We start from the raw sequence: 57,671 nt of genomic DNA, 5'->3' as shown, positions 1-57,671 counted from the left end.
CGCCGGTGCCGCCCGTTCCTCCTGTGCCGCCCGTCCCGGAGTCCGCTGGCGACGAGGCCGTCGGAGCATCCGCCGAGCACGGCCCGGGCGACGACCAGTCAGACGAAGCCGGCATCGACGGCCTGCGCGTCCCCGCTCCGACCGCAGGGTCGGCCGACGACGGCGACGCGGAGTCGGGCCAGCCGGTCGTCCCCGCTGCGGACGGCCCCGTCGCGTCGCCGCCGCAGCCCGGCGACACCGCGGTCGTGGAACCCCTGGTCGACCGCCGACCGCTCCGTCCGGCTCCGCTGGTCACGCCGGGCATGCACGCCACGACGACCTGCCACGTGTGCGGCCACCAGCTCGAGCCGGACGACATCTTCTGCGGCGAGTGCGGCGCGGTCCGCCCGGCCGTGACCGCGGCCTTCACCGGACCGGTCGTCCCGCTGCCGATGGCACGCCCGGACTGGGCTGCCGACGACGAGGCCGAGGCGGTCGACCGTACGTCCGCGGTCGACACCGGCGGCGATGCGGGCGACACCGCCGGCGACTCGGACGCGGACGACACCGCCGGCGACTCGGACGCGGACGTCGACGTCGACGTCGCGGACGGTCACGGTGACGACGGCGACGTGACCGACAGCGCCGGGGCGGACAGTGCCCCGGCCGTGACGGACGACGAGTTCGCGGACTCCGGGCCGCGCCTCCGCCCGCGCGGGGTGCACGCCGCCCCGAGCCTGTCCCCGGACGCGTTCCCCTCTGCGCCAGCGACCACGACGCCGGGTTCCGCCACCGTGCCCTCCGCGGCACCGTCGACCGCGCCGTTCGCCGCGCCGCTGCCCCCGATCCCGGGTGCTCCGGGAGTGATCCCGCCGATGCCCGGCGCCGCGGACCATGCCGCGCAGGCTCCGGCCCAGCCGGACCCCGCGTCCCTGGTGTCGAGCGCGAACGACGACCTCGCCGAGGACGTCGAGGAGACCCGCATCGTCGGGCAGGCTCCGGTGCAGGCCCCGTTCGTCCTGCACTTCAGCACCGGTGAGCGCTTCGGCGTGCACGGCACCGGGCTGCTCGGCCGTCTGCCCCGCCCGCAGCCGGGCGAGCGGTTCGACGACCTGCTGACCGTGCACGACCCCGGCAAGTCGGTGTCGAAGATCCACCTGGAGCTCGGTCGTGACGGCGACGACCTCTGGGTGTCCGACCGGTTCTCGGGCAACGGGACCGTGGTCCGGCACATCGACGGTTCGATCCGTCGCTGCGAGCCGGGCCGTCGGTACCGGGTCGAGCGCGGTGCGCGGGTCGACATCGGGGAGCAGTTCTTCCTGGTGCAGTAGTCGGCGCCGGCTGTCCACAGATCCCCTCGGACGGCCCACAGTGGCGACGGGGTCGTGCTCGGATGGAGCGGTGTCCCCGTTCACCGCCCGCTGCGTCCTGGTCGTCACCGCGGTCGTGCTGGTGCTGTCCGGCCTGCTCGGGCCCGTGGCGGCGAGCGGACGGGTGGCGCTGCTGGCAGCGGCGGCCTGCTGTGCCGTGCTCGACGTCGTGCTGCACCGATCGGCCTCCTCGGCGGTACCCGAGCAGGCGGCGGAGCCACTGCCGCTGCCCCTGCTCCCGCAACTCGAGCACGTCGACCGGCCGTCGACCGGGTTCGTCCTCGGGCACCGCCCGGACGGTGCGGTCGTCCACCACGGCGCACCCGCGCACCTGGTCGTCGTCGGATCCGGGGCCGTCGCCGACTCGGTGTTCCGGGCACTGGCCGCGCAGCTCGCAGCGGGTCCGGCAGCGGACGGCCACGCCGCGGGCGACCACACTGCGGGCGACGACGGCGTGGCGCCGAGGACCGGGGGCAGCCACCGGCGGGTCGCGGACCCGGGCGGCCCCGCTCGGACCGTCCGCTGGGGGAGCGACCCGGACCGGGACCCGCCCGTGCGCACGGGCACGGGCACGGGCGCGGGCGCGGCCACGAGTCCGGACCGGGTCGGTCGGATGCCGCCCGGCACGGCTGCAGCGGTCCGGTTCGACGACACCGGACGGCCGGTGTCCACGGTGGTGCACGTGCCGGGTCTCGGGGCGATGCCGAGGACCTGGGACGTCGCCGTCGTCGTCACCCGCTACGGCTGCACGAGCCGTCGCCCGGCCGATCCGGCAGCGGAACGGCTCGTCCCCGTGCTCCCGGTCGCACCGGATCCGGATCCGGATCCGGACCCGGACCCGAGGACGTCAGGGACGTCAGGGACGTCAGTGACGCCGACCGGATCGTGACCGCTCAGCGGCACCCGTCCGTGGCGGCCGACGGGCAGCAGCCGCTGTTCCGTCAGCGCAGGCCCGCGCCGACCCGCACCGCGCCGACCGGCACGCCGCCCCCGAGCACCTGCTCGCCGGTGGCCGCCATGACGTCCGCCACACCGTCGGCGTCGACGAGGCCGTTCCGCTCCAGCAGTGTCAGCGCGGCGAGCGTGCCCGCCCGCGCGGAGCCGTCGAGCACCTTCACGGCCACCGCAGCACCGCCGGGCAGCCCCATCACCATGACGCCCTCGGCGCCGAGCTTGGCGAGCACCCCGAGCCGCTCGATCGTGACGGTGTTCGCCCGGCCGATGCCGTCGATGGCCCACGGGTGCGCCAGGACCGCGTCGGTGAGCGCTGCCGAGTCGCTGTCGGCCCGTGCGACGACCCCGGCGAAGCCCCGTGCGAGCCCGGTGAGCGTCAGCGGGAACACCGGCGCGCCGCAGCCGTCGGTCCCGACGAGGTCGACGGTCTCGTGCGTGTACTCCTGCACGACGGTGCGGACGCGCTCCTGCATCGGGTGGGCCACGTCGAGGTAGGTCGCCTCGTCCCAGCCGTTGACCCGGCACGCGGCGAGCATGCCGGCGTGCTTGCCCGAGCAGTTCATCGCCAGGCGGCGCGGGCCGTCCATGGTGCGTGCGGTCGCGCGGTCGAAGGGCATGTCCGGCGGGCAGCCGAGGTCGGCCTCGACGTGGTCGAAGGACTCGAGCATGTGCCGGGCGAGCGCCTGGTGCGCGACGGTGCCGGCGTGGCTCGCGGTGGTGAGCACGAGTTCCTCGTCGGAGAACAGCGCGCCGGCGCCGCGCACGGCGAGCGCCTGGAACGGCTTCATCGTCGAGCGGGGGTAGATGCTGGCGGTGGCGTCACCCACCGAGTCGAGGACCGTGCCCGAGGCGTCGACGACGACGCCGGCGCCGACGTGGCGGCTCTCGTCGAAGCCGGAGCGGTCGAGCACCGCGAGCTCGACCGACCCCTCGGCGGTGAGAGGATGGCGATCAGTGCGGACTCCGTGGCTCACCGTCATGCCGCCATGCTAACGAACCGAGAAGGGCGTCCCGCGTGCACGACCACTCCTACGAGGTCTCCGTCCGGTGGACCGGCGACCGCGGGACCGGCACGTCCGGCCCCCGCGACTTCGGGCGCGACCACGTGGTGTCCGCAACGGGCCACCCGGACGTGCCCGGGTCGGCGGACCCGACGTTCCGCGGCGACCGGGACCGGTGGAACCCCGAGGAGATGGTCGTCGCCGCCCTCGCGCAGTGCCACATGCTCAGCTACCTGCACGTCGCGGTCACGCAGGGCTTCACGGTCGTCGACTACCGCGACACCGCGATGGCGTCGCTGCGGCTCAACCGGGACGGCTCCGGCGAGCTCACCAAGGCGACCCTGCACCCCGTGGTCACGATCCTCGAGGCCGACCGGGTGGCGGACGCCGAGGCCGCCCACGCCACGGCCAACGCCCTGTGCTTCATCGCCCGTTCGGTGGCGTTCCCCGTGCACCACGAGGCCGAGACGATCGTCCGACCTGCGTCGTCGTCAGCGGACTCGTCGACGGGTGGGGCAGACTAGGGTCCCGTGAAGCGACTCCGCCTGCTCCCGATCGCCATCGTCCCCGCCGTCGTGCTGGGACTCGCCGCGTGCTCCGGCGCCGGATCCGGGGGGTCCTCGGCCACGCCGACGCCCTCCGCCAGCGCCACGGTCTCGCCGATCTCGGCCTGCCCGAAGCCGGGCGACGAGTCGGACTCGATCCGTGCCGCCGGGAAGTTCGGGGGCGGCAAGGCCCCGATCGTGAAGTTCGACGCCGGACTGTCGGCGACGCCGCCGCAGGCGACGAAGCTCGAGACCGGCAAGGGTGCCGCGCTCGACGAGGGCGACTACGCCCAGGTGTCGTACTCGGTGTACGAGTCGAAGGACGCCAAGAAGCTCGGCACGGTCGGCTTCGACGAGGGCAACCCGCAGGTCCTGTCGGTCGGCGGGACCGGGTTCGGTGCGCTCCTCGCCTGCTCGAAGGTCGGCGACCGGGTGGCGGCCGTCGGCCAGTCCGCCGCGCTCGGCTTCAACACGGGCGGCGAGATCGTCGTCGTCGCGGACGTCGTCGCCCAGGTCCCCACGAAGGCGGACGGCACGCCGCAGGACCAGGACCCGAAGCTGCCCACGGTGAAGGACAAGGCTTCCGGCGAACCGGAGATCACCATCCCCGACGGTGTGAAGGCCCCGTCGAAGACCGAGGTCGAGGTCCTCAAGCAGGGCGACGGCGCGACGATCGCCGACGGCGACACCGCGCTCGTGCAGTACAAGGGCGTCGTCTACAGCACCGGCAAGGAGTTCGACTCCTCGTGGTCGAAGGGCACCCCGGCGTCGTTCACGGTCTCCGAGTCGGCGCTCATCAAGGGCTTCGTGACCGGGCTGGTCGGGCAGAAGGTCGGCTCGCAGGTCCTCATCGTCGCGACCCCGGAGGACGCCTACGGCGCGAACCCGCAGGAGGGCTCGGGCATCCCGAAGAACGCCACGCTGGTGTTCGTCGTCGACGTCCTCGCCAAGGGCTGACCGTGACGGACGGCCGTCTCGACAGCACCGGTCCGGTCCGTCGGCGCGTCGTCGTCCTCGGCAGCACCGGCTCGATCGGCACGCAGGCGCTCGACGTGGTCGCCCGCAACCCCGACCGGTTCGAGGTCGTCGGGCTGACCGCGGGCAGCAACCGCGCGCTCGTCGCCGAGCAGGCCGCCCGGTTCGGCGTCCGGGACACCGCGTTCGGCGCGGCGGACTCGGAGCAGCTCGTCCGCAGCGTCGAGGCCGACGTCGTCCTGAACGGCATCACCGGTTCGGTCGGCCTCGGTCCGACCCTGGCGGCGCTGGAGTCCGGGGCGACCCTGGCGCTCGCGAACAAGGAGAGCCTGATCGTCGGCGGTCCGCTCGTGCAGCAGGCCGCCGCGCCGGGACAGATCGTCCCGGTCGACAGCGAGCACTCCGCGATCGCGCAGGCGCTCCGCTCCGGCGCCGACACCGAGGTGGACCGGCTCGTGCTGACCGCGAGCGGCGGGCCGTTCCGCGGGCGCTCCCGCGAGCAGCTCCGCGACGTCACCCCGGCCGAGGCACTGGCGCACCCGACCTGGGACATGGGACTCGTCGTCACGACGAACTCGGCCACCCTGGTGAACAAGGGCCTCGAGGTCATCGAGGCGCACCTGCTCTTCGACGTCCCCTACGACCGCATCGACGTCACGGTGCACGCGCAGTCGATCGTGCACTCGATGGTCGAGTTCGTCGACGGCTCGACCATCGCCCAGGCGTCCCCGCCGGACATGCGCCTGCCGATCGCACTCGGGATGGCGTGGCCGGACCGGGTGCCCGGCATCGGTGTCCCGCTCGACTGGACGACCGCGAGCACCTGGACCTTCGAGCCGCTCGACCAGGACGCCTTCGGTGCCGTCGCGCTCGCGAAGCGGGTCGGCGAGCTCGGCGGGACCTTCCCGGCCGTGTTCAACGCCGCGAACGAGCAGGCGGTCGCCGCGTTCCACGCGGGCGCGATCAGCTTCCTCGACATCGTCGACACCGTCGAGCGCATCGTCGACGAGCACACCGCGGGGGAGCCGTCGCTCGACGGCGTGCTCGCGGCGGAGCAGTGGGCCCGCGCCGCTGCGGACCGCGCGCTGTCCCGCTGACGGGAGGCCCGTCCCACCTCCCAGACGGCGCTCGGCTCCGTCATGGGCACCGTCCCGTACGCTTTCCCGGTGACCGTCGAATCCGTCCTGCTCTTCGTCCTCGGCGTGGTCGTCTTCATCGTCGGCCTGCTGGTCTCGATCGGGCTCCACGAGCTGGGGCACCTGTCCTTCGCGAAGCTGTTCAACGTCAAGGTGACGCAGTACTCGCTGGGGTTCGGCAAGGCGATCTGGTCCTTCCGCCGCGGTGAGACCGAGTACGGCATCCGACCGATCCTGCTCGGCGGCTACATCTCGATGGTCGGCATGCTCAAGCCGCGTGCCTCCGGCCGGGCGAACACGATCACGAACACCGGCATGTACGGCGCGTTCGTGCAGGACGCCCGCCAGGCCAGCGCCGAGCAGATCGCGGACTCGGGCGGCGACGACTCCCGGGCGTTCTACCGGCTCACCCCGTGGAAGCGCATCATCGTGATGGTCGCCGGCCCGGCGATGAACCTCGTGATCGGCATCGTGCTGTTCGGCGTGCTGCTCTGCGGGTTCGGCGCGCCGACGACGACGTTCACGTCGAGCGTCGACTGCGTCCTGCCGACCAGCCAGGCCACCGAGTGCGCCCCGGGCGACGCGGAGTCGCCGGCGAAGCAGGCGGGCATCGCGTCGGGGGACGTCGTGCTGTCGGTGAACGGCGAGCAGGACCCCACCATCGCCCGCGTCTCCGAGGTGTTCCAGCGATCCGCCGGTGAGCAGGTGACGGTCGTCGTCGAGCGCGACGGTGCCCGGAAGACGCTCGAGATCACGCCGACGACGGCCACCCGCGACGTGTACGACGCCGAGGGCAAGGCTGTCGAGAACGCCGACGGCACCGCGAAGACCCAGCAGGTCGGCGTGGTGGGCGTCAGCATCGGGCAGTCCCTGGTGCGGCAGTCGCCGACCGAGGTCCTGCCCGCGACCGGTGCGCAGATCGCGGCGTCGGCGCACCTCATCATCGACCTGCCGCAGCGGCTCGTCGCGGTGTGGAACGCGGCGTTCGGCGCCCAGGAACGCTCGCAGGACAGCCCGGTGTCCGTGGTCGGTGTCGGCCGTGCCATCGGCGAGGTCTCGTCGATGAGCGGCGTCCCGGTGGTCGACAAGGCGTACACGATCCTCGGCCTGCTCGCGTCGCTCAACATCGGCCTGTTCGTGCTGAACATGGTGCCGCTGCTGCCGCTCGACGGCGGACACATCGCGGGCGCGCTGTGGGAGGCGATCAAGCGTCGTGCGTTCACGCTCGTCGGCAAGGCCGACCCCGGTCCCATCGACCTGGCGAAGACGATGCCCCTGACGATGGTGGTCGTGGTGCTGCTGGCGGGCATGAGCGCGCTGCTCATCTACGCCGACCTCGTGCGCCCCGTGGACCTGTTCGGGTAGCCGACCGAGCACTACGCTCGGCGCATGAGCACCGTGCCGGCCAAGCCCACGTCCGAGGTCCGCGCCGTCGAACGGCAGGGCCTCGACGTCATCGCCGAGGGCGACCGCAAGGGCACGCCGCGCGGGCTGTTCTGGCCGTGGTTCGCGGCGAACGTCTCCGTGCTCGGCCTCGCCTACGGGTCGTTCGTGCTCGACTTCGGCATCTCGCTCGTCCAGGCGGCCGTCGTCTCCGTCGTCGGCGTCGCGTTCTCGTTCCTGCTCTGCGGCGTCGTCGCGATCGCCGGCAAGCGGGGCTCCGCGCCCACGATGGTGCTGAGCCGCGCGGCGTTCGGCGTGCGGGGCAACCGCCTGCCCTCGTTCCTCAGTTGGGTGCTCACCGTCGGGTGGGAGACGGCGTTGGCAGCCCTGGCGGTCCTCGCCACCTCGACGGTGTTCACCGAGCTCGGCTGGGACGGCGGGGTCCTCACCAAGCTCGTCGCGCTCGTCGTCGTGGCCGCGCTCGTGGTCGGCGCCGGCGTCGCGGGCTTCGACGTCATCATGCGCCTGCAGACGGTGATAACGGTCGTCACGGCCGTGCTGACCGTCCTCTACGTGGTCCTCGCGGCGCCGACGATCGACACGGCGGCGCTCGGCGCCCTGCCCTCGGGCAGCGCCCAGCAGGTGATCGGGGCACTCGTGCTCGTGATGACCGGGTTCGGCCTCGGCTGGGTGAACGCCGCGGCCGACTACTCGCGCTACCTGCCGCGGACCGCCTCGACCCGCGGGGTCGTCGGCTGGACGACGTTCGGCGGAGCGCTCGCCCCGGCGGTGCTCGTCGTGGTCGGCCTGGTGCTCGCGGGATCGTCGCCCGACCTGCGGAAGGCGATCGGCACCGACCCGATCGGAGCGCTCACCACCGTGCTGCCGGTGTGGTTCCTCGTCCCCTTCGCGATCGTCGCGATCCTCGGCATCGTCGGCGGCGCGGTGCTCGACATCTACTCGTCGGGCCTCGCGCTGCTCAGTGCGGGCGTCCGCATCCCCCGACCGGTCGCCGCCGGGGTCGACGGTGTGGTCATGGTCGTCGGCGCGGTGTACGTCGTCTTCTTCGCCACCGACTTCCTGCAGCCGTTCCAGGCGTTCCTCATCACGCTCGGGGTCCCCGTCGCCGCGTGGGCGGGCGTGTTCGTCGCCGACGTCCTGCTGCGACGGACGGCGTACGCCGAGGCGGAGCTCGACGACCGCCGCGGCCGCTACGGCGACGTGCGGTGGGGCGCCGTCGCGCTGGTCCTGGTCGGCACCGCCCTGGGCTGGGGACTCGTGACGCTCTCGTCGCCGGCGTGGCTGTCGTGGCAGGGCTACCTGCTCGGCCCGTTCGGCCTCGGCGGGCGTGGCGGACCCTGGGCGTACGCGAACCTCGGTGTCCTCGTCGCGCTCGTCGTCGGGTTCGTCGGCACGCTGCTCACCGCCCGTCGCGCTGTCCGCCGGCAGGAGTCGCAGCGGTGACCACCGTCGTGGCCGAGGACGCCTGGCTCGTCGTCGTCGACATGCAGCAGGTGTTCACGGGGGAGAGCCCGTGGGCCGCGCCGCGGTACGACCACGCCGGGTACGCGATCGAGCACCTGCTGCCGCGCTTCACCGGCCGCACCGTGTTCACGCGCTTCGTCGCCCCGGCACAGCCCGAGGGCGCGTGGGTGCCGTACTACCGCGACTGGCCCTTCGCGCTCGTCCCGGACGCCGACCCGCTGTACGCGCTCACCGAGCCCTTCGCGTCCGCCGCCGCGGACCGGGGCGACCCCGTCGTGACGGAACCGACGTTCGGCAAGTGGGGGACGGGCCTCCAGGCAGTCGTCGGCGACCACCCGCACCTCGTGCTGACGGGCGTGTCCACGGACTGCTGCGTCCTGTCGACCGCGCTCGCGGCGGCGGACGCGGGCGCGACGGTCACCGTCGTGGCCGACGCCTGTGCCGGCGCGAGCGACGCCGACCACGACCGGGCACTCGACGTCATGCGCCTCTACGCACCGCTGGTCACCGTCGTCGACGCGGCCGCGGACCTGGTGCGGGGGAGCGTCAGGGCGAGCGCGTAGAGTGCTGACGTGCCCGCAGTCAACCTCGGTATGCCCAAGACGCCCGAAACCCTCGCCCCCCGTCGCAAGTCGCGGCAGATCCGGGTCGGCAAGGTGCTCGTCGGCGGTGACGCGCCCGTGTCCGTCCAGTCGATGACCACCACGCCGACGACGAACATCAACGCGACCCTGCAGCAGATCGCCGAGCTCACCGCCTCCGGGTGCGACATCGTCCGGGTGGCCGTGCCGAGCCAGGACGACGCCGACGCGCTGCCGATCATCGCGAAGAAGTCGCAGATCCCGGTGATCGCCGACATCCACTTCCAGCCGAAGTACGTCTTCCAGGCCATCGACGCCGGGTGCGCCGCGGTCCGCGTCAACCCCGGCAACATCCGCAAGTTCGACGACCAGGTCGGTGCCATCGCCCGCGCCGCGAAGGACGCCGGGGTGTCCCTGCGCATCGGCGTGAACGCCGGCTCCCTCGAGCCGAGCCTGCTGCAGAAGTACGGCAAGGCGACGCCCGAGGCGCTCGTCGAGTCCGCCGTGTGGGAGGCCTCGTTGTTCGAGGAGCACGACTTCCACGACTTCAAGATCTCGGTCAAGCACAACGACCCCATCGTCATGGTGAAGGCCTACCGGCAGCTCGCGGCCGCCGGTGACTGGCCCCTGCACCTCGGAGTGACCGAGGCCGGCCCGGAGTTCCAGGGCACGATCAAGAGCGCCACCGCGTTCGGCATCCTGCTCGCCGAGGGCATCGGCGACACCATCCGCGTGTCCCTGTCCGCGCCCCCCGCGCAAGAGGTCAAGGTCGGCCTGCAGATCCTGCAGTCGCTCAACCTGCGCGAGCGCAAGCTCGAGATCGTGTCCTGCCCGAGCTGCGGCCGTGCGCAGGTCGACGTCTACCAGCTCGCGAACGACGTCACGAAGGGCCTCGAGGGCATGACCGTGCCGCTGCGCGTGGCCGTCATGGGTTGCGTCGTGAACGGCCCGGGCGAGGCCCGCGAGGCCGACCTCGGCGTCGCGTCCGGCAACGGCAAGGGCCAGATCTTCGTCAAGGGCGAGGTCGTCAAGACCGTGCCGGAGCACGAGATCGTCCCGACCCTCATCGCCGAGGCGAACCGCATCGCCGCCGAGATGGGCCCCGAGGCCGCACTCGGCTCGCCCCAGGTCATCACCGCGCCGTAGCGCTCGGGTAGAGCGCGCTCGGGCTGCGGCGCGCCGCACCGAATGAGCAGAAGGTGTCGGGTCGCGCGGGCGCACTCGACATCTTCTGCTCACCGAGTGCCGGCGGCCGGGAGCGCGGCGCCGGGCACGCTCCCCGTCGGTGCTGCGTGACGCTTCGTGAGCAGAAGGTGTCGGGTCGCGCGGGCGCACTCGACATCTTCTGCTCACCGAGTGCCGACGGGCACGACCGCGACCACGACGGCGGGCACAACCACGACCGCGACCGCGACCACGAGCACGCCCCTCGTCGCCGCTAGGCTTGCCCCGTGGTCACACGGCTTTCGCATCTCTTCCTCCGTACCCTCCGCGACGACCCCTCCGACGCCGAGGTGACGAGCGCCAAGCTGCTCGTCCGCGCCGGGTACGTCCGTCGCCAGTCGCCGGGCATCTTCGCCTGGCTGCCGCTCGGCCTGCGGGTCCGCGCGCGCATCGAGGGCATCATCCGCGACGAGATGGTGGCGGCCGGTGCGCAGGAGGTCCTGCTCCCCGCGCTCCTTCCGCGCGAGCCCTACGAGGCGACGAACCGCTGGACCGAGTACGGCGACGGCATGTTCCGCCTGCAGGACCGCAAGGGCGCCGACTACCTGCTCGCGCCGACGCACGAGGAGATGTTCGCGCTCCTGGTGAAGGACCTGTACTCGTCGTACAAGGACCTGCCCGTCACGCTGTTCCAGATCCAGGACAAGTACCGCGACGAGGCCCGCCCCCGCGCCGGACTCCTGCGCGGTCGCGAGTTCACGATGAAGGACGCGTACTCGTTCGACATCTCCGACGAGGGCCTCGAGCGCAGCTACCAGGTCATGCGCGACGCGTACGAGAAGATCTTCGCCCGGCTCGGCCTCGAGTACGTGATCGTCAAGGCGGACGCCGGGGCCATGGGCGGCTCGAAGTCCGAGGAGTTCCTGCACCCGATCGGCGTCGGCGAGGACACCTTCGTCCGCAGTGCGGGCGGCTACGCGGCGAACGTCGAGGCGTACGTCACCCCGGTCCCCGACGCCCTGCCGATCGAGGGGCAGCCGGAGCCGGTGCTGCTCCCCGCGTCGGACACCCCGACGATCGACTCCCTCGTCGAGCACGCGAACGCGGTCGCCCCGCGCGACGGCGCACCCTGGACCGCCGCGGACACCCTGAAGAACGTCGTCCTCGCGCTCACCCACCTCGACGGCACGCGCGAGGTCGTGGTCGTCGGGCTGCCCGGGGACCGCGACGTCGACCTCAAGCGCGCCGAGGTGGCGTTCGCCCCCGCCGAGGTCGAGGCCGCGGGCGACGACGACTTCCGCAAGCACAAGGGCCTGGTGAAGGGCTACATCGGCCCGCAGGTGCTCGGCGCGGAGAGCGCCACGGGCCTGCGCTACTTCGTCGACCCGCGCGTGGTCGACGGCACCGCCTGGGTCACGGGCGCCAACGAGCGCGGCGTGCACGTCTCCGGGCTGGTCGCCGGTCGTGACTTCGTCGCGGACGGCGTCGCCGAGGTGTCCGACGTCCGTGCCGGCGACCCGGCACCCGACGGGTCCGGCCCGCTCGAGACGGCCCGCGGCATGGAGATCGGCCACGTCTTCCAGCTCGGCCGCAAGTACGCCGAGGCGCTCGGCCTCAAGGTGCAGGACGAGAACGGCAAGCTCGCCACGGTCACGATGGGCTCCTACGGGATCGGCGTGACGCGGATCCTGGCGATCCTCGCCGAGGCGCACAACGACGACAAGGGCCTGGTCTGGCCGAAGAACGTCGCTCCCTTCGACGTGCACGTCGTCGCCACCGGCAAGGACACGGTCGCCTACGACCTGGCGACGGACATCGTCGCGCAGCTCGAGGGCGAGCGCTTCGAGGTCGTGTACGACGACCGGCCGAAGGTCTCGCCCGGCGTGAAGCTCCGCGACGCGGAACTGCTCGGCATGCCGATCGTCGTCGTCGCCGGTCGCGGCGCGGCAAGCGGCGTCGTCGAGCTCTGGGACCGCGCCACGGGCGAGCGTCGCGACGTCCCGGTCGCCGAGCTGCTCGACGCGGTCCGCGCGATCTAGACGCAACCACGAGACGGACGGAAGGCCCGGTGCCAGCTGGCACCGGGCCTCCCGTCCGTCCCGTGGTTCTGGGGTACGCTTGTGGCCGACTTCTGCGCAGTCCCACCCCGCGGAAGCGACTCATCTGAATACGGAGGCCCTCGGTGAAGATCGATCTCGCAGTCCTGCGACTCATGGAGCGCGAGCGGGAGATCCCGTTCGACGAGCTCGTCCAGATCATCGAATCTGCCATCCTGACCGCCTACCAGAAGCACGCCGACGAGAACGGCGAGCCGGCCCACGCGCAGTCGCGCGTCGAGCTCGACCGCAAGTCCGGCGAGGTCAGCGTCTTCGTCCCCGAGCTCGACGACGAGGGCACCGTCATCGGTGAAGCCGTCGACCAGCCGAGCGACTTCGGCCGCATCGCGGCGTTCGCGGCGAAGCAGGTCATCAACCAGCGTCTGCGCGACATCGGCGACGACAAGATCCTCGGCGAGTTCCGCGGCAAGGAGGGCGACATCGTCGCGGGTGTGGTCCAGCAGGGCCCGAACCCCAAGATGGTGCACGTCGACCTCGGCACGATCGAGGCCATCCTGCCGCCGGAGGAGCAGGTGCCGGGGGAGTCCTACACGCACGGCTCCCGCATCCGCGTGTACGTGACGAGCGTCGCCCGCGGCAACAAGGGCCCGCAGATCACGGTGTCCCGCACGCACCCGGGTCTCGTCCGCAAGCTGTTCGCGCTCGAGGTGCCGGAGATCGCGTCCGGGGTCGTCGAGATCACGTCGCTCGCGCGTGAGGCCGGTCACCGCACGAAGATCGCGGTGAAGGCGAACGAGCCCGGCGTGAACGCGAAGGGTGCGTGCATCGGCGAGCTCGGTGCCCGCGTCCGCTCGGTCACGAACGAGCTCGGCGCCGAGAAGATCGACATCGTCGACTGGTCGTCCGACCTCGCCTCGTTCGTCGCGAGCGCCCTGTCGCCGGCCAAGGTGACGAGCGCGTTCGTGCTCGACGCCTCGACGAAGGCCGTCCGCGCACTCGTGCCGGACTACCAGCTGTCGCTCGCGATCGGCAAGGAGGGGCAGAACGCCCGCCTCGCCGCGAAGCTCACCGGTGCCCGCATCGACATCCAGCCGGACTCGATCCTGGACGGCGAGGACTAGACGGATTCCGCCCTCGGCGTGACGCCGAGGGCGCGCCGGATCGCGCACGTCCGAGGCAAGGAGTAGAGTGGAACCCGTCAGAACGTGCATCGGCAGTCGTCGTCGCGCTTCCCGATCCTCCCTCCTCCGAGTCGTCGCCCTGAGCGACGGGCGCGTGGTGGCGGATCCGAAGGCAGTCATGCCGGGCCGGGGAGCATGGCTCACACCGACCGTCGATGCCTACGATCAGGCCGTCAAGCGCAGGGCTTTCCGCCGTGCGCTGCGGCTGGATCGCGATCCCGACACGTCCGCGGTGCTCGACCACATCGCCGGTCTCCCACAGGAGTCGGCCGAGCGCCCGGACATGACAGAACAGGCTGAACGGCTTATGGACAACTGATGAGCGGCTCGAAATGAGACCCGTCATCCATTGAGTCCTGCCCCTTCACGGGGTGGGACCCGTGAAGGAGAACAGTGGCTAAACCACGCGTACACGAGATCGCAAGCGAACTCGGCGTCGACAGCAAGACCGCACTCGAGAAGCTCAAGGAGCTCGGCGAGTTCGTCCGGGGTGCCAGCTCGAGCATCGAGCCCCCCGTCGCCCGGAAGCTCCGTGCCGCCCTGCAGGCGGACGGTGCCCCGGCGAAGCCGGCTGCCTCGGCCCCCGCGCCGAGCGCACCCGCGAAGACCAGCGCCCCGAAGTCCGGCGCGCCGAAGCCCGGCGGCCCCCGCCCGGGCCCGGTCCGTCCGGCACCCGCTCCGGAGCCCGAGGCCCCGGCAGCACCGGCGGCTCCCGCCGAGGACGCGCCGACCCCGGCCGCGCCGAAGTCCGTCGCCCAGCGACAGGCCGAGGCCGAGGCTGCGCAGAAGGCCCGCGCCGAGAAGGCTGCGGCCGCCTCGACCGACGACGCCCCCAAGTCCGACGCGGTGAAGCCGGGTACGAACCCGAAGCCCGCCGCCGCTGGTCCGAAGCCGGGTGGCCCGAAGCCCGGTGGCGCGCGTCCGGGCAACAACCCCTACGCGTCGAACCAGGGCATGGGCTCGCGCCCGCCGCGTCCCGGCAACAATCCGTTCGCCTCGAACCAGGGCATGGGGCAGCGTCCGGCTGCCGGCTCCGGTGGTGGCAACGGCATCCCGCGTCCGGCTCCGCCGCGTCCGGGCGTTCCCCGTCCGGGTGCTCCGCGTCCCGGCGGCCCCGGTCAGGGCAACCGTGCCCCCGGCTTCGGGCAGCGCCCGGGCCAGGGCGGCGGCCGTGGCGGCCCCGGTGGTCGTCCGGGTGGTGCCGGTGCCGGTGCCGGTGGCGGCTTCCCGCGTCCGGCCTTCAGCGGCCCGCGTCCCGCCGGTGGCGGCGGTCGTGGCCGTGGTCCCGGTGGCGGGACCGCCGGTGCGTTCGGTCGCGGTGGCGGCAAGAGCCGTGCCCGCAAGTCGAAGCGGACGAAGCGCGCCGAGTACGAGATGCGGCAGGCGCCGTCGCTCGGCGGTGTGCAGGTCCCTCGCGGCGACGGCAACACGGTCGTCCGACTCCGTCGTGGTGCGAGCATCTCGGACTTCGCGGACAAGATCGACGCCATGCCCGGCAACCTCGTGACGGTGCTGTTCCACCTCGGTGAGATGGCGACCGCGACGGAGTCGCTGGACGAGGCCACGTTCGAGGTCCTCGGCGAGGAACTGGGCTACAAGATCCAGATCGTCTCGCCGGAGGACGAGGACAAGGAGCTCCTCGAGGGCTTCGACATCGACATCGACGCCGAGTACGCCGATGAGGACGACTCCGTCCTGCAGCAGCGTCCCCCGGTCGTCACCGTCATGGGTCACGTCGACCACGGCAAGACCCGCCTGCTCGACGCGATCCGGAACTCGAAGGTCGTCGAGGGCGAGGCCGGTGGCATCACCCAGCACATCGGTGCGTACCAGATCGTCACCGAGCACGAGGGCATCGAACGTCCGATCACGTTCATCGACACCCCGGGTCACGAGGCCTTCACGGCCATGCGTGCCCGTGGTGCGCAGGTCACCGACATCGCGATCCTCGTGGTCGCGGCGGACGACGGCATCATGCCCCAGACGATCGAGGCACTGAACCACGCGCAGTCGGCCGGTGTGCCGATCGTGGTCGCGGTGAACAAGATCGACAAGGAAGGCGCGAACCCGGCCAAGGTGCGCCAGCAGCTCACCGAGTACAACCTGGTGGCCGAGGAGTACGGCGGCGACGTCATGTTCGTCGACGTGTCGGCTCGCCAGAACGTCGGCATCCAGGACCTCCTGGACGCCGTGCTGCTCACCGCCGACGCCGGGCTCGACCTGCGTGCGAACCCCGACAAGGACGCCCGCGGTGTCGCGATCGAAGCCCGGCTCGACAAGGGCCGCGGTGCGGTGGCGACCGTCCTCATCCAGTCCGGCACGCTGCACGTCGGTGACGCCATCGTGGCGGGCACGGCCTACGGCCGCGTCCGTGCGATGACCGACGAGAACGGTGTCGCGGTCAAGGCCGCGACGCCGAGCCGCCCGGTCCAGGTGCAGGGTCTGTCCTCGGTGCCCCGCGCCGGTGACACGTTCCTCGTCACCGAAGAGGACCGCACGGCACGTCAGATCGCCGAGAAGCGCGAAGCCGCCGAGCGCAACGCCCAGCTGGCCAAGGCCCGCAAGCGCATCTCGCTCGAGGACTTCACCCGTGCGCTCGAAGAGGGCAAGGTCGACTCGCTCAACCTCATCATCAAGGGTGACGTCTCCGGTGCCGTCGAGGCACTCGAGCAGTCGCTCCTGGACATCGAGGTCGACGACAGCGTCCAGCTCCGGATCCTGCACCGCGGTGTCGGCGCGATCACGGAGTCGGACATCGACCTCGCCACGATCGACAACGCGATCGTCGTCGGCTTCAACGTCCGCCCGGACGTCAAGGCCCGCGAGCGTGCGGCGCGCGAAGGCATCGACGTGCGCTTCTACTCGGTCATCTACAACGCACTCGAGGACATCGAGCAGTCCCTCAAGGGCATGCTCAAGCCCGAGTACGAAGAGGTCCAGTCCGGTGTCGCCGAGATCCGCGAGGTCTTCCGGTCCTCGAAGTTCGGCAACATCGCGGGTGTCATCGTCCGCTCCGGCACGATCACGCGCAACGCCAAGGCGCGCGTCATCCGTGACGGCGTGGTCCTGGCCGACGGACTGGCGATCGAGTCGCTCCGTCGCTTCAAGGACGACGTCACCGAGGTGCGGACGGACTTCGAGGCCGGTATCGGTCTCGGCAAGTTCAACGACATCCAGATCGGTGACGAGATCGAGACCACCGAGCTCGTCGAGAAGCCGCGCGACTGATCGCGTGAGTACCCTGGGCCCCGGCCTCCCCGCGTGGGAGGCCGGGGCCCGACCCCTTTCCACGCGGGGACGGGGTGAACCCCCATCCACGCAGAACCACCGGCGGGACGCGTCCCGCCACTGCCCCAGGAGGCACCCATGGCCGATCCGCAGCGCGCACGCAAGATGGCGGACCGCATCAAGGAAGTCGTCGCCCGTCGACTCGACAAGGGCCTGCGGGACCCGCGACTCGGGTTCGTCACGATCACCGACGTCCGGGTGACCGGGGACCTGCAGCACGCGTCGGTGTTCTACACCGTCTACGGCACCGACGAGGAGCGCGCCGACTCCGCCGCCGCCCTCAAGGCCGCGACGGGCATGCTCCGGTCCGAGGTCGGCAAGAACATCACGGCGCGGCTCACGCCGTCGCTCGAGTTCATCGCGGACGCCCTGCCGGAGACGTCGGCGCACATGGAGGACCTGCTCGTGCAGGCCCAGGTGCGCGACGAGCAGGTGCGTGCGGCCGCGGCCGGCGCGAGCTACGCCGGCGACGCCGACCCGTACAAGCACGACGAGGACGAGGACGAGGACGAGGACGCAGGCGACGCCGACGCGGCGCGCGCCTGAGCCGTCCGGTCAGCCCTCCGGCAGCCGGTACCCGCTCGCGTCGTCGCCGACGGCGAGTCCGTCGCGCACCAACGACGCGAGCGCCCGGTCCCGCTGGGCGGCGTCCGGCCACACCGGTTCGATCTCGGACCGCGTGACCGGGACGTCGCTGGCGCGGAGCTCGGCCATGATGAGGCCGCGCACCTGCCGGTCGCTCCCGGCGAACCTCGCCTGCTTCGGCGCCCGGGGCCCCTCGTGCTCCGGGTACCCGGCGGCGCGCCACGCGCAGCGGTCCGCGATCGGGCACGCGTCGCAGGCCGGGGCGCGGGCGACGCAGACGAGTGCACCGAGCTCCATCACCGCGGCGTTCGTCGCTGCGGCGGCGTCGCGGTCCGCGGGCAGCACCGACTCCATGAGCGGCAGGTCGACCCCGGCCTTCGCGGGTCCGGGGTCGCCCTCGCCGAGGAGCGCACGCTTGAGGACGCGGCGCACGTTGACGTCGACGACGGGGTGCCGGTCGCCGTACGCGAAGACCGCGACGGCGCGCGCCGTGTAGTCGCCGATGCCGGGGAGCGCGAGCAGCGCCTCGACGTCGCGCGGCACCACGTTGCCGTGCCGCTCGGCGATCGCCGTGGCGGCGGCGTGCAGCGCGAGCGCGCGTCTCGGGTAGCCGAGCCGGTCCCAGGCACGCACCGCGTCCGCCGGGGGCGACGCGGCGAGATCCGCAGGGGTCGGCCACCGGGTGAGCCACGCCTCCAGTCGGGGGACCACGCGCGCGACCTGCGTCTGCTGCAGCATGACCTCGCTGACCAGCGTGCCCCACGCAGGGAAGCCGGGCCGACGCCACGGCAGGTCCCGTCCGGCAGCCCGGAACCAGGTGATCAGCGGGGTCGCGACGTCCGGGACGCTCGCGTTGTCCACATCCGGTCGGGAGGCCCTGCTCGCGTTCACCACGACAGCCTACGGTGGTCGCATGGCACGCTGGGCACCGCAGGAGACCGACACCATGGCCGCGATCGCGTCGGAGGTGATCGCACAGGTCGGCACGAACCGGACCGTCATCGGCATCGACGGCCAGGACGGCACCGACCTCGAGCGGGTCGCCCGCGGCCTGGTCGCCGGCTTCGAGCAGCAGGGCGTGTCCGCGATGGCCGCGGCAGCGCCCTCCACCGACGCCGACACCCTGCGTGCCGACCTCGTCGCCCCCTTCCGCACCACGGGTGCCGGCGACGGCGTCCTCGTCGTGCACGGGCGGGGCGTCCTCGGGCACGGTGTCCGCGGGCTCTGGCGCTGGTCGCTCTGGGTCGAGCAGGAGGCCGGCCGGCTCGAACGCCGGGCGGACGTCAAGATCGCCGCGTCGGCGGTGCTCGACGTCACCGACCCGGACCACCCCCGCCGCGAGTGGAACGACGCCTGCTGACCGGCGCTGTTACGCTCCTCTGGTGCTCGAAACCGTGCCGGACGGCATCCTCCTCGTCGACAAGCCGCAGGGGATCTCCAGCCACCGCGTCGTCTCCATCGCACGCCGGCGGCTCGGCCTGAAGAAGATCGGCCACGCGGGCACCCTCGACCCGATGGCCACCGGGCTGCTGCTGCTCGGCGTCGGCGCGTCGACGCGGCTGCTGACGCACCTCGTCGGGCTCGGCAAGACCTACACGGCGACCATCCGCCTCGGCGTCTCGACCGACTCGGACGACGCCGACGGCGCGCCGACCGCGGCCGTCGGGGTCGCCGGCGCCGACGTGTCGGAGGCCACCGTCGAGCGTGCCGTCGCGGCGCAGCGCGGGCAGATCGACCAGGTGCCGTCGACGGTGAGCGCGATCAAGGTCGACGGCCGACGCGCCTACGACCTGGCACGCAAGGGCGAGACGGTCGAGCTGCGCTCCCGCAGCGTCACCGTGTCGCGTTTCGACGTCACGGCCCGGACGGAGCACACCGTCACGGTCGACGGAGCCGACGTGGCGGTCGTCGACCTCGACGTCGTGGTCACCTGCTCGTCCGGCACCTACGTCCGCGCCCTCGCGCGGGACGTCGGGGCCACCCTCGGCACCGGGGCGCACCTCACCGCGCTCCGGCGCACCGCGGTCGGCCCCTTCGACGTCGCCGACGCGGTGGACGTCGAGTCCGAGGCCGTCGACGTCCGGGCCGCCCTCGCCCGACCGGTCGACGTCGCACGCCGACTGTTCCCGACGGTGGCGCTCGACGCCGCCGCGGCGAAGGACCTGACCGACGGCAAGCGTGTGGCCGCCGACCACCCCGACTCGGACGCACCGGTCGCCGCCGTCGCGGTCGCCGACGACCGCCTGGTGGGCCTGGTGTCGGTGCGACGCGGGCAGCTGCGGGTCATCACGAACTTCCCGGCACGCACGGAGGCGCGCCCGTGATCGAGTGGTACATGTGGGTGCAGCTCGTGGTCGCGGTGCTGGCCGGCCTCTTCGCGGTCGTGGTCGGCTTCGTCGGTTGGAAGCCGAACGACTACACCGTCGGTTCGCTCGTGCTCGTCGAGCTGCTGCTCGTGGCGCAGGGCGTCATCTCGCTCGTGCTGCCGCTGACCGGCAGCCCGCCGCAGGGCAACGCCCTGGAGTTCGGCGTCTACGCCGTGTCGGTGCTGCTCGTGCCGCCGGCCGCGGTGGTGTGGGCCCTCGTCGACCGCACGAAGTGGAGCACCGTGGTGCTCGGCGCCGGGGCGTTCACGGTGGCCGTGATGGTCTACCGGATGTACCAGATCTGGTTCGCCCTGAACTGACCCGGCCCGGCACCCGGGAGCGGTACGGAGCGTCGTCGGTCGTCGGTAGGATCGGTGCAATGGCGACCAGATCCTCACTCGCGACCGGCATCGGCCGCGTCCTCATCGCCGTCTACGGCATCCTCGCCCTCGCGGCGACGGGTCGGAGCGTCGTCCAGATCATCGAGAAGTTCTCGTTCGCGCCGTTCGCCTACACGCTGAGCGCCGTCGCGGCCGTGGTCTACATCGTGGCGATGATCGCGCTCATCGTCCCCGGACGCACCTGGTACCGCATCGCCTGCGTGACCATCGGCTTCGAGATGACCGGGGTGCTCGTCATCGGCACCCTGTCGCTCGTCGACCGCCAGCTGTTCCCCGACGACACCATCTGGTCGTACTACGGCCTGGGCTACGCCTTCGCGCCCCTCGTCCTGCCGATCGCCGGGCTCTGGTGGCTGCGCAAGCACCACCGCACCGCGGCGGGCGTGCCCGCGACGTCGGTCGACGCCCCGGTGAGCGAGTAGGAGCCCCCGTGCAGTACTACGACGACCCGGCCGACGTGGCCGACGGCTTCGGCCCGAGCGCGGTGACGATCGGCAAGTTCGACGGCGTCCACGTCGGGCACCGTGCGGTCATCGCGCACCTCGAGCGTGCCGCACGCGAGCACGGCCTGGTGTCCACCGTGGTGACCTTCGACCGGCACCCGCTCAACGTCATCGACCCGCCGCACGTGCCGCCGGCGCTCACCAGCACGGCGCAGCGCCGCGAGCTCCTCGCCGAGGCCGGGGTTGACGCCACGCTGCTGCTCCGCTTCGACGAGGCCCTGCAGTCCAAGGCGCCAGAGGCCTTCGTGTCCGAGGTCCTCGTCGACACCCTGCACGCACGCCTGGTCTTCGTCGGCAGCGACTTCCGCTTCGGCGCGAAGGGCGCCGGCGACGTGACGCTCCTGCGGGCACTGGGGGAGCAGCACGGCTTCACCGTCGAGCTCATCGACGACGTCGACCTGGTGGACGACGTCCGCCCGGACGGCGAACGCCGGGTCTCCTCGACCTGGATCCGCGAGCTCCTCGGGCAGGGCCGCGTCGCCGAGGCCGCGCGGCTGCTCGGCCGCGAGCACGCCGTCCGCAGCACCGTCGTGCACGGCAACCAGCGCGGTCGGGCGATGGGCTACCCGACGGCCAACCTCGACCCGGCGTGCGAGGGCTTCGTGCCGGCGGACGGCGTGTACGCAGCGCGCGTGCTGCACGACGGCACGGTCTACCCGGCGGCGGTGTCGGTGGGCAACAACCCGACGTTCGAGGGCGTGCCCGCGAAGCAGATCGAGGCCCACCTGCTCGACGTCGACATCGACCTGTACGACGACCGGATCTCGGTGCTCTTCGTGTCGTACGTGCGCGGGATGGTCAAGTTCTCGTCGATGGACGAGCTCGCCGCACAGATGCGGCAGGACGACCTCGACATCCGCTTGCTGCTCGGACTGCCCGCGCCGGTCTGAGCCGGGCGGAGCCTCGCCGGGACGGCGGCGGGCCCACCACGCAGGACGCCCCGCGACCGATCGGTCGCGGGGCGTCCTGCGTGGAGGGCCTTCGTGGGGGACGGCTCAGTTGCCGAGGGCGTCGAGCCAGATCTTGCGGGCGTCGAGCGCTTCCTGCGCGTCCTTGATCTTGCGGGCGTCGCCGGTGGCCTGCGCGGCGGCGAGCTCGGACTCGAGCTTGCCGATGGCGTCCTCGAGCTGGCTGGCGAGCCCGGTCTGACGGGCCTTGCGCTCCGGGTTCGACTCCTTCCAGTGCGCGTCCTCGAGGCCACGGACGTGGTCCTCGACGGCACGCAGGCGGTCCTCGACGCGGCGGACGTCCCCGCGGGGGACCTTGCCGATCTCGTCCCACCGACGCTGGATGCCGGTCAGGGTCTTCCGGGCGGACACACGGTCGGTGGCCTGCAGCAGCGGCTCGGCCTCGACCAGGAGGGCCTGCTTGGCCTCGAGGTTGGCCGAGAACTCCTCGTTCTCGGCGGCGCTCTCGGCGTGGCGCTGCTCGAACAGCACGTCACCGGCGGCCTTGAAGCGTGCCCAGAGCGTGTCGTCGTGGCGCTTGCCGGCGCGGCCGGCGTTCTTCCACTCGTCGAGCAGCTGCCGGTACGCCGGGATGGCGTCCGAACCGCGGGGCGCGAGCGCCTCGGCCTGCTGGACGAGCTCCTGCTTGCGCGACCGCGCGTCGCGGTGCTGCGCGTCGAGCTCCGAGTAGAAGGCACGACGGTGCTGGTCGACCGTCGAGCGCGCGGCGCGGAACCGCTTCCAGAGCTCGTTGGCCTCGTTCTTGGGGATCCGCGGGCCGTCGTGCTGGTGCTGCTGCCACCGCGCGAACACGTCGTCGAGCTGCGCCGTGATCTGCTTCCACTGCGCGCGGGCCGGGTCGACCGCGGCCAGGGCCTCGGCCTCCTCGACCAGGGCGGTGCGGTGCGCCAGGGCGTCGTCGAGGGCCTGCTGGGCCTGCTGCGCCTGCGCCTGGGTGAGGGAGCCGAGCTGCTCGGAGAGCGCCGCCACCCGGGTCTCGAGCGACTTCAGGTCGCCGACGACGCGGGCCTCGGCCACCTGGGCGGACAGGTGCTCGACGGTGCGGGCGACGTCGTTCGCCGAGGCACCGCGCTGCACGCGCTGCTCGGCGATCTTCACCTGCCCCTCGAGGTCGGCGTACTTCCGCGCGAAGTAGGCGAGGGCTTCGTCGGGGGTGGCGTCCGGGTACTCGCCCACGACACGCTCGGTCTCGTCGTACCGGACGTACACGGTCCCGTTCTCGTCGACCCGCCCCCAGGTCGTTGCTTCGTCAGATGCCACAGGTCTCGCCTCGATCGTGGTCGTGCATCGCCGACGTCCCCGTCGGCACGGTCAGGTCGTCAGCCTATTGCACGGACGGGGTCGTCGGTCCGCCGCCGGTGCCTGCTTGTGGACTACTTCTCCTGCGTGATGGTCGCCGCGGTGATCGTGGTGGCCACCTTCGGCTCCCCGGTGCCGTCGTCGCCGGGCGAGGAGATGCCCTTGTCCGCGATCTCGGACCGCAGCTCGGACAGGCCGCTCGTCACCTTGCCGACCACGGTGTAGCCGCCGGTCGCCCCGCTGAGCTGCGTGTCGCCGTAGACGATGAAGAACTGGGTCGACTGCGAGTACGGCGAGTCGGACCGGGCGATCGCGATGGTGCCTTCGTCGTAGACGCCGTCGCTCGGCACGTTCTCGAGCGGGCCGTACTGGAACCCGGCGTCGCCCGTGCCGTCGCCGTTGGCGGAGCCGCACTGCAGGAACTCCAGCCCGTCGCTGTCGGCGAGCCGGTGGCAGGAGGTGCCGTTGTAGAACTGCTCCTTGATCAACGAGATCTCGACGCTCGCGGCCTGCGGGGCCTTCGCGCCGTCCAGTTCGATGCCGAGGTCGATCGACCCGTTCAGCGTGAGCGAGCCCGTCCAGGTCGCGCCCTTCGCGATCTCCTTGCTCGGCACGTCGCCCGTGTTCGCCGCCGCGGCACTCGCCGAGGGCGTCGGTGTGGCGGTGGCGCTCGCGCCGGCGTCCGCCGGCCCGTTCCCCTGCGACCCCGCGAAGGCGAGCTGCGACCCGGTCGCCAGGGCGGCGACCAGCACGAGCGCACCGACGCCGAGCAGGTCGTCCCGCTTCCGGCGGCGACGCTGCCGCTCGTGCAGCCCCTGGCGGGCCTGGTAGAGGCGGAGGCGCTCGCGCGCCTCGCGGTTGTCACGCGCTGGGTTCTTCGGTGCCACGGTGCTGGTCTGCCCTCTCCTCGCAGTGTGCGACGAGCGTATCCGAACGGTCACCGTGACCGACCGGGAGGCGCGGCCGGCGTCGGTGGACCGGCCTACGATTGCAGGATGGCAGCGGACTCGGGCATGCGTGCCCCCACGACGGGTGGTCGCGCCGGTCTCGCGCAGGGCTCCGTCCCGCTCGCGGTCCGGATGCGCCCCACCAGCCTCGACGAGGTCGCCGGGCAGCAGCACCTGCTCGGGCGCGGGTCGCCGCTCGTGCAGCTGGCGTCCGGCACGCGTGAGAACCCCGGCGGTGTCTCGGTGATCCTCTGGGGACCGCCCGGCACCGGCAAGACGACCCTGGCGCAGGCGATCGCCCGGCAGTCCGGGCGCGAGTTCGTCGAGCTGTCCGCGGTGACCGCCGGCGTGAAGGACGTGCGCGAGGTCATGGAGAAGGCCCTCACCCACCGCGACCTGTACGGATCGACGACCGTCCTCTTCCTCGACGAGATCCACCGCTTCAGCAAGGCCCAGCAGGACGCCCTGCTGCCCGGGGTCGAGAACGGGTGGGTCATCCTCATCGCCGCCACCACCGAGAACCCGTCGTTCTCGGTGATCTCCCCGCTGCTGTCCCGTTCGCTGCTCCTGACGCTCAAGCCGCTCACCGACGCCGACCTCGGCATGCTCGTCGACCGCGCGGTCGAGGACCCGCGCGGGCTCGGCGGCGCCGTCGTGCTCGGCGACGAGGCCCGTGGCGCCATCATCCGGTTGGCCTCGGGGGACGCCCGACGTGCCCTCACCGCGCTCGAGGCAGCAGCGGCGTCCGCCACCGCGGCCCAGGACGACGAGGACGACACCGTCCCCGTGGTCGACGCGGACACCGTCGCCGCGGCCGTCGACCGCGCGCTGCTCCGGTACGACCGGCAGGGCGACGAGCACTACGACGTCATCAGCGCGTTCATCAAGTCGGTGCGGGGGAGCGACGTCGACGCGGCGCTGCACTACCTGGCGCGGATGATCGAGGCGGGCGAGGACTCGCGGTTCATCGCCCGGCGCATCATCATCTCGGCCTCCGAGGACATCGGCATGGCCGACCCGCAGGCGCTCCCCATCGCCGTCGCTGCAGCCCAGGCGGTGCAGCTCATCGGCATGCCCGAGGGTCGCATCCCGCTGGCCGAGGCCGTGGTCTACCTGGCCACCGCCCCGAAGTCGAACGCCGCCTACAACGGCGTGAACCAGGCGATGGCCGACGTCAAGGCCGGGCGCATGGGCACCGTGCCGATGCACCTGCGCGACGCGCACTACGCCGGGGCGAAGCGGCTCGGCCACGGCAAGGGCTACGTGTACTCGCACGACGCTGAGCACGGGGTCGCCGAGCAGCAGTACCTGCCGGACGCCCTCGAGGGCACCGAGTACTACACGCCGACCACGAACGGCTACGAACGCGAGGTCGGGCCGCGCCTCGAACGGCTCCGGAAGATCACGCGCGGGCACTGACGCGGTGCTTCTGCACCGGCCCGGATGCTGCTATCGTTGACGGGCCTACGTCCTGGTCCTCGGGCTCGGCTGCATCGAGGACAGAGTGCCACTCCGGTGGTACGCGGACAGAGGTTCGGACTGTAGCCGTCCGATCCCACAGGCTCATCCCTCTGGATCCCGTCGTCGGGTTCGAGCGTGCACGGCCAGGCCGTGACCACTCGTGCGATGCCCGCGACCACCCAGTTCGAACAGAGAAAAGGACCCTGTGTCTACCAAGTCACGTACCCGCAGCAAGACCCGCCTCTCGCGCGCGCTCGGCATCCCGCTGACGCCGAAGGCGGCCCGTTACCTCGAGAAGCGCCCCTACGGCCCCGGCGAGCACGGTCGCACCCGTCGCCGCGCGGACAGCGACTACGCCGTCCGTCTCCGTGAGAAGCAGCGTCTGCGTGCCCAGTACGGCATCCGCGAGAAGCAGCTCCGCATCGTCTTCGAAGAGGCCCGCAAGACGAAGGGCCTGACCGGTGAGAACCTGGTCGAGCTCCTCGAGCAGCGCCTCGACGCCCTCGTGCTCCGTGCCGGCTTCGCCCGCACGACCGCGCAGGCCCGTCAGCTGATCGTGCACCGCCACATCCTGGTGGACGGAAAGCTCGTCGACCGCCCCTCCTTCCGCGTCAAGGAGGGCCAGCAGATCCACGTCAAGCAGCGCTCCGAGTCGCTCGAGCCCTTCCAGGTCGCCGCTGCCGGTGGTCACCAGGAGGTCCTGCCGAAGGTCCCGGGTTACCTCGAGGTCGAGATCGACAAGCTCCAGGCCCGCCTCGTGCGTCGCCCGAAGCGCGCCGAGGTCCCCGTGACCTGCGAAGTGCAGCTCGTCGTCGAGTACTACGCAGCTCGCTGATCTCCTGATCGCACCCGAACGGCGGGTCGTCCTCTCCAGGACGGCCCGCCGTTCGGCGTCCCGGGCCCGACGGCTAAGCTTGTCGCGGCATGCACCGCCGGGGTGCAGAGAGGGAGAGGCACCGTGAAGCAGCTGTTCTTCGTCGTCGTCGGCGTCGTCATCGGGGCCGCCGTCGCGACCCAGGTCACCCGGACCCCCGGTGGCGCACGGTTCCTCACCGAGGTCGACGCCCGGACGAAGGCCTTCACCGGCGCGGTCGCCGACGGCTACCGGTCACGCGAGGCCGAGCTCCGCACCGACGCCTGAGCCGACCGGCACCCGGCCGGCCCGTCGCTCCTCCCGCCCACGACCTGAACCCAGGAAGCACCATGCAGACCGCAGAGATCCGCCGCCGTTGGCTCCAGTACTTCGGTGACCGCGGCCACACCGTCGTCCCGTCCGCGTCCCTCGTCTCCGACGACCCGTCGCTCCTGTTCACGGTCGCCGGCATGGTGCCGTTCATCCCGTACCTGACCGGGCTCGTCCCCGCTCCGTACCCGCGTGCCACGAGCGTGCAGAAGTGCATCCGCACGAACGACATCGAAGAGGTCGGCAAGACCCCGCGGCACGGCACGTTCTTCCAGATGAACGGGAACTTCTCGTTCGGCGACTACTTCAAGGAGCAGGCGATCCAGTTCGCCTGGGAGTTCTTGACGAACGACGAGTCCGACGGCGGCCTCGGCTTCTCCGCCGACGACCTGTGGGTCACGGTGTACGAGGACGACGACGAGGCGATCGGGTTCTGGAAGCAGCACTCCTCGCTGCCCGACGAGCGCATCCAGCGGCTCGGCAAGGACACGAACTACTGGTCGACCGGGCAGCCCGGTCCGGCGGGCCCCTGCTCGGAGATCTTCTTCGACCGCGGCCCGGAGTACGGCGTCGACGGCGGTCCCGCCACCGACGACGACCGCTACGTCGAGATCTGGAACCTCGTGTTCATGCAGTATCAGATCGCCGACGTCCGCTCGAAGTACGACTTCGCGATCACCGGCGAGCTGCCGAACAAGAACATCGACACCGGCATGGGCCTCGAGCGCGTCGCGTTCATCAAGCAGGGCGTCGACAACATGTACGAGATCGACCAGGTCCGCCCGGTCCTCGACCGTGCCGCCGCGATCTCCGGCCGACGCTACGGCGCCGACCACGAGGACGACGTCCGGATGCGCGTGATCGCCGACCACGTCCGGTCCTCGCTCATGCTCATCGCGGACGGGGTCAGCCCGTCGAACGAGGGGCGCGGCTACATCCTGCGCCGCCTGCTCCGCCGGACCGTGCGCGCGATGCGCCTGCTCGGCGTCGAGACCGCGACGTTCCCCGAGCTGTTCCCGGCGTCGCGCGACGCGATGCGCGACGCGTACCCGGAGGTCGGCACGGACTACGACCGGATCGCCCGCATCGCCTACGCGGAGGAGGAGACCTTCCTCCGCACCCTCGCGCAGGGCACGACGATCCTCGACGTCGCGGTCGAGCGGGCGAAGCAGGACGGCGCGCCCTCGATCGGCGGCGACACCGCGTTCCTGCTGCACGACACCTTCGGGTTCCCGATCGACCTGACGATGGAGATGGCGGAGGAGGCCGGCGTCCACGTCGACCGCACCGCCTTCGAGACCCTCATGTCGGAGCAGCGCGCCCGCGCCAAGGCCGACGCCAAGAGCAAGAAGACCGCGATCGCCGACCTCAGCGTCTACAGCGCGTTCCGGGCGCAGGGCGAGACCGTGTTCCTCGGCTACGACGCGCTCGAGGCCGAGACGACCGTGCTCGGCATCATCGTCGGTGGCGTCAGCGTCGACCGAGCGGTCGCGGGCGACATCGCCGAGGTCGTCCTCGGCGAGACCTCGCTCTACGCCGAGTCCGGAGGCCAGGACGCCGACCAGGGCTCGATCGTCGGCAACGGCTTCGACCTCGAGGTCCTCGACGTACAGCGTCCCGTCGCCGGACTCTGGAGCCACACCGTGCAGGTCCGTTCCGGCGAGGTCGGCGTGGGCGACGCGGCGAGCACCGTCGTCGACGCCGAGTACCGCCGCGGCGCGACCCAGGCGCACTCCGCGACCCACCTGGTGAACGCGGCGCTCCGCGACATCCTCGGGCCGGAGGCGCTGCAGGCCGGCTCGTACAACAAGTCCGGCTACATGCGGCTCGACTTCTCGTGGTCGCAGCCGATCTCGCTCGCGACCCGCTCCGAGATCGAGGAGGTCGTGAACACCGCGATCCGCACCGACCTCGAGGTCACGACCCGCGTCATGCCGATCGACGAGGCCAAGGCACTCGGCGCGCAGGCGCTCTTCGGCGAGAAGTACGGCGCTGAGGTCCGCATGGTCGACATCGGCGGCCCGTGGTCCCGCGAGCTCTGCGGTGGCACGCACGTCGCGTCGAGCGCCCAGGTCGGCCTCGTCAACCTGGTGGGGGAGTCGAGCGTCGGCTCGACGAACCGACGCGTCGAGGCCCTCGTCGGGCTCGAGGGCTTCCGCGACCTCGCGGTGGAACGCACCATCGTGTCGCAGCTCTCGAGTGCGCTGAAGGCCCCCCGTGCCGACCTGCCCACCCGCGTGCAGTCGCTCATGGAGGACCTGCGGACCGCGCAGAAGAAGATCGCCGAGTACGAGTCGGCGAACCTGCAGCAGCGCGTCCCCTCCATCGCCCGCACCGCGACGACGATCGGCGCGACGACCGTGGTGGCCGAGACCGTCGACGGCCTGCAGTCCGGCGACGACCTGCGTTCGCTCGCCACCGGCGTCCGGTCGCAGCTCGGCGACGGTGCCGCCGTGGTCGTGCTCGGTGCGGTCGTCTCCGGCAAGCCGATCGTGATCGTCGCGACGAACGACGCCGCACGCTCCGCCGGGGTCCAGGCCGGTCCGCTCGCCAAGGAAGCCGCCGGCGTGCTCGGCGGTGGTGGCGGCGGCAAGCCGGACCTCGCGCAGGGCGGCGGGACCGACGCCGCCGCGCTCCCGGCCGCGCTGCGCGCCGTGACCGCGCGGCTCGCGGGCTGACCGTGACGATCCGGTCCGGGCGCCGTCTCGGCGTGGACGTCGGACGTGCCCGGATCGGCGTCGCCGTGTGCGATCGCGACGGTCTGCTGGCGACCCCGGTCGAGACCGTGCGTCGCGACGACGACACGGACCTCGGCCGCATCCTCGCGATCGCCGACGAGTACGACGTGCTCGAGGTGGTCGTCGGGCTGCCGCTGTCGATGTCCGGTGGCGACACCCCGTCGACCGCGGACGCCCGCGACTTCGCGGCGCGGATCGCTGCCCACCGACCGGTCCGGCTCGTCGACGAACGCCTGTCGACGGTGACCGCGCAGCGGGGTCTGCACCAGGCCGGCAAGAACACGAAGAAGTCCCGAGCCGTGATCGACCAAGCGGCCGCTGTTATCATTCTGCAACACGCGCTCGACCACGAGCGCCGTGCCGGTGCCCCTCCGGGCGCCACGCTTCCCTGACAGGGCTGTCCGTACCGTCACCCGGCTGTCCTGCCGTCACCCGTCGACGGCGGTACCCAGGTGGAGTTCCCGACCGAGAGACCGAGGACCGTTGACAGACGATCTGGACTGGAACGCGATCATCGCGCCCGGCGACGACCCCGATCGGCGGAGGACCCCCTCCGACCGTCCGCTGTCCCGACGCGAGGCCCGCGCTCTCGAGGCAGAACGTGCTCGCCGGTCCTCCGCCGAGGACACCGACCCGCGTGACGCCACCGTCCGCGGGGACGAGCCCGACAGCGTCGACGACCTGCGGCGCGACGACCGGCCGGTGTCCCCGGCCGATGCGCCGGTCGCCTCGCGACCGGAGGAACTCCACCCCGAGGTGCAGGCGCTCCTGACCGGCGAGGTCCCCTCGGCTGCGACGGTCGCCGGGGCCGGCGGCGGCGCGAACGACGGCGGCGACCGAACCGGGGGCGGTGGACACGGTGGCGACGGCGGTGACGGTCGTGGCGGACGCGGTCGGGCCTCCCGGCAGCCGCGGGGACCGCGACCGAAGCGCCGACGCGGGCCGCTCATCGCGGGCATCGTCATCGTCGCGATCGTGCTCGCCGGCGGGGTGAGCGCGTACGCGTTCGCCGCGCCGAAGGTGCAGCAGCTCGTCTCGGCGTTCAGCGGCTCGAAGGAGCCCGACGACTACACCGGGTCCGGCAAGGACAAGGTGACCATCACCATCAAGCAGGGCGACATCGGCGAGAACGTCGCCGCGACGCTGCAGCGCAGCGGCGTCGTCAAGGACTCGAAGGTCTTCTACAAGCTGCTGCTCGCGTCCCCGGACGTCCAGTTCCAACCCGGGTCGTACGCGATGAAGAAGCAGATGAGCTCCAAGTCGGCGCTGGCCGCGCTGCAGGACGACTCGAACCGCGTGCAGGCCTCGATCGTCATCCCCGAGGGCACGGCCCTGGCCGACATCGAGGCCGGCATGGTGTCGAAGGCAGGCCTGACGAAGACCGAGGTCGCCGCGGCCGCGAAGGACGTCTCGGCCTACGGGCTGCCGTCCGGCGTCACCACCCTCGAGGGCTGGCTGTTCCCCGCCACGTACCCGATCAACCCGGGCTGGTCGGCGCAGCAGTACTTCCAGGCGATGGTCGACACGATGCAGGAGCACCTGGCTGCCGCCGGTGTGCGGAAGGCCGACCAGGAGCACACGATCGTGTTCGCGTCGCTCGTGCAGAAGGAAGCCGGCCTCGCAGCCGACTACCCGAAGGTCGCCCGGGTGTTCCAGAACCGGCTCGACATCGACATGCCGCTGCAGTCCGACGCGACCGTCGCCTACGGCACGGGCAACACGCACCGCGTGACGACGACGGACGCCGAGCGCGACGACGCGTCGAACCCGTACAACACGTACGAGCACAGCGGGCTGCCGCCGGCACCGATCTCGAACCCCGGTGACGTGGCGATCAAGGCCGTCACGAACATGGCACAGGGCAAGTGGCTGTACTTCGTCACGGTGGACCTGGAGACCGGCGAGACGGTGTTCTCGGACACCTACGACCAACACCTCGTCGCCGTCGACCAGTTCCAGGCCTGGCTCCGCGCCCACCCCGACTACCAGTGACGCACGAGACCCCGCAGCACGGTGCTGCGGGGTCTCGCTGAGCGGTGCTGCGGGGTCTCGCCGTGCGGGGCTGTGGGAGGATGGTGTCCATGCTTCGTTGGTTGACCGCAGGTGAGTCCCACGGACCCGAACTGATCGCGATGCTCGAGGGCCTGCCCGCGGGTGTCCCGGTGTCGTTCGCGTCCATCCGCGCCGATCTCGCACGACGCAAGCTCGGCTACGGCCGCGGCTCGCGCATGAAGTTCGAGCAGGACGAACTGCACGTCTCCGGCGGTGTCCGCCACGGGTACTCGATCGGCAGCCCGATCGCGATCCGCATCGGCAACACCGAGTGGCCGAAGTGGGTCGAGGTCATGAACCCCGAGCCGGTCGAGTCGACCGAGATGTCCCGCGGCCGCAGCGCGCCCCTGACCCGTCCGCGGCCCGGGCACGCCGACCTGGTGGGCATGCAGAAGTACCGCTTCGACGAGGCCCGCCCGATCCTCGAGCGCGCGAGCGCCCGCGAGACCGCGGCCCGGGTCGCGCTCGGCGCCGTCGCGAAGGCGTTCCTGGCCGAGCTCGGCATGCGGTCCGTCGCGCACACGCTGCAGGTCGGGACAGTCCGCGTGCCGGACGGCACCGAGCTGCCGCTCCCCGACGACGTCGACCGCCTCGACGACGACCAGCTGCGGTGCTTCGACGCGGAGACCTCCGCCCGCATGGTGACCGAGGTCGAGGCCGCGAAGAAGGACGGCGACACCCTCGGCGGTGTCGTCGAGGTCCTGTTCTACGGCGTCCCGCCGGGACTCGGCTCGCACGTGCAGTGGGACCGCCGGCTCGACGCGCGCCTCGCCGCCGCGATCATGGGCATCCAGGCCATCAAGGGCGTCGAGGTCGGCGACGGCTTCGCGACCGCCGGCCGCCGCGGATCGGCCGCGCACGACGAGCTGTACCGCGAGGACGGCGAGATCCACCGCACGACCGACCGCGCCGGCGGCACCGAGGGCGGCATGTCCACGGGGACCGTGCTGCGCGTCCGCGCGGGCATGAAGCCGATCGCCACGGTGCCGCACGCACTGCACACCATCGACGTCGCCTCCGGCGAGGAGGCCTCCGCGCACCACCAGCGGTCCGACGTCTGCGCCGTCCCGGCCGCCGGCGTCGTCGCCGAGGCCATGGTCGCGCTCGTGCTCGCCGACGCCGTGCTCGAGAAGTTCGGCGGCGACAACGTCGTCGAGACGAAGCGCAACCTCGACGCGTACCTCGCCTCGATCCCGGAGACGCTGCGCACCCGTCGGACGGAGCCGGCGGCACCGGCCGACGCCCAGTGACCACGGACGGCGCCGCGCCCGGCACGGGTGCCGCTGCCGGCGGCGGTGCACCCGTCGTCGTCATCGGTCCGATGGGGGCCGGCAAGTCCAGCGTCGGCAAGCGCGTCGCGAAGGCGCTCGGCGTGCCGTTCACCGACACCGACCGCGTGATCGTCCGCGAGCACGGCCCGATCCCGGGCATCTTCGCGGAGCAGGGCGAGCCGGCGTTCCGTGCCCTCGAGGCCGAGGCCGTCCGGGTCGCGCTCCGCACCGGCGGCGTCATCGCCGTCGGCGGGGGAGCCGTCACCCACGCGGACACCCGCTCAGCACTCGTCGGCGCGCGCATCGTCCTGCTCACCGTCTCACCCGAGGCCGTCGCCGACCGCATCGCCGGCTCCGACCGACCGCTCCTGGCGTCCGGCGGGATCGACGCCTGGCAGACGATCATGGACGAACGCGCCGCGACGTACGCCGAGCTCGCGCACGTGGTCGTCGACACCTCGCGGCGTCCGATGTCCCGCGTCGTCGACGAGGTCGTCGCCTGGTTGCGCGGCGACGGACGCCGGGACGACCGCGGCAGCGCCGCCTCCGGCGTGAGCGCCGACCCCACCACCGAAGGAGCACCGTGACCGACCCGATCCTGCCCGCAGGGACCACCGAGATCCGCGTCGGCGGTGCGGACGGCTACACCGTGGCCGTCGGTGCCGGCCTGCTCGGCGCGCTGCCCGCGATCCTGGGACCCCGGGTCGCGAAGGTCCTCATCGTCCACGCACCGACGCTCGGCGCACGGGCGAACGAGCTGCGTGAGCTCCTGGTCGGTGCCGGGCTCGACGCGCTCATCGCCGAGGTGCCGGACGCCGAAGGCGCCAAGCGCGTCGAGGTCGCCGCCTTCTGCTGGCAGATCATGGGCCAGTCCGACTTCACCCGCACCGACGCCGTCATCGGGCTCGGCGGCGGCGCGGTCACCGACCTCGCGGGGTTCGTCGCGGCCACATGGTTGCGCGGCGTGCCGTACGTGGGGGTCCCGACGAGCGTGCTCGGCATGGTCGACGCGAGCGTCGGCGGCAAGACCGGGATCAACACGAACGAGGGCAAGAACCTCGTCGGGGCGTTCTCGGCACCGCGTGCCGTGGTCGTCGACCTCGACCTCGTCCGGACGCTGCCCCGCAACGAGATCCTGACGGGCTTCGCCGAGATCGTGAAGGCCGGCTTCATCGCCGTCCCGGAGATCCTGGACATCGTCGAGGCCGACGTCGCTCGGGTGACGGACCCGACCACACCCGAGTTCCGGCGGGTCGTCGAGCTGGCCATCGCCCTGAAGGCCGAGGTCGTGACCGACGACTTCACCGAGCAGGGGCGCCGCGAGGTCCTGAACTACGGCCACACCCTCGGGCACGCGATCGAGCACGCCGAGCGCTACCAGTGGCGCCACGGTGCGGCGGTCTCGGTCGGCATGGTCTTCGCTGCGGAACTCGCCCGCCTGACCGGGCACCTGGACGACGCGACCGTCGACCGCCACCGGACGATCCTCGAGTCGCTCGAACTGCCGACGACCTACGGCCTCGGCCGGTGGGAGGGGCTGCTCGCGACGATGCGTCGGGACAAGAAGGCTCGCGCCGGCATGCTGCGCTTCATCATCCTGGACGGCGTCGGGAAGCCGACAACCCTCGAGGGCCCCGAGGACCACCTGCTCTTCACCGCCTACCAGGAGGTCGGGGTCTAGCCGGTCGGACGGCTCAGCGCAGGACGCGGCGGGTGCGGCGCCACCACCACTTCACGCGCATCGAGACGGTCACCACGCCGGTGCGTCGTGCTTCGCGCCATTCGTCGAGGGTGGCACCGTTGTCCCACGCGAAGAGGACCTCGTCGTCGTCGTCGAGGTCGGGTGCATCCGGGAGGGGGCGCAAGATCGACATCACCGTGGTCCTTCCTGCTGCGTCTGGTCGTCGGAGTCCGGCCGGTCGGACATCGCTCGTCTCCGGAGTGCTCGGCCGGCGAGCCGACGGTCTTGCTTCGACCACCACGCTACGGACTCCAGCTCGCGGAGCACAGCTGTCGAGATGTTGTGTGTTCTCCGGTCGTGGTGCGGCGAGACCGCCCACGTGAAGCGACGCCACGCGTGGTCACGATCGGCCGTCCGACGGTTCTGGAACGCCCCGAACCAACTGACGATCGCAGCGACGATCGCCGCTCCGGCGGCGATGCACGCCGCGACCAGTGCTGTCTCCATGCGCCGAGTCTGACCCGGCCGACGCGACCCGGGGGCGCGCGGTGCCCGACCTGTGGAGAGCCGGCCCGTGCCTCCGGTCTGTGGAGGACGGAGCGACCGGCGTCACCCGCACGGCGCGGAAAGCTCCGCCACAGCCCCGGGGAGCAGAGTGGCAGGCGTGCCCACCCCACCCCGTCTGAGCGACCTCTCCGCACCGCGCGACACCGACTCCGGCACGCTGCGCGCCCGTGGCCGTCGCTTCACCGAACTGCTCGCGATCGCCCGGCGGCACCACCTGCTGCCCTTCCGCCGGCTCGACTTCTCGCACGACCCCGCGACGTCCGCGCTGCGTGCGGGCCAGGCCGAGCACCTGCGCCGGGCGCTCGAGGAGGCCGGTGGAGGGTTCGTGAAGATGGGGCAGCTGCTGTCGACCCGCGACGACCTGCTGCCGGAGGAGTGGACCGAGGGGCTCGCGCACCTGCAGCGCAACGTCACGGCGGCCCCCGTCGACGAGGTGCGCGCGCTGCTCGAGCGGGAACTGGGCGCCCCGGTCGACCAGGTCTTCGCGGCCTTCGACCCGGTGCCGGTCGCCGCCGCGTCGATCGCCCAGGTGCACCGGGCCCGGTTGCAGGACGGCACCGCGGTCGCGGTCAAGGTCCAGCGACCCGGCATCGACGCCGCGGTGCGGCGGGACGTCGACATCGCCCTTCGGGTGGTCCGGTTCATGGCCCGGTGGTCGTCCGAGGCGCGGCAGGTCGGCGTGCAGGAGGTCGCGCAGCAGTACGCCGACGACCTCGTCCGGCAGGTCGACTTCGTGTCGGAGCTGCGGAACCTCACCGCGCTCCGCGCAGCCCAGGCCCGCAGCGCCCGCCCCGACGAGGTCCGGTTCCCGGACCCGTACCCCGACCTGTCCGGCCGACGCGTGCTCGTCATGGAGTTCCTGGAGGGCGACACGCTCAGCGCGATCCGCGCCGAGCGCGCGGACCGCGACCTCGACGCGCCGATGCGCGCGATCCTCCGCGCCTTCCTCCGGCAGGTCGTCTTCGACGGCGTCTACCACGCCGACCTGCACCCGGGGAACGTCCTGGTGCTGCCCGACGGGCGGCCCGCGTTGATCGACTTCGGCTCGGTCGGGAGGCTCGACCCCGGTCTCCGGGACACGGTGCAGGACCTGTTGGTCGCCTACCTGCAGGACGACACGACGCGGATCGCCGACGCGGTCCTGCGGATGGCGCCGGTGCGCGACGCGCACGACGAGCCCGACTTCCGACGCGACATCGCACGCTTCGTGGCCGACGAGCTCGGCCCCGGCGCGCGGATCGGCGTCGAGACGGTCGACGACGCGGTCGAGGTGTTCGGGCGCTACCGGCTGAAGGCCCCGGCGGACTTCGTCGCGGCGGCCCGCGCACTGGCGATCTTCGAGGGGACGCTCCGCACGCTCGCACCGTCGTTCGACCTGCTCGAGGAGTCGCGGGGGCTCGCCCGCCAGCAGTTCACCGATCAACTGCGTCCGGGGAAGCTGCGCGACCTCGCGGCGAAGGAGCTCATCGGCGTCGTGTCGGCGGCACGTCGGCTGCCGCGCCGCATCGACCGCATCGGCGAGGCGATCGAGACCGGGAAGTTCACCGTGAACATCCGGCTGTTCGCCGACAGCCGCGACCGCGAGACGGTGAGCGGGCTGATCCGGCGCGTCCTGCTCGTGCTGCTCGGGGCGGGAGCGGGCATCCTGGCGATCGTGTACCTGGCGCTCCCGGCCCGCCCGACCGCCGCCCTGTCGACCGGGGCGGCCGGTGCGTTGCTCGGGGGAGCGGCCGTCGTGCTGCTCGGCTGGGCGGCGGTCGACTCGTGGCGCGCCCGACGACGACGCTGACGACGCCACGGGCGGCGGGCGGGCGTCCGGTACACTCGTCCGGGGCCCAGCGCCCGAAGACCTTCCACAACACGATCGAACGGGACACCGAAGACTCATGGCCAGTACCACTGACATCAAGAACGGCGCCGTTCTCATCATCGACGGCCAGCTGTGGTCGGTCGTGGAGTTCCAGCACGTCAAGCCCGGCAAGGGCGGCGCGTTCGTCCGCACGAAGCTCAAGAACGTCGTCTCCGGCAAGGTCGTCGACCGCACGTTCAACGCCGGCGCGAAGATCGACACCGCGACCGTGGACCGCCGCGACTACCAGTTCCTCTACGAGGACGGCGACTCCTACGTGTTCATGGACACCGACACCTACGACCAGATCCCGGTCTCGGCGACGGTCGTCGGCGACGCGAAGAACTACCTGCTCGAGTCCGCGATGGTCACCATCGCGATGAACGAGGGCAACCCGCTGTACGTCGAGCTCCCGACGTCGATCACGACCGAGGTCGAGACCGAGCCGGGCCTGCAGGGCGACCGCTCCTCCGGTGGCACGAAGGACGCGACCATCATCGCGACCGGTCACCGCATCCAGGTGCCGCTGTACCTGGAGTCCGGCACCACGGTGAAGATCGACACGCGCGACGGCAGCTTCCTCGGCCGCGTCAACTCCTAGGCGCCGACCACATGAGTGCTCGTTCGAAGGCCCGCAAGCGCGCCCTCGACATGCTCTACGTGGCCGAGGTGCGTGAGCTGCCCATCGCGGACGTCCTCGCCACGGAGACCGTCCGCCACCTTGACCAGCCCGAGCGCGCCTCGAGCTGGGACTACGCGCGCCAGATCGTGACGGGCGTCGACGAGGCCCGTCACGAGATCGACGCCGTCATCGTCGACCACGCCCAGGGCTGGTCGATCGCGCGCATGCCGGTGCTCGACCGCTGCATCCTGCGCATGGGCGTCTGGGAGCTCCGGTTCAACCCGGAGGTGCCCGACGCCGTCGCGATCGCCGAGGCGGTCGAACTCGCGCAGTCGCTGTCGACGGACGACTCCGCCGGGTTCGTCAACGGCGTGCTCGGAGCTGTCTCCGGCGGTCGTGCACCGTCCGGTCGGACGGTCGCAGGGGACGCCGGGTCCCGCTAGGGTTGACCACGTCAGCATCCTTTAATGCCGTCCTGTGAGGCGGGGAAGGGGGTCGACGTGGGTACCAGAACGGTCCTGCAGCAACCCGACATCACGCGTGCCCTGACACGCATCGCACACGAGATCCTCGAGGCCAACCACGGTGCCTCGGACCTCGTGCTCCTCGGCATCCCGACCCGGGGTGCGGTCCTCGCCGACCGTCTGGCGTCGGTCCTGGCCGACATCGAGCCCGAGTGGGCGGCGGAGCGCGACCAGCGCCTCGGCACCCTCGACGTCACGATGCACCGGGACGACCTCGGCCACGGCATCGGCCGCGCGCCGCACCGGACCACCATCCCGACGAGCGGGATCGACGGCAAGGTCGTCGTGCTCGTCGACGACGTGCTCTACTCCGGCCGCACGGTGCGTGCCGCGCTCGACGCCCTGCAGGGCATCGGCCGGCCGCGCGCCGTCCGGCTCGCCGTGCTCGTCGACCGCGGGCACCGCGAGCTGCCGATCCGCGCCGACCACGTCGGCAAGAACCTGCCGACCGCGTCCGACGAGCGCGTCACGCTCCGCCTGACCGAGACCGACGGCGCCGACGAGGTCGTCATCGAGCAGGGGGCGGCGTGATGCGACACCTGCTCTCCACCGCGGACCTGAGCCGCGACCAGGCCGTGCACATCCTCGACGTCGCCGAGGAGATGGCGGAGGTCAACCAGCGCGAGGTCCGGAAGCTCCCCGCGCTCCGCGGCAAGACCGTCGTCAACCTGTTCTTCGAGGACTCGACGCGCACCCGGATCTCCTTCGAGGCCGCCGCGAAGCGCCTCTCCGCCGACGTCATCAACTTCGCCGCGAAGGGGTCGAGCGTCTCGAAGGGCGAGTCGCTCAAGGACACCGTGCAGACCCTCGGCGCGATGGGCATCGACGGCATCGTCATGCGGCACGGCGCGTCCGGTGCCCCGCGGGTGCTCGCCGACGCCGACTGGATCGACGTGCCGGTGGTGAACGCCGGCGACGGCACGCACGAGCACCCGACGCAGGCGCTGCTCGACGCGTTCACGATGCGGCGCCGCCTGCACGGGGACGCGAGCCGGGGCCAGGGGCTCGACGGGGTCCGCGTCGCGATCGTCGGCGACGTCCTGCACAGCCGCGTGGCCAGGAGCAACGCCTGGCTCCTCCGCACGCTCGGCGCCGAGGTCACCTTCGTCGCCCCGCCGACGCTGCTGCCCGCGGTGGAGCGTCCGTTCGGTGCCGCCGTGCACCACGACCTCGACGCCGCCCTCGCCGAGGACCCGGACGTCGTGATGACCCTCCGGATCCAGCAGGAGCGCATGCACGACGCCTTCTTCCCGAACGAGCGCGAGTACACCCGGCACTTCGGCCTGACCGCCGCACGCGCCGCCCGGCTGTCCGAGCGCACGCTGATCATGCACCCCGGTCCGATGAACCGCGGGCTCGAGATCGCCGGCGTCGCCGCCGACGACCCCCGCTCGACCGTGGTCGAACAGGTCGCGAACGGCGTGAGCGTGCGGATGGCCGTGCTCTACCTCGCGCTCACCGGTTCCGACACCACGAACGCCGCACCCTCGAAGGAGACCACCGCATGACCGCCCACCTCATCCGCGGCGCGCAGCTGGTCGACGGCACGCGTGCCGACATCCGACTGCAGGGAGCACGCATCACCGCGGTCGGGTCCGGGCTCGACGCGTCCGGCGCCACCGTCGTGGACGCCGACGGACTCGTCGCCCTGCCCGGTCTCGTCGACCTGCACACCCACCTGCGCGAGCCCGGGCACGAGGAGTCCGAGACGGTCCTCACCGGCTCGCGCGCCGCGGCCGCTGGTGGCTTCACCGCCGTGAACGCGATGGCGAACTCGAACCCCGTGGCGGACACCGCCGGTGTGGTGGAGCAGGTGCAGGCCCTCGGGGACGACGCCGGCTACGTCACCGTCCGACCGATCGGTGCCGTCTCGCAGGGGCTGCAGGGCACGCACCTGTCCGAGATCGGGGCGATGGCGACGAGCCGGGCCAGGGTCCGGGTCTTCTCGGACGACGGCTCCTGCGTGGCCGACCCGCTGCTCATGCGCCGTGCGCTCGAGTACATCAAGGGCTTCGGCGGCGTCCTCGCGCAGCACGCGCAGGAACCGCGGCTGACCATCGGCGCGCAGATGAACGAGGGTCGGCTGTCGTCGGAGCTCGGCCTCGCCGGCTGGCCCGCCGTCGCGGAGGAGGCGATCATCGCCCGCGACGTCCTGCTCGCCGACCACGTCGGTGCCCGCCTGCACGTCTGCCACGTCTCCACCGCCGGCAGCGTCGAGGTGATCCGCTGGGCGAAGTCCCGCGGCATCGCCGTCACGGCCGAGGTCACGCCGCACCACCTGGTGCTCACCGAGGACCTCATCGCCGGGCACGACGGCGCCGCCGGGTACGACGCCCGCTACAAGGTGAACCCGCCGCTGCGGTCGCGCGAGGACGTCGATGCGCTCCGGGCCGCCCTGGCCGACGGCACCATCGACATCGTCGCGACCGACCACGCGCCGCACACCGCCGAGGCGAAGTGCTGCGAGTGGCCCGCGACGGCGAACGGCATGGTCGGGCTCGAGTCGGCGCTCAGCGTCGTGCAGGCCGCCGTGGTCGACAGCGGGCAGCTCGACTGGGCCGACGTCGCCCGGGTGCTGTCCGAGGCACCGGCGCGGATCGGGCAGGTCGAGGGCCACGGGCAGCGGATCGCCGAGGGCGCGCCGGCCGAGCTCACGCTCTACGACCCGTCGGCGGTCCGCGACTTCTCGGTCGACGACCTCGCCGGCCAGTCCCGGAACTCCCCGTACCTGGGCATGCGGCTGCCGGGTCGCGTCGTCGCGACGTTCCACCACGGTGCGGCCACCGTGCTCGACGGCGCACTCGTCGACGCCGAGACGGTCGCCGCGCACGCCAGGGCCGTCCGGGCGGAGGCGCGCGCATGAGCGAGGTGTCCGCATGAGCGCCGACGCCCTGCGCTGGCTCGTCGGCGGGATCGTCCTCGTCCTCGTCGCCGCACTGTTCGTCGCCATGGCGCGCACCTGGCGGACGCGGGCGAGGAAGCAGACGGAGGCCGTGCCTCCCGTCCCGGTGCCGACCGACGTCGGACCGGCGGCCGGGTCGTGGGACGGCTTCACCGTCGCGACGACCCGCGCCGACCAGCCGCTCGAGCGGATGACGGCCGGCGGGCTCGGGTTCCGCGGCCGCGGCGGGGTCACCGTCCACGACACCGGTGTGGTGCTCCACCACGCCGGCACCCCGGATCGGTGGATCGCGGCGGCGGCGGTCCGCGGTGCGGACCGCGCGACGTGGGCGATCGACCGCGTGGTCGAGCCCGGGGGACTGGTCCGTCTGCGATGGACGGCGACCGGCGCCGCGGGCGCGTCGGACCTCGACACCTACTTCCGGTTCCCGGAGGGCGACGCAGCAGCGCTCGTCGCCATGCAGGGACTGTCGACGAAGCACGAACCCCCGCAGACCGCGGGCGAAGGGACTAACTCATGACACGCGAACGGGCCGTACTGGTCCTCGAAGACGGCACCCGGTACGACGGCTGGGCCTACGGCGCCCGTGGGCGCACGCTCGGCGAGGTGGTCTTCGCGACCGGCATGACCGGGTACCAGGAGACGCTGACCGACCCCTCCTACGCCGGGCAGATCGTGGTGCAGACCGCACCGCACATCGGCAACACCGGGGTGAACGACGAGGACCCCGAGTCCCGTCGCATCTGGGTCGCCGGGTACGTGGTGCGCGACCCCAGCCGCGTGGTGTCGAACCACCGCGCGAACGCCACGCTCGACGACCACCTGGTGCGCGACGGCATCGTCGGCATCTCCGGCATCGACACCCGTGCCCTCACCCGGCGCATCCGCGACGCCGGCGCCATGAAGGGCGGCGTGTTCAGCGGTGCGGACGCGGCACTGCCGGCCTCCGAGCAGGAGCAGCTCGTGCGTGACCAGGCCGGCATGGCCGGGGCGAGCTTCTCGTCGGTCGTGTCGACCCCCGAGACCTACGTCGTCCCGGCCGTCGGCGAGCAGATCGGCACCCTGGCCGTGCTCGACCTCGGCGTGAAGGCCTCGACCACCCGGTACCTCGCCGCCCGCGGCTTCGAGGTGCACGTGGTGCCGCAGGACATCTCCGCCGAGTCGCTGGAGGCCCTGGCGCCGGACGCCCTGTTCTACTCGAACGGCCCCGGCGACCCCGCCGCGAGCGACGCGCAGGTGGAGCTGCTGCAGGAGTCGCTGCGGAGCGGCCGTCCGTTCTTCGGCATCTGCTTCGGCAACCAGCTGCTCGGCCGTGCCCTCGGCTTCGGCACGTACAAGCTGCCCTTCGGCCACCGCGGCATCAACCAGCCGGTGCTCGACACCACGACGGGCAAGGTCGAGATCACGAGCCAGAACCACGGCTTCGCGGTGGACGCGCCCCTCGGCGAGGTCCTCGAGTCGCCGGCCGGTTTCGGCCGCGTCGAGGTCTCGCACTACTCGCTCAACGACAACGTCGTCGAGGGCCTCCGCGCGCTCGACGTGCCAGCGTTCAGCGTGCAGTACCACCCCGAGGCCGCCGCCGGACCGCACGACAGCATGTACCTCTTCGACCGGTTCGCGGACATGGTGCGCGAGCGTCGCGACGGGCAGCCGCTCGACCCGGCCACCGCCACCGCGACCACCCCTGCAGCAGACGTCACGAAGGAAGCCAACTGATGCCGAAGCGCGCAGACATCAACTCCGTCCTGGTCATCGGTTCCGGCCCGATCGTCATCGGGCAGGCCGCCGAGTTCGACTACTCCGGCACCCAGGCCTGCCGTGTCCTCCGGGCCGAGGGCGTCCGGGTCATCCTGGTCAACCCGAACCCGGCGACGATCATGACCGACCCCGACTTCGCGGACGCGACGTACATCGAGCCGATCACGAACGCGTCGCTCGAGGAGATCATCCGCATCGAGAAGCCGGACGCCGTCCTGCCGACCCTCGGCGGGCAGACCGCCCTGAACGCGGCCATCGCGCTCGACGAGGCCGGCATCCTGGCCAAGCACGGCGTCGAGCTCATCGGCGCCAAGGTCGAGGCGATCCAGCGCGGCGAGGACCGCCAGCTCTTCAAGGAGCTCGTGCTCGAGTCCGGCGCCGACGTCGCCCGCAGCCACATCGCGCACACGCTGGAAGAAGCGAAGGAGTTCGCGGAGGACCTCGGGTACCCGCTGGTCGTCCGCCCGTCCTTCACCATGGGCGGCCTCGGCTCGGGCTTCGCCTACAACGAGGAAGAACTCGTCCGCTTCGTCGGCGACGGGCTGCAGTCCAGCCCGACGACCGAGGTCCTGCTCGAGGAGTCCATCCTCGGCTGGAAGGAGTACGAGCTCGAGCTGATGCGCGACAACTACGACAACACCGTCGTCATCTGCTCCATCGAGAACGTCGACCCGGTCGGCGTGCACACCGGTGACTCGATCACGGTCGCCCCCGCGCTGACCCTGACCGACCGCGAGTACCAGAACATGCGGAACATCGGCATCGACATCATCCGTCGCGTCGGCGTCGACACCGGTGGCTGCAACATCCAGTTCGCCGTCGACCCGTCGAACGGCCGCGTCATCGTCATCGAGATGAACCCCCGCGTGTCCCGCTCGTCGGCCCTCGCGTCGAAGGCCACGGGCTTCCCGATCGCGAAGATCGCCGCGAAGCTCGCCATCGGCTACCGCCTGGACGAGATCGAGAACGACATCACCCGCGTCACCCCGGCGAGCTTCGAGCCGACGCTCGACTACGTGGTCGTGAAGACCCCGCGGTTCGCGTTCGAGAAGTTCCCGGCCGCCGACGCCACGCTGACCACGACGATGAAGAGCGTCGGCGAGGCGATGGCCATCGGCCGGAACTACGCCACCGCACTGCAGAAGTCGCTGCGCTCGCTCGAGAAGCGCGGGTCGAGCTTCCACTGGGACACCCCGGCGGCGGAGCTCGACAAGGACGCCCTGCTGACGAAGGCCCAGGTGCCGACCGACGGCCGCATCGTCACGGTGCAGCAGGCCCTGGTGGCGGGTGCCACCGCGGACGAGGTCTTCGAGGCCACGAAGATCGATCCCTGGTTCATCGACCAGATCGTGCTCATCAACGAGGTCGCCGACGAGATCCGTGCCGCCGAGACCCTCGACGCGGACACCCTGCGCTGGGCGAAGGAGCACGGCTTCAGCGACGTCCAGATCGCGTCGCTGCGCGGCTCGACGGAGGCCGAGGTCCGGGCGACCCGACACGAACAGGGCATCCGGCCCGTCTTCAAGACCGTCGACACCTGCGCCGGCGAGTTCCCGGCCCTGACGCCGTACCACTACTCGTCGTACGACACCGAGACCGAGGTCGCCCCGAGCGACCGCAAGAAGGTCGTCATCCTCGGCTCCGGCCCGAACCGCATCGGGCAGGGCGTCGAGTTCGACTACTCGTGCGTGCACGCGTCGTTCGCGCTGAGCGCCGCCGGGTTCGAGACGATCATGATCAACTGCAACCCCGAGACCGTGTCGACCGACTACGACACCTCGGACCGCCTGTACTTCGAGCCGCTGACCGCCGAGGACGTCCTCGAGGTCATCGAGGCCGAGGCGGCGTCCGGCGAGCTCGTGGGCGTGGTCGTGCAGCTCGGCGGCCAGACCGCGCTGGGCCTGGCGAAGCCGCTCGAGGCCGCGGGCATCCCGATCCTCGGCACCAGCCCGAGCGCCATCGACTCGGCCGAGGAGCGCGGACAGTTCTCCGCCATCCTCGACGCGGCCGGTCTGCTCGCCCCGCGGAACGGCACGGCCCACGACCTGGCGAGCGCGACCACGGTGGCCGAGGAGATCGGCTACCCCGTCCTCGTCCGCCCGTCGTTCGTGCTCGGCGGCCGCGGCATGGAGATCCTGTACGACACGGCCTCGCTCGCGGACTACTTCGACCGGATGGCCGACCAGGCGATCATCGGCCCGGAGCTCCCGCTGCTGGTCGACCGGTTCCTCGACGACGCCGTGGAGATCGACGTCGACGCGCTCTTCGACGGTGAGCGGCTCTACATCGGCGGCATCATGGAGCACCTCGAAGAGGCCGGCATCCACTCCGGCGACTCGGCCTGCACCCTGCCCCCGGTCGGCCTCGGCCGCGCGGAGATCCAGGGCGTCGTCGACGCGACCGAGAAGATCGCCCGCGGCATCGGCGTGCAGGGCCTGCTCAACGTCCAGTTCGCCATCGGCGCCGGCGTGCTCTACGTCCTCGAGGCGAACCCGCGCGCCAGCCGCACGGTGCCCTTCGTCTCGAAGGCGCTCGGCATCCCGCTGGCGAAGGCCGCGTCCCGCATCATGACCGGCTCCACGGTCGCCGAGCTCGTCGCCGAGGGCATGCTGCCCGAGCGCGACGGCGCCTTCGTGCCCGCCCAGTCGCCGGTCGCCGTGAAGGAGGCCGTGCTGCCCTTCCGTCGCTTCCGCACCCGCGAGGGACAGGTCGTCGACTCGGTGCTCAGCCCCGAGATGCGCTCCACCGGTGAGGTCATGGGCATCGACCGCGACTTCCCGCGGGCGTTCCTCAAGTCGCAGGACGCCGCGTACGGCGGCCTGCCGACCAGCGGCACGGTCTTCGTGAGCGTCGCCGACACCGACAAGCGCGCGATCGTGCTGCCGGTGCACCGCCTGCAGCAGCTCGGCTTCACGATCATCGCGACCGAGGGCACGGCGGAGATCCTCCGCCGCAACGGCATCGAGGTCGGGATCGTCGGCAAGTACAGCCAGGGCGGCGAGAGCGTCGTCGACCTGCTCGCCACGGGTGAGGTCGACATCGTCATCAACACGCCGTCGGGTGCCGCCGGTCGTGCGGACGGGTACGAGATCCGTGCGGCCACGGTCGCGGCGGACAAGCCGCTGTTCACGACGATCGCGCAGATCGGTGCGGCCGTCGCGGCGATCGAGACGATCGGCTCGCCGCTCAACGTCCGCAGCCTGCAGGACTACGCGCTCGAGCGCGCGACCTGGTGAGCGTGACCACCCGCGTGGGAGGCCCGGCCTCCTTCGGCGACCGGCTCGCGGCCGCCATCGGGTCGCGTTCACCCCTCTGCGTCGGCATCGACCCCCACGCCGCCACCCTGGCGGCGTGGGGGCTCGGCCGCGACGAGCAGGGCCTCACCGCGTTCGGTGCGGCCCTGGTCGACGCGGCCGCCGGCCGCGCGGCGATCGTGAAGCCGCAAGTCGCGTTCTTCGAGGCTGCGGGGGTGGCGGGGTACCGCGCGCTCGACGCGACGATCCGTCGGGCACGCGATGCGGGCCTCCTGGTCGTCGCCGACGTGAAGCGGGGCGACATCGGGACCACCGGTGACGACTACGCGCTCGCGTGGCTCGACCGCGACGGGCCGTTCGCGGCCGACGCGATGACGGTGTCGCCCTACCTCGGCTACGGCTCGCTCGCCGGCACGGTGGCCGTGGCACGCCGGAACGGTGCGGGCGTCTTCGTCCTCGCCGCGACGAGCAACCCCGAGGCCCGGGTGCTGCAGACCGCCGTGCTCGCCGAGGGGCCGCGCGCGGGCCGCAGCGTGGCTGCCGGTATCGTCTTGGACGTGGCAGACGACAACCGGACCGCGGGCGACCACGCCCTCGGGGACGTCGGGCTCGTGCTCGGCGCGACCCTTCACCTCGACGACTTCGGCATCGACGCGGACGCCATCGGCTCCGCGCCGGTGCTCGCTCCGGGCTTCGGTGCCCAGGGTGCGCGGATCGAGGACCTCCGCGCGCTGTACGGCGCCCGCGCCGAGCAGGTGCTCGTGAGCGAGTCCCGCGGGCTGCTCACCGGCGGCCCCGAGGGCGTCGCCGCCCTCGTCGCCGACCGCGCCGACCGGATCGAGGCCGCACTGGGGGCAGTCGCATGACGTCGGACCGCGACGACAAGCCCGCCCACCGCAACCCGCCCGAGGTCGACCGGGCCGCCGCCGCGCAGGCCGCGGTGGCGGCGCGACGCGCCCGGGCAGCGGTGAAGGCCGCGATCGCGTCGGGGGAGCGCTCCGCCCTCGAGGTCGCCCGGTCCGCGTGGGCCGACGAGCTCGTCGAGTCGACCTCGGCGGAACGCTCGCTGCGGGTCCGCGACCTGCTGACGAGCCTGTCCGGCATCGGGCCGGCGCGCGCCGAGGCGGTCATGGGGGAGCTGCGCATCGCGCCGTCGAAGCGCCTGGGCGGCCTCGGCTCCCGGCAGCGCACCGCCCTGGCGGACTGGCTCGCCGCACGCGGGCGCCGGCGCGGTGCGTCGAAGCTCGTCGTGCTCGCCGGACCGACCGCCGTCGGCAAGGGCACGGTCAGTGCCCACATCCGTGAGCAGTACCCGGACGTCGAGCTGAGCGTGTCCGCGACCACCCGGAAGCCGCGCCCCGGCGAGGTCGACGGGGTGCACTACTACTTCGTCGACGACGACGAGTTCGACCGGATGATCCGCGACCGCGAGCTGCTCGAGTGGGCCACGGTGCACAACTCGTACCGCTACGGCACCCCGCGGCCGCCGATCGACCGCGCGCTCGACGCCGGCGAGAAGGTCATGCTCGAGATCGACCTGCAGGGCGCGCGACAGGTCCGCGACGCGATGCCCGAGGCCGTCCTGGTGTTCCTGCTGCCTCCCACCTGGGACGAACTCGTGCGTCGGCTCATCGGCCGGGGGACCGAGTCGGCCGAGGAACAGGCCCGCCGTCTCGAGACCGCGAAGGTCGAACTGGCCGCGCAGGACGAGTTCGACGTGCGGATCGTGAACTCGGATGTCAGCACGGCGGCACGCGAGGTCGTAGACTTGTTCTCTGCGCCCTGACGGGTGCACGGGTGCGCGTGCGTGCCGGGGCCCTCGCGGTCCGCGCGCAGGACACCCGCCCACGACATCCGCAGTCGACAGGAGACACCATGGCCAACCCCCAGGGCATCATCGACCCGCCCATCGACGACCTGCTCAGCAAGGTCGAGTCGAAGTACGCGCTGGTCATCTTCGCGTCGAAGCGTGCGCGGCAGATCAACGACTACTACGCCGACCTGCACGAGGGCTCGCTCTTCGACAACGTGGGCCCGCTCGTCGACTCGACGATCGACGACAAGCCGCTGTCCGTCGCGCTCCACGAGATCAACGAGGACAAGCTCACCGTCACCAAGCAGCAGCAGCCCACCGACTGATCCCGGTGACCAACGCTCCGCTGCGCCTCTTCACGTCCGAGTCGGTGACCGAGGGGCACCCCGACAAGATCTGCGACCAGATCTCGGACAGCATCCTCGACGCGCTGCTCGCGGTCGACCCGAACGCCCGGGTCGCCGTCGAGACGATGGTCACGACGGGCCTCGTGCACGTCGCCGGCGAGGTCACCACCTCGGGCTACGTCGAGATCCCCAAGCTCGTCCGTGACGTCATCACGGGCATCGGCTACAACTCGTCCGACGTCTCCTTCGACGGCCGTACCTGCGGCGTCGAGGTCTCGATCGGCGCGCAGTCGCCCGACATCGCGCAGGGCGTCGACGAGTCGCTCGACTCACGCAGCGGCGCCGGTGTCGACCCGCTCGACCGCCAGGGTGCGGGCGACCAGGGCATCATGTTCGGCTTCGCCACGAACGAGACGCCCGAGTACATGCCGGTCGCGATCTGGCTGGCGCACCGGCTGGCCGAGCGCCTCGCCGCCGTCCGCAAGTCCGGCGAGCTGCCCTTCCTGCGCCCCGACGGCAAGACCCAGGTCACCATCGGTTACGACGGCGTCGTGCCGAAGACCGTCGAGACCGTCGTGCTCTCCACGCAGCACGCCCCGACCGTCACGCTCGACCAGCTGACCGCCGACATCACCGAGCACGTCATCCGCCCGGTCCTCGACCTGGTCGACCTCGACTCGTCCCACGTCGACGTCATCGTCAACCCGACCGGCCGGTTCGAGATCGGCGGCCCCCAGGGCGACGCCGGCCTGACCGGACGCAAGGTCATCGTCGACACCTACGGCGGCGCCTCGCGGCACGGCGGTGGCGCGTTCAGCGGCAAGGACCCGTCGAAGGTCGACCGCTCGGCCGCCTACGCCCTGCGCTGGGTCGCGAAGAACGCCGTCGCGGCCGGACTCGCGGACCGCCTCGAGGTGCAGGTCGCCTACGCCATCGGGCGCGCGAAGCCCGTCGGCCTGTACGTCGAGACCTTCGGCACCGGGCACGTCGACGACGCCACGATCGAGGCAGCGATCCGCCAGGTCTTCGACCTGCGTCCCGCCGCGATCATCCGCGACCTCGACCTGCTCAAGCCGCGCTACGCGCAGACCGCGACCTACGGCCACTTCGGTCGCGAGCTCCCCGGGTTCACCTGGGAGCAGCTCGACCGTGTCGAGGAACTCCGCGCCGCAGCAGGGCTCGTCACCGCCGCCGTCTGAGGCGACCGCGTGACCACCGTCGCGCGGGTCGTCCTCGACTCGCCGCTCCCGCAGTTGGACCGACTGTTCGACTACCGGGTGCCGGCCGAGCTCGAGGACGACTGCGTCGCGGGGGTCCGGGTGAAGGTGCCGCTGCGCACCGGCGCCCGGATGTCCGACGGGTACGTCGTCGAGATCGTCAGCGAAGGTGAGTACCCGGGCGAGCTCAGTCAGGTCGAGGCGGTCCTGTCCCCGGTGCCGGTCCTGGCGCCCGAGATCTGGACCCTCGCCCGCGCCGTGGCCGACCGCGCCGCCGGGGTCGCCTCGGACGTGCTCCGGCTCGCCGTCCCGACCCGTCAGGTCCGCGCCGAGAAGGCGTGGCTCGCCCGCGACACCACGTGGACACCACCCGCGGTCACCCCGCCAGCGGTCACCGGGTACACCGACGGCGTGCTCGAGGGCGTCGTCGCCGAGCACGGCCGTGCCGCCGTCGCCGCGGTGCCGCACCCGGTCGCACTCGGTCCGGAGTCCGCGCCCGTCTGGGTGCCCGGGTGGGCCGCGACGCTCGCGCAGGCGGCCGCGCACGCCCTCGCAGCCGAGGAGTCGGCGGTCATCGCCGTCCCGGACTTCCGTGACGTCGGCGACCTCGAGCGCGCGCTGCTCGCCGTGCTCCCCGCCGAACGCGTCGTGCGGTTCGACGCGAAGCAGACGAACGGGCAGCGGGCGAAGGCCCTGCTGCAGGCCCGGTCGCACGCGGTCGTCGCGATCGGCAACCGCACCGCCGTGTACGCGCCGGCGACGACCCTCGGCCTCATCGCGATGTGGGACGACGGCGACGCCTCGTTCGCCGAGCCCCGGGCGCCGTACGTGCACACGCGGGACGTCGCCCTGGTGCGCGCGGCGCAGTCCGGGGCGGCGCTGCTGTTCCTGTCGCACGCCCGGAGCACCGACGTCCAGCGGCTCGTCGAACTGCACTGGCTGCAGGAGGTCACCCCGTACCGGGCGAAGACGCCGAAGGTGATCCCGACCCTGCAGCAGACCGGCGCCGACGGCTACGCGGCCCAGGCACGGATCCCGAGCTCGGCGTGGCGGGCTGCCCGCGAGGCGAGCCAGCACGGCCCGGTCCTGGTGCAGGTGGCGAGCCCGGGCTTCGGCACCGGCCTGGTCTGCGCGGAGTGCGGGGAGCGCGCGCACTGCCGGGTGTGCGGGGGACCGCTCGGCAGCCCGCACCGCGGTGCCACGCCGCAGTGCCGGTTCTGCGGTGCCCTCGCCGTGGGCTTCCGGTGCCCGACCTGTGGCAACGGCACGGTGAAGCCGGTCGGCCAGGGCGCCCAGCGCACCGCCGACGAGCTCGGCCGCGCCTTCCCCGGCACCCGGATCGTCGTGGCGGACGGTTCCCGACCGCTCGACGAGGTCCCCGCGAAGCCGTCCGTCGTGGTCGCGACCCGCGGGGCCGAACCGAGCGTCGCGGGCGGGTACGCCTGTGTGCTCCTGCTCGACGGCGAGAAGATGCTCGCGCGTGAAGGCCTGCGCGTGCAGGAGGACGTCCTGCGCTTCTGGACCGACGCCGCGGCGAAGGGCGCACCGGGCGCCGAGGTCTACCTGGTGGGCATCGGCGGCAAGCTCGCGACGGCGATGGCGCTGTGGCGGCTCGACGGCCCCGCGCACGACGAGCTGACCGACCGGCGCGAGCTGCACTTCCCGCCCGCCGTCCGGGTGGCGACGCTGACCGGCACCGACCAGGCCGTCACCGCAGCGGTCGAGGCGCTCGAGGGGCTCACCGCCGGTCCGGTCCTCGGGCCGGTGCCCGTCGAGGACGACGCCCTGCCGGGCTCGGTCCGGGTGATCGTGCGCTTCCCGTACGCACACGGCGCCGAGGTGGCGGCGACGCTCAAGGCCGAGGTCATCCGCCGGTCGTCGACCCGGCGGGTGCTGCCCGGTGGCAACCGCCGACGTGCGGCACCGGCGCTGCGGGCCCGGCTCGACGACGCGGAGCCCTTCACCGAGGTCTGACGCTGGCGGGCGCGCCGGGGTGGGCGCTGCTCGGGTTGGGCGTTGCCGATCGACGACATCGACGTCGTGCGACAGCGATCACGTCGTGGAGCGTCGGCGCCGAGGCGATGCCCGCGGCGCACACTCCGGTCGTCGACGTCGTGCGACGTCCTCGACGTCGTGCGACAACGATCACGTCGTGGAAGGTCGGCGCGGAGGCCGCACCGCCGGCGGCCGCCCCGCCCGGCCGGCACCGTGGCCGGGCCCCGGACACACCACGACCCCGGAGCGCGCGCCCCGGGGTCGTGTCGTTCGTTCGGCCGTCAGGCGCCGACCGGGCGCTGCCGGATGCGCGGGAACACGATGCCGAGCGCGACCATGCCGACGGCGAGCACGAGGTGCAGCCAGTTGTCGGCGTTGTTGAGCGGCACGAAGTTCGCACCGGAGGAGTGACCGGCGGTGAAGAGCCCGTAGATCCAGAGCACGAAGTAGACGATCCCGCCGATCACCAGGTACATGCGCGACCCGGAGGCGCGACCGGCGGCCGCCAGCCCGACGACACCGAACAGCAGGTGCACGATGTTGTGCAGCACCGAGACCTGGAAGATCCCGAGCAGCATCGCCATCGAGTCGTGGCCGGCGCCCGCGAGCGACCCGGAGGTCAGGCCGGGCACGAAGCCGGCGATCCCGACGAGCAGGAACACGATGCCGACGACGAGCGCGACCTTCTGGATGCTCGAGCCGGCGTAGCGGTTGGTGGACGTGGTGACATCGGACATGGTGGTCTCCCTGATCGTGGTGGGTGCGACCGTACCCACCTCGCTCCCAGCCGGTTCGCGGTCGATCCGCAGAACGCGCACGTGGGACGACCGACCGCCGACCGGATGCGGTGTCCCGGGGCCGCGCGGGGAGTCCGGCGCGACCCGTGGGAGACTCGGGGAGTGACGACGGGGGAACGGCGCGGTCCGCTCACGGGCTGGCGCTACCGGGGGAAGCTGCGGCGCTACCAGGCGGACGTGCTCGAGCGGGTGCCGGTCGTGCCGGGCGACCCCGTGCACGTGGTCGCACCGCCGGGGTCGGGCAAGACCCTGCTCGGTCTCCTGCTCGCCGGACGGCACGGGGCGCGCGCCGTCGCACTCGCTCCGACCGCGACGATCCGCGCCCAGTGGGCCGCCTCGGCGGCCGCCCTCGACACCTCCGACGGCAGCCGGTCGGTCTCGGTCTCCGAGGACCCCGCGCACCTCGGGGACCTGACCGCGCTGACCTACCAGATGCTCTCGGTGCTCGAGACGGGGAACCCGCTCACGGACGTCGCCGCCGCGGACTGGCGCCGCGAACTCGTCGAGGGCGGCCGGGACGAACAGGCTGCGGCGGTGTGGCTCGCCGACCTCGAGACCGCGAACCCGACGGCGTACCGGACGGGCATCGCGCGGCGCTCCCGTGCCGTCCGCCGACGACTCGCCCGCGAGGACCCCGCGCTCCTCGAGGCCGCCCTCCACCCGAACGCGCGCGCCCTCGTCGACCGCCTCGTCGCGCACGGTGTCGAGACGATCGTCCTCGACGAGTGCCACCACCTGCTCGACCACTGGGCGCTGGTCGTCGCGTACCTGGCGGCACGCATTCGGGAGTCGGGCCGTGAGCCCCTGCTCATCGGACTGACCGCGACCCTGCCGTCCACCGACGACCGGGACGCGCACGACAACTACACCGCGCTGCTCGGGGACGTCGACCACGAGGTCCCCACCCCGGCCGTGGTGAAGGAGGGCAACCTCGCCCCGTACCGCGACCACGTCTGGTTCGTCGAACCCAGTGCCGAGGAACGCGCGTTCCTCCGCGACCACGAGGAACGGCTCGAAGCGCTCGTGGGCACGACGTTCGACGATCCCGACGGCGCCGACTGGCTCGTGCACACCCTGCAACCGCCGGCCGACGACCCCGAGCGCGACGGAGGACGTCCCGGGCAGGCGTCGCCGGAGGCACGACTCGCCCGCGCGTTCGACGCCGACTTCGCGGTCGCCGAGTCCGCTGCGCGCATGCTCGCCGAGGTCCGACCCGGTCACCCGCTCCTCGCCCTCGTGCACCCCGGTGCCCGGAACGCTCCCGACGCGGAGCAGCGCCTCCGGCTCCTCGCCCGGTACGCACTCGACCGGCTCCTGCCCGACCCCGACCGGGCCGAACAGTGGCAGCGCATCAAGCGGTCCATCGTCGACTTCGGGTTCACCCTGACGGACCGCGGGGTGCGTCGCGGTCGCGACCCGGTGGACACCGTGCTCGCGTCGTCGTCCGCGAAGGACGGCGCCGTCGCGGAGATCCTCCGACTCGAACTCGCACAGGACGCCGCGGACCACCTCCGTGCCGTCGTCGTCACCGACCACGCCACGCACGGAAACGCCCGTGGCAGCGGACGCCGCGGCGCCGGTGCGCTCCGGACGTTCGGCACCGTCGTCGCCGACCCGACCACCGCCGCACTCCGGCCCGTGCTCGTCACCGCGAAGCACCTCCGCATCGCCGCCCGCGACGCCGACCTCCTCCTGCCCGCCCTGCGACGCCTGCTCGACGCCGAGCTGGTCGCCTCGCCGTCGGCGGACAGACCCGACGTCCTCGAGGTCGACACCGGCGGCACCGGTTCGGCCGCGGTCGTCGCCGGTGTCTCGGTCCTGCTCACGGACGGCACGACCCGCCTGGTGGTCGGGACGCGCGGACTGCTCGGAGAGGGCTGGGACTGCCCCGCGGCGAACACCCTGATCGACCTCACCGCCGTGGCGACCTCGTCCGCCACGCAGCAGCTCCGCGGTCGCACCCTCCGGCTCGACCCGGCCTGGCCCCGCAAGGTGGCCCACAACTGGACCGTCACCGCGGTCCTGCCCGCCGACGTCCCGCTCCTCGCCGCGCCGGACGTCAGTCGGATGCACCGCAAGCACCAGCAGATCTGGGGACTCCTCCGCGAGGACGACGCCCAGGTCGTCCGGGGCGTCGGGACCGCACTCTCCGACGTGCAGGCCCGCCGACTCGACGCACTCGTCGGCAAGGACCGGCGGCAGACCGTCCGGGCACTCGACGACGACGTCGCGGCTGCCCTCCCGCCCCGCGAGCAGACCCACCGGGCCTGGCGCATCGGTGAACCGTACGCCGACCGGGAGAGCACCGCCACCGTCCTCCGCGAGCCGGACGTGGCTCCCTTCACCACCGGGCCCACCGCGGCCGCTGTGATGAGCGCGGTCCTGGCGCTCGTGCTCGCCGTCGTGGGCCAGTCGCTGCGCGTCCTCGTGGAACTGTGGCGCGGCGGTGCCGTCCTCGGCGCCGTCGGGACCGTGGCCGTCGTGGTCGTCGCGATCGCGGTCGCCTGGCCCGTCGCGCGCCAGTTGGGCACCGCGCTCCGGCAGCGGCTCGACACCGCCCTCGGGTACCGACGTGCCGTCCGGGTCGTGCTGGACGGCCTGCACCGTGCCGGACGCGTCCCCGCGTACGGGGACGGCGACATCAGGGTCACCCCGACCGTGGCCGGCGGAGTGCCGGTGGCGTTCACCATGGAGGCCGTCGGCGGCACGGTCGCAGACCGCCGAACGGTGACCACCGCGCTCGCGGAGCTGTTCGGTCCGGTCCGGACGCCGCGGTTCCTGCTCGAGACCGGACGCGGGGACCGCGCGCGACTCCGACGGGCGCCGTTGCTCACGCTCGCGCTCTGGGCGGCTCGGACGCTCACCCGTCGCAGCCGCTGCCTGGCGGTCCCCACCGGCATCGGTCGGCGGCGGGAGGACGCCGAGGCGTTCGCCGCCGACTGGGCACGTTCCGTCGGTCCGTGTCGCCTCCACGAGGTCGACTCGCCGGAGTCGCTCGTGCTGCTGCTGCGCGCTCGACGCGACTCCGGGGCGACGAGGACGCCCCCGTCCCTGCGGGACCAGTGGTCCTGACGACGAGTCCGTGCCGGCCGCCCGCGCGGGGACGGTCGGACCGTGCGCACGTGGGACGATGGACCCCATGCGTCTCGTCGTCGCCGGCAGCCCCGCTGCGGCCGTCCCCACCCTCCGTCGCCTCGCGGCGTCCGACCACGAGATCGCTGCGGTCCTCACCCGTCCGCCCACGCCGCAGGGGCGCAAGCGGGTCCTGACGCCGACGCCGGTGGCGCAGGCCGCGGCGGAGCTCGGCCTGCCGGTCATCGAGGCGGTCCGGGTCGACGAGGGGGTCACCGCCGAGCTGGTCGCCCTCGACGTCGACCTCGGCGTCATCGTCGCGTACGGCGCGCTGCTCCGCCGGCCGGCCCTCGACGCGCCCCGGCTCGGCTGGGTGAACCTGCACTTCTCCGACCTCCCCGCGTACCGCGGCGCGGCGCCCGTGCAGCGCGCCGTCATGGCGGGCGATGCCCGGACCGCCGCGACGGTGTTCCAACTCGTCGAGGAGCTCGACGCCGGCCCCGTGTACGCGTCCGACCCGTTCGACATCGACCCGGAGGCGACCTCCGGCGAGGTCCTCGCGGCGATGGCCGAGTCCGGCGCCGGGACCGTCGCGCGCGTCGTCGACGGCATCGCCGCCGGCACCGCGGTGGCGACCGAGCAGACGGGGACGCCGACCCTGGCGCCGAAGACCACCATCGAGGACGGCCGCATCGACTTCGACGCCCCCGCCGCGGTCGTGCACGCACGCCTGCGCGGCGTCACGCCCGAGCCCGGCGCGTACGCCCACCTCGGCGAGACCCGCGTGAAGCTGCTCCGCAGCAACCGGCTGACGGGAGGCACGGGGGACCCCGCCCCGCAGCTCGCGCCCGGTGCGCTGGCACTCCACGGCGGCCGGCTGCTGGTCGGGACCGCGGACGACCCGCTGGTGCTCTCCGAGGTGCAGCCGGCGGGCAAGAAGGCGATGGACGCCGCCGCCTGGGCCCGGGGCCTCGGCGAACTGGACGGGAAGGTCCTCGCATGAGCCAGCCGACGAAGCACCAGGGAGCCCGCCGCGGCCCCCGTCCGGCGAACGCCCGTCGCGTCGCCTTCGACGTCCTGCGCGCCGTGCAGGTCGACGACGCGTACGCGAACCTGCTGCTGCCGACGCGCATCCGCCGCGCCGGCCTCTCCGCCCGCGACGCCGGGTTCGCGACCGAGCTGACCTACGGCTCGATCCGGATGCTCGGCCGCTACGACGTCGTCATCGCGCTCGCGTCCGGCCGCCGTGCGGAGAACATCGAGGCCGACGTGCTCGACGTGCTGCGGCTCGGTGCCCACCAGCTGCTCGCGATGCGGACCCCGACGCACGCCGCGGTCGACGCCACGGTCGAGCTCGCGCGCGACGTCGGCGCCCGCCGGGCGACCGGCTTCGTGAACGCCGTGATGCGGAAGATCGCCGCGCGGACCGACGACGAGTGGGACGCGCTCATCACCGAGGGACGTGGCGGCGACGCCCTGCTCGCGACACGGTGGTCGCACCCGACGTGGGTCGTCTCGGCGCTGCGCGACGCCCTGGCCGCCGAGCGCTCCCGCGACGAGCTCGCCGCCCTGCTCGCGGCGGACAACGCCGCGCCGCGGGTGCAGCTCGCGGCGCTGCCCGGACTCGCCACCGACGAGGACGTCGCCACGGCCACCGCGCGCAGCGCCCCGGACGACGACACCGACGCCGTGTTCGCCGACGCGACCGGTGCGGACGACGTGCCCGCGGCCCTGGTGCCCGCCGACGACGAACCGGAGGCCGACGGGGCGACCGGCACCGTGCCTCCCGTCCGCACCGTCGACCCCGTGCCGGAAGCCGATGCGTCACCGGTGTCGCCCGTCGGCATCCGGGGCATCTCCGGCGACCCGGCCCGCGTGCCGGGCGTCGCCGCCGGACGCCTGCGCGTGCAGGACGAGGGCTCGCAGCTCGCCGCGCTGGCGCTCAGCCGCTCGTCGGCCGTGCGCGCGGGGGAGCGCTGGCTCGACATGTGCGCCGGCCCCGGCGGGAAGGCGGCGCTGCTCGCGGCCGAGGCCCAGCAGGGCGGCGCGACCCTGGTCGCGAACGAACTCGTCCCGGCGCGCGCCGGCCTCGTGCGGAACGCGCTCGGCGTGTTCGGCGACCACGTGCGCGTCGTCGAGGGCGACGCCCGGCGGTACGGGCGGGACGGCACCGGGCTCACCTTCGACCGCATCCTGCTCGACGCGCCCTGCACCGGGCTCGGTGCCCTGCGGCGTCGGCCGGAGGCGCGCTGGCGGAAGGCACCAGAGGACGTCCAGGAGCTCGCGGCCCTGCAGTCCGAGCTGCTCGACGCGGCCGTCCGCGTCCTCGCGCCGGGCGGGACGCTCGCCTACGTGACCTGCTCGCCGCACCTCGCCGAGACCCGGGGGCAGGTCGACGCG

At 72.5% G+C, this 57,671-nt stretch carries 53 protein-coding genes (2 of these 53 cut by a window edge); 46 read left to right on the top strand and 7 right to left on the bottom strand.

Features of this window, described 5'->3' with window-relative positions:
- Both BIU97_RS04485 and BIU97_RS04480 read left to right on the top strand, forming a co-directional pair.
- A protein-coding gene (locus BIU97_RS04485; RefSeq protein ID WP_139195893.1) for a zinc-ribbon domain-containing protein crosses the window boundary here: on the top strand, positions 1-1,310 show its 3' portion. It extends 652 nt beyond the left edge of the window; 1,310 of the gene's 1,962 nt are visible here — the last part of the coding sequence; its start codon lies off the left edge, out of view; the stop codon is at positions 1,308-1,310.
- A gap of 70 nt (positions 1,311-1,380) precedes the next feature.
- Positions 1,381-2,238, top strand: a complete 858-nt coding sequence (locus tag BIU97_RS04480) for a hypothetical protein (RefSeq protein ID WP_071297147.1) — start codon at positions 1,381-1,383, stop codon at positions 2,236-2,238.
- A 52-nt stretch (positions 2,239-2,290) separates the two neighbouring features.
- Here the strand turns inward: BIU97_RS04480 and BIU97_RS04475 are convergent, their stop codons facing one another.
- A complete protein-coding gene (locus BIU97_RS04475; protein WP_071255877.1) occupies positions 2,291-3,283 on the bottom strand; it encodes an asparaginase in 993 nt (330 codons plus the stop codon).
- A 35-nt stretch (positions 3,284-3,318) separates the two neighbouring features.
- On the opposite strand from BIU97_RS04475, the gene BIU97_RS04470 reads away from it, so the two are divergent.
- From BIU97_RS04470 to rbfA, 13 genes are all read left to right on the top strand, one after another.
- Positions 3,319-3,828 (top strand): OsmC family protein, encoded by a 510-nt coding sequence (locus BIU97_RS04470; RefSeq protein WP_071297146.1) that lies wholly within the window; start codon positions 3,319-3,321, stop codon positions 3,826-3,828.
- A gap of 6 nt (positions 3,829-3,834) precedes the next feature.
- Entirely contained in the window at positions 3,835-4,806 is a 972-nt protein-coding gene (locus tag BIU97_RS04465; protein WP_071297145.1) for an FKBP-type peptidyl-prolyl cis-trans isomerase, read from the top strand.
- 2 nt (positions 4,807-4,808) lie between these two features.
- Positions 4,809-5,921 (top strand): 1-deoxy-D-xylulose-5-phosphate reductoisomerase, encoded by a 1,113-nt coding sequence (dxr, locus tag BIU97_RS04460; protein ID WP_071297144.1) that lies wholly within the window; start codon positions 4,809-4,811, stop codon positions 5,919-5,921.
- A 69-nt stretch (positions 5,922-5,990) separates the two neighbouring features.
- Complete coding sequence (locus BIU97_RS04455) at positions 5,991-7,325, top strand: M50 family metallopeptidase (protein ID WP_175472406.1); 1,335 nt, start codon at positions 5,991-5,993, stop codon at positions 7,323-7,325.
- A 24-nt stretch (positions 7,326-7,349) separates the two neighbouring features.
- Positions 7,350-8,807, top strand: a complete 1,458-nt coding sequence (locus BIU97_RS04450; protein WP_071297142.1) for a purine-cytosine permease family protein — start codon at positions 7,350-7,352, stop codon at positions 8,805-8,807.
- The gene (locus BIU97_RS04445; RefSeq protein WP_083404626.1) at positions 8,804-9,391 is read left to right on the top strand and encodes a cysteine hydrolase family protein; all 588 of its coding nucleotides are present in this window, start codon (positions 8,804-8,806) and stop codon (positions 9,389-9,391) included. The genes BIU97_RS04450 and BIU97_RS04445 overlap by 4 nt, the downstream gene beginning before the upstream one ends.
- A 30-nt stretch (positions 9,392-9,421) precedes the next feature.
- The gene (gene ispG / locus BIU97_RS04440; protein WP_071255859.1) at positions 9,422-10,555 is read left to right on the top strand and encodes a flavodoxin-dependent (E)-4-hydroxy-3-methylbut-2-enyl-diphosphate synthase; all 1,134 of its coding nucleotides are present in this window, start codon (positions 9,422-9,424) and stop codon (positions 10,553-10,555) included.
- A gap of 146 nt (positions 10,556-10,701) precedes the next feature.
- Positions 10,702-10,851 (top strand): hypothetical protein, encoded by a 150-nt coding sequence (locus tag BIU97_RS17955; RefSeq protein WP_175472118.1) that lies wholly within the window; start codon positions 10,702-10,704, stop codon positions 10,849-10,851.
- A gap of 9 nt (positions 10,852-10,860) precedes the next feature.
- Positions 10,861-12,612 carry a proline--tRNA ligase gene (locus BIU97_RS04435; protein WP_071297141.1) on the top strand — a complete coding sequence of 584 codons (1,752 nt, stop codon included), beginning with the start codon at positions 10,861-10,863 and terminating at the stop codon, positions 12,610-12,612.
- A 143-nt stretch (positions 12,613-12,755) separates the two neighbouring features.
- Positions 12,756-13,751 (top strand): transcription termination factor NusA, encoded by a 996-nt coding sequence (gene nusA / locus BIU97_RS04430; RefSeq protein ID WP_071255854.1) that lies wholly within the window; start codon positions 12,756-12,758, stop codon positions 13,749-13,751.
- 67 nt (positions 13,752-13,818) lie between these two features.
- Positions 13,819-14,130: a YlxR family protein gene (locus BIU97_RS04425; RefSeq protein WP_071255850.1), complete on the top strand. Its 312-nt coding sequence runs from the start codon at positions 13,819-13,821 to the stop codon at positions 14,128-14,130.
- 74 nt (positions 14,131-14,204) lie between these two features.
- On the top strand, positions 14,205-17,039 hold the full coding sequence (gene infB / locus BIU97_RS04420) for a translation initiation factor IF-2 (protein WP_071255847.1): 2,835 nt from the start codon (positions 14,205-14,207) through the stop codon (positions 17,037-17,039).
- A gap of 138 nt (positions 17,040-17,177) precedes the next feature.
- Positions 17,178-17,645 (top strand): 30S ribosome-binding factor RbfA, encoded by a 468-nt coding sequence (rbfA, locus tag BIU97_RS04415; RefSeq protein WP_071297140.1) that lies wholly within the window; start codon positions 17,178-17,180, stop codon positions 17,643-17,645.
- Between the two features lie 9 nt (positions 17,646-17,654).
- On the opposite strand, the gene BIU97_RS04410 is transcribed toward rbfA, so the two are convergent.
- Positions 17,655-18,575 carry an A/G-specific adenine glycosylase gene (locus tag BIU97_RS04410; RefSeq protein ID WP_441294390.1) on the bottom strand — a complete coding sequence of 307 codons (921 nt, stop codon included), beginning with the start codon at positions 18,573-18,575 and terminating at the stop codon, positions 17,655-17,657.
- Between the two features lie 22 nt (positions 18,576-18,597).
- On the opposite strand from BIU97_RS04410, the gene BIU97_RS17950 reads away from it, so the two are divergent.
- Genes BIU97_RS17950 through BIU97_RS04385 form a run of 5 tightly spaced genes read left to right on the top strand, consistent with a single transcriptional unit; the run spans position 18,598 to position 21,844 of the window.
- On the top strand, positions 18,598-19,044 hold the full coding sequence (locus tag BIU97_RS17950; protein WP_071297139.1) for a hypothetical protein: 447 nt from the start codon (positions 18,598-18,600) through the stop codon (positions 19,042-19,044).
- A gap of 22 nt (positions 19,045-19,066) precedes the next feature.
- Entirely contained in the window at positions 19,067-20,008 is a 942-nt protein-coding gene (truB, locus tag BIU97_RS04400) for a tRNA pseudouridine(55) synthase TruB (protein ID WP_071297138.1), read from the top strand.
- Positions 20,005-20,370: a hypothetical protein gene (locus tag BIU97_RS04395; protein WP_071255830.1), complete on the top strand. Its 366-nt coding sequence runs from the start codon at positions 20,005-20,007 to the stop codon at positions 20,368-20,370. Before truB ends, BIU97_RS04395 begins: the two co-directional genes overlap by 4 nt.
- 59 nt (positions 20,371-20,429) lie before the next feature.
- Complete coding sequence (locus BIU97_RS04390) at positions 20,430-20,873, top strand: hypothetical protein (protein WP_071255826.1); 444 nt, start codon at positions 20,430-20,432, stop codon at positions 20,871-20,873.
- 8 nt (positions 20,874-20,881) lie between these two features.
- Positions 20,882-21,844 carry a bifunctional riboflavin kinase/FAD synthetase gene (locus BIU97_RS04385; RefSeq protein WP_071255820.1) on the top strand — a complete coding sequence of 321 codons (963 nt, stop codon included), beginning with the start codon at positions 20,882-20,884 and terminating at the stop codon, positions 21,842-21,844.
- A 105-nt stretch (positions 21,845-21,949) separates the two neighbouring features.
- Here BIU97_RS04385 and BIU97_RS04380 read toward each other — a convergent pair whose 3' ends face one another.
- Positions 21,950-23,182 carry a DUF349 domain-containing protein gene (locus BIU97_RS04380; RefSeq protein WP_071297137.1) on the bottom strand — a complete coding sequence of 411 codons (1,233 nt, stop codon included), beginning with the start codon at positions 23,180-23,182 and terminating at the stop codon, positions 21,950-21,952.
- Positions 23,183-23,295: 113 nt separating this feature from the next.
- Positions 23,296-24,108: a peptidylprolyl isomerase gene (locus BIU97_RS04375; protein ID WP_071297136.1), complete on the bottom strand. Its 813-nt coding sequence runs from the start codon at positions 24,106-24,108 to the stop codon at positions 23,296-23,298.
- A 126-nt stretch (positions 24,109-24,234) separates the two neighbouring features.
- On the opposite strand from BIU97_RS04375, the gene BIU97_RS04370 reads away from it, so the two are divergent.
- The 9 genes from BIU97_RS04370 (at position 24,235) to aroB (ending at position 34,554) form a co-directional block, all read left to right on the top strand.
- Positions 24,235-25,587, top strand: a complete 1,353-nt coding sequence (locus BIU97_RS04370) for a replication-associated recombination protein A (protein WP_083404655.1) — start codon at positions 24,235-24,237, stop codon at positions 25,585-25,587.
- A gap of 247 nt (positions 25,588-25,834) precedes the next feature.
- A complete protein-coding gene (rpsD, locus tag BIU97_RS04365) occupies positions 25,835-26,464 on the top strand; it encodes a 30S ribosomal protein S4 (RefSeq protein ID WP_071255814.1) in 630 nt (209 codons plus the stop codon).
- Positions 26,465-26,587: 123 nt separating this feature from the next.
- Positions 26,588-26,770: a hypothetical protein gene (locus tag BIU97_RS04360; RefSeq protein WP_071297135.1), complete on the top strand. Its 183-nt coding sequence runs from the start codon at positions 26,588-26,590 to the stop codon at positions 26,768-26,770.
- A 62-nt stretch (positions 26,771-26,832) separates the two neighbouring features.
- Entirely contained in the window at positions 26,833-29,490 is a 2,658-nt protein-coding gene (gene alaS / locus BIU97_RS04355) for an alanine--tRNA ligase (protein ID WP_071297134.1), read from the top strand.
- 8 nt (positions 29,491-29,498) lie between these two features.
- Positions 29,499-29,942 carry a Holliday junction resolvase RuvX gene (gene ruvX, locus BIU97_RS04350; protein WP_071256450.1) on the top strand — a complete coding sequence of 148 codons (444 nt, stop codon included), beginning with the start codon at positions 29,499-29,501 and terminating at the stop codon, positions 29,940-29,942.
- 91 nt (positions 29,943-30,033) lie between these two features.
- On the top strand, positions 30,034-31,542 hold the full coding sequence (gene mltG, locus BIU97_RS17495) for an endolytic transglycosylase MltG (RefSeq protein ID WP_175472405.1): 1,509 nt from the start codon (positions 30,034-30,036) through the stop codon (positions 31,540-31,542).
- A gap of 89 nt (positions 31,543-31,631) precedes the next feature.
- Complete coding sequence (gene aroC, locus BIU97_RS04340; protein WP_071255808.1) at positions 31,632-32,852, top strand: chorismate synthase; 1,221 nt, start codon at positions 31,632-31,634, stop codon at positions 32,850-32,852.
- 71 nt (positions 32,853-32,923) lie between these two features.
- Complete coding sequence (locus BIU97_RS04335) at positions 32,924-33,460, top strand: shikimate kinase (protein WP_071256435.1); 537 nt, start codon at positions 32,924-32,926, stop codon at positions 33,458-33,460.
- The gene (gene aroB, locus BIU97_RS04330; protein ID WP_175472116.1) at positions 33,457-34,554 is read left to right on the top strand and encodes a 3-dehydroquinate synthase; all 1,098 of its coding nucleotides are present in this window, start codon (positions 33,457-33,459) and stop codon (positions 34,552-34,554) included. Before BIU97_RS04335 ends, aroB begins: the two co-directional genes overlap by 4 nt.
- Before the next feature lie 13 nt (positions 34,555-34,567).
- Here aroB and BIU97_RS04325 read toward each other — a convergent pair whose 3' ends face one another.
- Both BIU97_RS04325 and BIU97_RS04320 read right to left on the bottom strand, forming a co-directional pair.
- Complete coding sequence (locus tag BIU97_RS04325) at positions 34,568-34,747, bottom strand: hypothetical protein (protein WP_071255804.1); 180 nt, start codon at positions 34,745-34,747, stop codon at positions 34,568-34,570.
- Positions 34,747-35,061, bottom strand: a complete 315-nt coding sequence (locus tag BIU97_RS04320; RefSeq protein ID WP_071255801.1) for a hypothetical protein — start codon at positions 35,059-35,061, stop codon at positions 34,747-34,749. The genes BIU97_RS04325 and BIU97_RS04320 overlap by 1 nt, the downstream gene beginning before the upstream one ends.
- A gap of 157 nt (positions 35,062-35,218) precedes the next feature.
- On the opposite strand from BIU97_RS04320, the gene BIU97_RS04315 reads away from it, so the two are divergent.
- From BIU97_RS04315 to BIU97_RS04250, 14 genes are all read left to right on the top strand, one after another.
- Positions 35,219-36,910, top strand: a complete 1,692-nt coding sequence (locus tag BIU97_RS04315; RefSeq protein ID WP_139195891.1) for an ABC1 kinase family protein — start codon at positions 35,219-35,221, stop codon at positions 36,908-36,910.
- A 97-nt stretch (positions 36,911-37,007) separates the two neighbouring features.
- On the top strand, positions 37,008-37,571 hold the full coding sequence (gene efp / locus BIU97_RS04310) for an elongation factor P (protein ID WP_071255797.1): 564 nt from the start codon (positions 37,008-37,010) through the stop codon (positions 37,569-37,571).
- An 11-nt stretch (positions 37,572-37,582) separates the two neighbouring features.
- On the top strand, positions 37,583-38,035 hold the full coding sequence (nusB, locus tag BIU97_RS04305) for a transcription antitermination factor NusB (protein ID WP_071255795.1): 453 nt from the start codon (positions 37,583-37,585) through the stop codon (positions 38,033-38,035).
- Positions 38,036-38,059: 24 nt separating this feature from the next.
- The gene (gene pyrR, locus BIU97_RS04300; protein WP_071255790.1) at positions 38,060-38,647 is read left to right on the top strand and encodes a bifunctional pyr operon transcriptional regulator/uracil phosphoribosyltransferase PyrR; all 588 of its coding nucleotides are present in this window, start codon (positions 38,060-38,062) and stop codon (positions 38,645-38,647) included.
- Positions 38,647-39,624 (top strand): aspartate carbamoyltransferase catalytic subunit, encoded by a 978-nt coding sequence (locus tag BIU97_RS04295; protein ID WP_071255788.1) that lies wholly within the window; start codon positions 38,647-38,649, stop codon positions 39,622-39,624. The genes pyrR and BIU97_RS04295 overlap by 1 nt, the downstream gene beginning before the upstream one ends.
- Positions 39,621-40,979 (top strand): dihydroorotase, encoded by a 1,359-nt coding sequence (locus BIU97_RS04290; protein ID WP_071297133.1) that lies wholly within the window; start codon positions 39,621-39,623, stop codon positions 40,977-40,979. The genes BIU97_RS04295 and BIU97_RS04290 overlap by 4 nt, the downstream gene beginning before the upstream one ends.
- 13 nt (positions 40,980-40,992) lie before the next feature.
- Positions 40,993-41,538 carry a PH-like domain-containing protein gene (locus tag BIU97_RS04285; RefSeq protein ID WP_071255780.1) on the top strand — a complete coding sequence of 182 codons (546 nt, stop codon included), beginning with the start codon at positions 40,993-40,995 and terminating at the stop codon, positions 41,536-41,538.
- Positions 41,535-42,734, top strand: a complete 1,200-nt coding sequence (carA, locus tag BIU97_RS04280; protein ID WP_071255778.1) for a glutamine-hydrolyzing carbamoyl-phosphate synthase small subunit — start codon at positions 41,535-41,537, stop codon at positions 42,732-42,734. The genes BIU97_RS04285 and carA overlap by 4 nt, the downstream gene beginning before the upstream one ends.
- Positions 42,734-46,012, top strand: coding sequence for a carbamoyl-phosphate synthase large subunit (gene carB, locus BIU97_RS04275; RefSeq protein WP_071255776.1), 3,279 nt, complete (start codon positions 42,734-42,736; stop codon positions 46,010-46,012). The genes carA and carB overlap by 1 nt, the downstream gene beginning before the upstream one ends.
- A 2-nt stretch (positions 46,013-46,014) precedes the next feature.
- Positions 46,015-46,896 (top strand): orotidine-5'-phosphate decarboxylase, encoded by an 882-nt coding sequence (pyrF, locus tag BIU97_RS04270; protein WP_254782893.1) that lies wholly within the window; start codon positions 46,015-46,017, stop codon positions 46,894-46,896.
- Positions 46,893-47,816, top strand: coding sequence for a guanylate kinase (gmk, locus tag BIU97_RS04265; RefSeq protein ID WP_071255773.1), 924 nt, complete (start codon positions 46,893-46,895; stop codon positions 47,814-47,816). Before pyrF ends, gmk begins: the two co-directional genes overlap by 4 nt.
- Positions 47,817-47,905: 89 nt before the next feature.
- Positions 47,906-48,169 (top strand): DNA-directed RNA polymerase subunit omega, encoded by a 264-nt coding sequence (gene rpoZ, locus BIU97_RS04260; protein ID WP_017887186.1) that lies wholly within the window; start codon positions 47,906-47,908, stop codon positions 48,167-48,169.
- A 5-nt stretch (positions 48,170-48,174) separates the two neighbouring features.
- Positions 48,175-49,389: a methionine adenosyltransferase gene (metK, locus tag BIU97_RS04255; protein ID WP_111040525.1), complete on the top strand. Its 1,215-nt coding sequence runs from the start codon at positions 48,175-48,177 to the stop codon at positions 49,387-49,389.
- Between the two features lie 9 nt (positions 49,390-49,398).
- On the top strand, positions 49,399-51,381 hold the full coding sequence (locus BIU97_RS04250) for a hypothetical protein (protein WP_071255768.1): 1,983 nt from the start codon (positions 49,399-49,401) through the stop codon (positions 51,379-51,381).
- Positions 51,382-51,683: 302 nt separating this feature from the next.
- Here BIU97_RS04250 and BIU97_RS04245 read toward each other — a convergent pair whose 3' ends face one another.
- The gene (locus BIU97_RS04245) at positions 51,684-52,139 is read right to left on the bottom strand and encodes a DUF4383 domain-containing protein (RefSeq protein ID WP_139195890.1); all 456 of its coding nucleotides are present in this window, start codon (positions 52,137-52,139) and stop codon (positions 51,684-51,686) included.
- A gap of 162 nt (positions 52,140-52,301) precedes the next feature.
- Here BIU97_RS04245 and BIU97_RS04240 point away from each other — a divergent pair, with 162 nt between their 5' ends.
- The 3 genes from BIU97_RS04240 to BIU97_RS04230 all read left to right on the top strand — a co-directional run.
- Positions 52,302-55,271, top strand: a complete 2,970-nt coding sequence (locus tag BIU97_RS04240; protein ID WP_071255764.1) for a DEAD/DEAH box helicase family protein — start codon at positions 52,302-52,304, stop codon at positions 55,269-55,271.
- Between the two features lie 67 nt (positions 55,272-55,338).
- Positions 55,339-56,274, top strand: a complete 936-nt coding sequence (locus tag BIU97_RS04235; RefSeq protein WP_071255762.1) for a methionyl-tRNA formyltransferase — start codon at positions 55,339-55,341, stop codon at positions 56,272-56,274.
- Positions 56,271-57,671 carry the 5' portion of an RsmB/NOP family class I SAM-dependent RNA methyltransferase gene (locus tag BIU97_RS04230; RefSeq protein ID WP_254782891.1) on the top strand. Its footprint extends 168 nt past the window's final position, so the window shows 1,401 of its 1,569 coding nt (coding positions 1-1,401); the start codon lies at positions 56,271-56,273; its stop codon lies off the right edge, out of view. The genes BIU97_RS04235 and BIU97_RS04230 overlap by 4 nt, the downstream gene beginning before the upstream one ends.

The sequence above is a fragment of the Curtobacterium sp. MCBA15_009 genome (assembly GCF_001864895.1).
Taxonomy (GTDB): Bacteria; Actinomycetota; Actinomycetes; order Actinomycetales; family Microbacteriaceae; genus Curtobacterium.
Note: the sequence above shows the minus strand (reverse complement) of the source record. Positions and strands in the feature narration are given on the sequence as shown.

Excerpts from the sequence above, each read along its gene's own strand:
- BIU97_RS04235 (WP_071255762.1), top strand. The coding sequence starts at position 55,339 with ATGCGTCTCGTCGTCGCCGGCAGCCCCGCTGCGGCCGTCCCCACCCTC.
- ispG (WP_071255859.1), top strand. The coding sequence starts at position 9,422 with ATGCCCAAGACGCCCGAAACCCTCGCCCCCCGTCGCAAGTCGCGGCAG.
- BIU97_RS04335 (WP_071256435.1), top strand. The coding sequence starts at position 32,924 with ATGGGGGCCGGCAAGTCCAGCGTCGGCAAGCGCGTCGCGAAGGCGCTC.
- BIU97_RS04295 (WP_071255788.1), top strand. The coding sequence starts at position 38,647 with ATGCGACACCTGCTCTCCACCGCGGACCTGAGCCGCGACCAGGCCGTG.
- aroC (WP_071255808.1), top strand. The coding sequence starts at position 31,632 with ATGCTTCGTTGGTTGACCGCAGGTGAGTCCCACGGACCCGAACTGATC.
- rbfA (WP_071297140.1), top strand. The coding sequence starts at position 17,178 with ATGGCCGATCCGCAGCGCGCACGCAAGATGGCGGACCGCATCAAGGAA.
- BIU97_RS04475 (WP_071255877.1), bottom strand. The coding sequence starts at position 3,283 with ATGACGGTGAGCCACGGAGTCCGCACTGATCGCCATCCTCTCACCGCC.
- gmk (WP_071255773.1), top strand. The coding sequence starts at position 46,893 with ATGACGTCGGACCGCGACGACAAGCCCGCCCACCGCAACCCGCCCGAG.
- BIU97_RS04285 (WP_071255780.1), top strand. The coding sequence starts at position 40,993 with ATGAGCGCCGACGCCCTGCGCTGGCTCGTCGGCGGGATCGTCCTCGTC.
- BIU97_RS04450 (WP_071297142.1), top strand. The coding sequence starts at position 7,350 with ATGAGCACCGTGCCGGCCAAGCCCACGTCCGAGGTCCGCGCCGTCGAA.
- carB (WP_071255776.1), top strand. The coding sequence starts at position 42,734 with ATGCCGAAGCGCGCAGACATCAACTCCGTCCTGGTCATCGGTTCCGGC.
- pyrR (WP_071255790.1), top strand. The coding sequence starts at position 38,060 with ATGCCGTCCTGTGAGGCGGGGAAGGGGGTCGACGTGGGTACCAGAACG.
- BIU97_RS04320 (WP_071255801.1), bottom strand. The coding sequence starts at position 35,061 with ATGGAGACAGCACTGGTCGCGGCGTGCATCGCCGCCGGAGCGGCGATC.
- nusB (WP_071255795.1), top strand. The coding sequence starts at position 37,583 with ATGAGTGCTCGTTCGAAGGCCCGCAAGCGCGCCCTCGACATGCTCTAC.
- BIU97_RS17950 (WP_071297139.1), top strand. The coding sequence starts at position 18,598 with ATGGCACGCTGGGCACCGCAGGAGACCGACACCATGGCCGCGATCGCG.
- BIU97_RS04290 (WP_071297133.1), top strand. The coding sequence starts at position 39,621 with ATGACCGCCCACCTCATCCGCGGCGCGCAGCTGGTCGACGGCACGCGT.
- efp (WP_071255797.1), top strand. The coding sequence starts at position 37,008 with ATGGCCAGTACCACTGACATCAAGAACGGCGCCGTTCTCATCATCGAC.
- alaS (WP_071297134.1), top strand. The coding sequence starts at position 26,833 with ATGCAGACCGCAGAGATCCGCCGCCGTTGGCTCCAGTACTTCGGTGAC.
- BIU97_RS04325 (WP_071255804.1), bottom strand. The coding sequence starts at position 34,747 with ATGTCGATCTTGCGCCCCCTCCCGGATGCACCCGACCTCGACGACGAC.
- BIU97_RS04390 (WP_071255826.1), top strand. The coding sequence starts at position 20,430 with ATGGCGACCAGATCCTCACTCGCGACCGGCATCGGCCGCGTCCTCATC.
- rpoZ (WP_017887186.1), top strand. The coding sequence starts at position 47,906 with ATGGCCAACCCCCAGGGCATCATCGACCCGCCCATCGACGACCTGCTC.
- BIU97_RS04245 (WP_139195890.1), bottom strand. The coding sequence starts at position 52,139 with ATGTCCGATGTCACCACGTCCACCAACCGCTACGCCGGCTCGAGCATC.
- BIU97_RS04370 (WP_083404655.1), top strand. The coding sequence starts at position 24,235 with ATGCGTGCCCCCACGACGGGTGGTCGCGCCGGTCTCGCGCAGGGCTCC.
- carA (WP_071255778.1), top strand. The coding sequence starts at position 41,535 with ATGACACGCGAACGGGCCGTACTGGTCCTCGAAGACGGCACCCGGTAC.